This is a genomic window from Pseudomonas sp. NFX98, assembly GCF_047784845.1.
Taxonomy (GTDB): Bacteria; Pseudomonadota; Gammaproteobacteria; order Pseudomonadales; family Pseudomonadaceae; genus Aquipseudomonas.
This window is the reverse complement of record NZ_JBLNNF010000002.1, coordinates 286,767-344,437: the sequence shown is the minus strand read 5'-3', so window position 1 is coordinate 344,437 and position 57,671 is coordinate 286,767. Positions and strand designations below refer to the sequence as shown.

50 protein-coding genes (2 of these 50 cut by a window edge) are annotated in these 57,671 nt (G+C 59.6%); 19 read left to right on the top strand and 31 right to left on the bottom strand.

Annotated elements, in window-relative coordinates; genetic code table 11:
* A protein-coding gene (locus ACM110_RS04010; RefSeq protein WP_416126666.1) for an RES family NAD+ phosphorylase crosses the window boundary here: on the top strand, window positions 1–289 show its final stretch. Its footprint begins 404 nt before the window's first position; only the last 289 of its 693 coding nucleotides appear in the window; its start codon lies beyond the left edge, outside the window; the stop codon is at window positions 287–289.
* 2 nt (window positions 290–291) lie between these two features.
* Here ACM110_RS04010 and phnE read toward each other — a convergent pair whose 3' ends face one another.
* The 4 genes from phnE to ACM110_RS03990 are packed head-to-tail and all read right to left on the bottom strand — an operon-like array spanning window position 292 to window position 3,522.
* A complete protein-coding gene (phnE, locus tag ACM110_RS04005; protein WP_416126665.1) occupies window positions 292–1,059 on the bottom strand; it encodes a phosphonate ABC transporter, permease protein PhnE in 768 nt (255 codons plus the stop codon).
* Complete coding sequence (locus ACM110_RS04000; RefSeq protein WP_416126664.1) at window positions 1,056–1,883, bottom strand: PhnE/PtxC family ABC transporter permease; 828 nt, start codon at window positions 1,881–1,883, stop codon at window positions 1,056–1,058. Before ACM110_RS04000 ends, phnE begins: the two co-directional genes overlap by 4 nt.
* Entirely contained in the window at window positions 1,877–2,674 is a 798-nt protein-coding gene (locus ACM110_RS03995; RefSeq protein ID WP_416126663.1) for a phosphonate ABC transporter ATP-binding protein, read from the bottom strand. The genes ACM110_RS04000 and ACM110_RS03995 overlap by 7 nt, the downstream gene beginning before the upstream one ends.
* Window positions 2,671–3,522, bottom strand: coding sequence for a putative selenate ABC transporter substrate-binding protein (locus ACM110_RS03990; protein ID WP_338581414.1), 852 nt, complete (start codon window positions 3,520–3,522; stop codon window positions 2,671–2,673). The genes ACM110_RS03995 and ACM110_RS03990 overlap by 4 nt, the downstream gene beginning before the upstream one ends.
* Before the next feature lie 228 nt (window positions 3,523–3,750).
* Between ACM110_RS03990 and ACM110_RS03985 the strand changes: the two genes are divergently transcribed.
* Together ACM110_RS03985 and ppk2 are read left to right on the top strand one after the other, a co-directional pair.
* Window positions 3,751–4,410, top strand: coding sequence for a hypothetical protein (locus ACM110_RS03985; protein ID WP_416126662.1), 660 nt, complete (start codon window positions 3,751–3,753; stop codon window positions 4,408–4,410).
* A 55-nt stretch (window positions 4,411–4,465) separates the two neighbouring features.
* Complete coding sequence (gene ppk2, locus ACM110_RS03980) at window positions 4,466–5,287, top strand: polyphosphate kinase 2 (protein WP_416126661.1); 822 nt, start codon at window positions 4,466–4,468, stop codon at window positions 5,285–5,287.
* A 63-nt stretch (window positions 5,288–5,350) separates the two neighbouring features.
* Here the strand turns inward: ppk2 and ACM110_RS03975 are convergent, their stop codons facing one another.
* The 6 genes from ACM110_RS03975 to ACM110_RS03950 form a co-directional block, all read right to left on the bottom strand.
* Window positions 5,351–6,913, bottom strand: coding sequence for an amino acid permease (locus ACM110_RS03975; protein WP_416126660.1), 1,563 nt, complete (start codon window positions 6,911–6,913; stop codon window positions 5,351–5,353).
* Between the two features lie 162 nt (window positions 6,914–7,075).
* Entirely contained in the window at window positions 7,076–8,236 is a 1,161-nt protein-coding gene (locus tag ACM110_RS03970; protein WP_416126659.1) for an iron-containing alcohol dehydrogenase, read from the bottom strand.
* Between the two features lie 3 nt (window positions 8,237–8,239).
* Window positions 8,240–9,631 (bottom strand): aldehyde dehydrogenase family protein, encoded by a 1,392-nt coding sequence (locus ACM110_RS03965; RefSeq protein ID WP_416126658.1) that lies wholly within the window; start codon window positions 9,629–9,631, stop codon window positions 8,240–8,242.
* A 7-nt stretch (window positions 9,632–9,638) separates the two neighbouring features.
* Window positions 9,639–11,012 carry a glutamine synthetase family protein gene (locus ACM110_RS03960; RefSeq protein ID WP_416126657.1) on the bottom strand — a complete coding sequence of 458 codons (1,374 nt, stop codon included), beginning with the start codon at window positions 11,010–11,012 and terminating at the stop codon, window positions 9,639–9,641.
* 358 nt (window positions 11,013–11,370) lie between these two features.
* Window positions 11,371–12,543: a GGDEF domain-containing protein gene (locus ACM110_RS03955; RefSeq protein WP_416126656.1), complete on the bottom strand. Its 1,173-nt coding sequence runs from the start codon at window positions 12,541–12,543 to the stop codon at window positions 11,371–11,373.
* A 158-nt stretch (window positions 12,544–12,701) separates the two neighbouring features.
* Complete coding sequence (locus tag ACM110_RS03950; protein WP_416126655.1) at window positions 12,702–13,592, bottom strand: LysR substrate-binding domain-containing protein; 891 nt, start codon at window positions 13,590–13,592, stop codon at window positions 12,702–12,704.
* Between the two features lie 126 nt (window positions 13,593–13,718).
* Here ACM110_RS03950 and ACM110_RS03945 point away from each other — a divergent pair, with 126 nt between their 5' ends.
* The 4 genes from ACM110_RS03945 to ACM110_RS03930 all read left to right on the top strand — a co-directional run bounded on the left by ACM110_RS03945 (window position 13,719) and on the right by ACM110_RS03930 (window position 18,791).
* The gene (locus ACM110_RS03945; RefSeq protein WP_416126654.1) at window positions 13,719–15,065 is read left to right on the top strand and encodes an NAD(P)/FAD-dependent oxidoreductase; all 1,347 of its coding nucleotides are present in this window, start codon (window positions 13,719–13,721) and stop codon (window positions 15,063–15,065) included.
* Window positions 15,066–15,100: 35 nt separating this feature from the next.
* Window positions 15,101–16,747, top strand: coding sequence for an FAD-dependent oxidoreductase (locus ACM110_RS03940; protein ID WP_416126653.1), 1,647 nt, complete (start codon window positions 15,101–15,103; stop codon window positions 16,745–16,747).
* Window positions 16,748–16,751: 4 nt separating this feature from the next.
* The gene (locus tag ACM110_RS03935; protein WP_416126652.1) at window positions 16,752–17,921 is read left to right on the top strand and encodes an NAD(P)/FAD-dependent oxidoreductase; all 1,170 of its coding nucleotides are present in this window, start codon (window positions 16,752–16,754) and stop codon (window positions 17,919–17,921) included.
* A 72-nt stretch (window positions 17,922–17,993) separates the two neighbouring features.
* Window positions 17,994–18,791, top strand: a complete 798-nt coding sequence (locus ACM110_RS03930; protein WP_338581387.1) for a transporter substrate-binding domain-containing protein — start codon at window positions 17,994–17,996, stop codon at window positions 18,789–18,791.
* Window positions 18,792–18,882: 91 nt separating this feature from the next.
* On the opposite strand, the gene ACM110_RS03925 is transcribed toward ACM110_RS03930, so the two are convergent.
* Window positions 18,883–19,590 (bottom strand): SDR family NAD(P)-dependent oxidoreductase, encoded by a 708-nt coding sequence (locus ACM110_RS03925; protein ID WP_416126651.1) that lies wholly within the window; start codon window positions 19,588–19,590, stop codon window positions 18,883–18,885.
* A gap of 626 nt (window positions 19,591–20,216) precedes the next feature.
* Between ACM110_RS03925 and ACM110_RS03920 the strand changes: the two genes are divergently transcribed.
* The 5 genes from ACM110_RS03920 to ACM110_RS03900 all read left to right on the top strand — a co-directional run bounded on the left by ACM110_RS03920 (window position 20,217) and on the right by ACM110_RS03900 (window position 26,238).
* Window positions 20,217–21,467 (top strand): OprD family outer membrane porin, encoded by a 1,251-nt coding sequence (locus ACM110_RS03920; protein ID WP_416126650.1) that lies wholly within the window; start codon window positions 20,217–20,219, stop codon window positions 21,465–21,467.
* Between the two features lie 160 nt (window positions 21,468–21,627).
* Window positions 21,628–22,983: a spinster family MFS transporter gene (locus ACM110_RS03915; RefSeq protein ID WP_416126768.1), complete on the top strand. Its 1,356-nt coding sequence runs from the start codon at window positions 21,628–21,630 to the stop codon at window positions 22,981–22,983.
* 86 nt (window positions 22,984–23,069) lie between these two features.
* Complete coding sequence (locus ACM110_RS03910) at window positions 23,070–24,044, top strand: AraC family transcriptional regulator (protein ID WP_416126649.1); 975 nt, start codon at window positions 23,070–23,072, stop codon at window positions 24,042–24,044.
* A gap of 95 nt (window positions 24,045–24,139) precedes the next feature.
* A complete protein-coding gene (locus ACM110_RS03905; RefSeq protein WP_416126648.1) occupies window positions 24,140–25,246 on the top strand; it encodes an NAD/NADP octopine/nopaline dehydrogenase family protein in 1,107 nt (368 codons plus the stop codon).
* Window positions 25,246–26,238, top strand: coding sequence for a 3-hydroxybutyryl-CoA dehydrogenase (locus ACM110_RS03900; RefSeq protein WP_416126647.1), 993 nt, complete (start codon window positions 25,246–25,248; stop codon window positions 26,236–26,238). The genes ACM110_RS03905 and ACM110_RS03900 overlap by 1 nt, the downstream gene beginning before the upstream one ends.
* 98 nt (window positions 26,239–26,336) lie before the next feature.
* Here ACM110_RS03900 and ACM110_RS03895 read toward each other — a convergent pair whose 3' ends face one another.
* From ACM110_RS03895 to ACM110_RS03865, 7 genes are all read right to left on the bottom strand, one after another.
* On the bottom strand, window positions 26,337–27,857 hold the full coding sequence (locus ACM110_RS03895) for an aldehyde dehydrogenase family protein (protein ID WP_416126646.1): 1,521 nt from the start codon (window positions 27,855–27,857) through the stop codon (window positions 26,337–26,339).
* A gap of 70 nt (window positions 27,858–27,927) precedes the next feature.
* Window positions 27,928–28,755: a phosphonoacetaldehyde hydrolase gene (gene phnX, locus ACM110_RS03890; RefSeq protein WP_338581381.1), complete on the bottom strand. Its 828-nt coding sequence runs from the start codon at window positions 28,753–28,755 to the stop codon at window positions 27,928–27,930.
* Between the two features lie 86 nt (window positions 28,756–28,841).
* Window positions 28,842–29,714 (bottom strand): LysR substrate-binding domain-containing protein, encoded by an 873-nt coding sequence (locus tag ACM110_RS03885; protein ID WP_338581379.1) that lies wholly within the window; start codon window positions 29,712–29,714, stop codon window positions 28,842–28,844.
* Window positions 29,715–29,747: 33 nt separating this feature from the next.
* On the bottom strand, window positions 29,748–31,043 hold the full coding sequence (locus tag ACM110_RS03880) for an MFS transporter (RefSeq protein WP_416126645.1): 1,296 nt from the start codon (window positions 31,041–31,043) through the stop codon (window positions 29,748–29,750).
* Between the two features lie 126 nt (window positions 31,044–31,169).
* Window positions 31,170–32,261 carry an iron-containing alcohol dehydrogenase PsrA gene (gene psrA, locus ACM110_RS03875; RefSeq protein WP_416126644.1) on the bottom strand — a complete coding sequence of 364 codons (1,092 nt, stop codon included), beginning with the start codon at window positions 32,259–32,261 and terminating at the stop codon, window positions 31,170–31,172.
* 162 nt (window positions 32,262–32,423) lie between these two features.
* Entirely contained in the window at window positions 32,424–33,002 is a 579-nt protein-coding gene (locus ACM110_RS03870) for a DUF4157 domain-containing protein (protein ID WP_416126767.1), read from the bottom strand.
* A 148-nt stretch (window positions 33,003–33,150) separates the two neighbouring features.
* A complete protein-coding gene (locus ACM110_RS03865; protein WP_416126643.1) occupies window positions 33,151–34,419 on the bottom strand; it encodes an MFS transporter in 1,269 nt (422 codons plus the stop codon).
* A 135-nt stretch (window positions 34,420–34,554) separates the two neighbouring features.
* Here ACM110_RS03865 and ACM110_RS03860 point away from each other — a divergent pair, with 135 nt between their 5' ends.
* Entirely contained in the window at window positions 34,555–35,013 is a 459-nt protein-coding gene (locus ACM110_RS03860; protein WP_416126766.1) for a winged helix-turn-helix transcriptional regulator, read from the top strand.
* Between the two features lie 24 nt (window positions 35,014–35,037).
* Here the strand turns inward: ACM110_RS03860 and ACM110_RS03855 are convergent, their stop codons facing one another.
* Together ACM110_RS03855 and ACM110_RS03850 are read right to left on the bottom strand one after the other, a co-directional pair.
* A complete protein-coding gene (locus ACM110_RS03855) occupies window positions 35,038–35,199 on the bottom strand; it encodes a DUF2986 domain-containing protein (RefSeq protein WP_338581374.1) in 162 nt (53 codons plus the stop codon).
* A 97-nt stretch (window positions 35,200–35,296) separates the two neighbouring features.
* Window positions 35,297–35,914 carry a LysE family translocator gene (locus tag ACM110_RS03850; protein WP_416126642.1) on the bottom strand — a complete coding sequence of 206 codons (618 nt, stop codon included), beginning with the start codon at window positions 35,912–35,914 and terminating at the stop codon, window positions 35,297–35,299.
* Between the two features lie 180 nt (window positions 35,915–36,094).
* On the opposite strand from ACM110_RS03850, the gene ACM110_RS03845 reads away from it, so the two are divergent.
* Window positions 36,095–36,547 (top strand): Lrp/AsnC family transcriptional regulator, encoded by a 453-nt coding sequence (locus ACM110_RS03845; protein ID WP_416126641.1) that lies wholly within the window; start codon window positions 36,095–36,097, stop codon window positions 36,545–36,547.
* 292 nt (window positions 36,548–36,839) lie between these two features.
* Here the strand turns inward: ACM110_RS03845 and ACM110_RS03840 are convergent, their stop codons facing one another.
* Entirely contained in the window at window positions 36,840–37,079 is a 240-nt protein-coding gene (locus ACM110_RS03840; protein WP_338581362.1) for a hypothetical protein, read from the bottom strand.
* Between the two features lie 339 nt (window positions 37,080–37,418).
* Here ACM110_RS03840 and ACM110_RS03835 point away from each other — a divergent pair, with 339 nt between their 5' ends.
* Both ACM110_RS03835 and ACM110_RS03830 read left to right on the top strand, forming a co-directional pair.
* Window positions 37,419–38,558: a glutathione-independent formaldehyde dehydrogenase gene (locus ACM110_RS03835; RefSeq protein WP_416126640.1), complete on the top strand. Its 1,140-nt coding sequence runs from the start codon at window positions 37,419–37,421 to the stop codon at window positions 38,556–38,558.
* 70 nt (window positions 38,559–38,628) lie between these two features.
* Window positions 38,629–38,778: a hypothetical protein gene (locus ACM110_RS03830; protein WP_416126639.1), complete on the top strand. Its 150-nt coding sequence runs from the start codon at window positions 38,629–38,631 to the stop codon at window positions 38,776–38,778.
* Between the two features lie 49 nt (window positions 38,779–38,827).
* Here the strand turns inward: ACM110_RS03830 and ACM110_RS03825 are convergent, their stop codons facing one another.
* A complete protein-coding gene (locus tag ACM110_RS03825) occupies window positions 38,828–42,907 on the bottom strand; it encodes an autotransporter outer membrane beta-barrel domain-containing protein (RefSeq protein ID WP_416126638.1) in 4,080 nt (1,359 codons plus the stop codon).
* Window positions 42,908–43,403: 496 nt separating this feature from the next.
* Here ACM110_RS03825 and ACM110_RS03820 point away from each other — a divergent pair, with 496 nt between their 5' ends.
* Window positions 43,404–44,300: a LysR family transcriptional regulator gene (locus tag ACM110_RS03820; protein WP_416126637.1), complete on the top strand. Its 897-nt coding sequence runs from the start codon at window positions 43,404–43,406 to the stop codon at window positions 44,298–44,300.
* Between the two features lie 8 nt (window positions 44,301–44,308).
* On the opposite strand, the gene ACM110_RS03815 is transcribed toward ACM110_RS03820, so the two are convergent.
* The 4 genes from ACM110_RS03815 to ACM110_RS03800 all read right to left on the bottom strand — a co-directional run bounded on the left by ACM110_RS03815 (window position 44,309) and on the right by ACM110_RS03800 (window position 51,494).
* Window positions 44,309–45,739 carry an aldehyde dehydrogenase family protein gene (locus tag ACM110_RS03815; RefSeq protein ID WP_416126636.1) on the bottom strand — a complete coding sequence of 477 codons (1,431 nt, stop codon included), beginning with the start codon at window positions 45,737–45,739 and terminating at the stop codon, window positions 44,309–44,311.
* Complete coding sequence (locus ACM110_RS03810; protein ID WP_416126635.1) at window positions 45,736–46,929, bottom strand: iron-containing alcohol dehydrogenase; 1,194 nt, start codon at window positions 46,927–46,929, stop codon at window positions 45,736–45,738. Before ACM110_RS03810 ends, ACM110_RS03815 begins: the two co-directional genes overlap by 4 nt.
* Window positions 46,930–46,989: 60 nt before the next feature.
* Window positions 46,990–48,468 carry an APC family permease gene (locus ACM110_RS03805; RefSeq protein ID WP_416126634.1) on the bottom strand — a complete coding sequence of 493 codons (1,479 nt, stop codon included), beginning with the start codon at window positions 48,466–48,468 and terminating at the stop codon, window positions 46,990–46,992.
* 449 nt (window positions 48,469–48,917) lie between these two features.
* A complete protein-coding gene (locus ACM110_RS03800) occupies window positions 48,918–51,494 on the bottom strand; it encodes an EAL domain-containing protein (RefSeq protein ID WP_416126633.1) in 2,577 nt (858 codons plus the stop codon).
* Window positions 51,495–52,113: 619 nt separating this feature from the next.
* On the opposite strand from ACM110_RS03800, the gene ACM110_RS03795 reads away from it, so the two are divergent.
* Both ACM110_RS03795 and ACM110_RS03790 read left to right on the top strand, forming a co-directional pair.
* Window positions 52,114–52,542 carry an NUDIX hydrolase gene (locus ACM110_RS03795; RefSeq protein ID WP_416126632.1) on the top strand — a complete coding sequence of 143 codons (429 nt, stop codon included), beginning with the start codon at window positions 52,114–52,116 and terminating at the stop codon, window positions 52,540–52,542.
* A 363-nt stretch (window positions 52,543–52,905) separates the two neighbouring features.
* Window positions 52,906–53,268 carry a DUF6124 family protein gene (locus ACM110_RS03790; protein ID WP_416126631.1) on the top strand — a complete coding sequence of 121 codons (363 nt, stop codon included), beginning with the start codon at window positions 52,906–52,908 and terminating at the stop codon, window positions 53,266–53,268.
* A gap of 181 nt (window positions 53,269–53,449) precedes the next feature.
* Here ACM110_RS03790 and ACM110_RS03785 read toward each other — a convergent pair whose 3' ends face one another.
* The 5 genes from ACM110_RS03785 to ACM110_RS03765 form a co-directional block, all read right to left on the bottom strand.
* Window positions 53,450–55,189 carry a dipeptidase gene (locus ACM110_RS03785; protein WP_416126630.1) on the bottom strand — a complete coding sequence of 580 codons (1,740 nt, stop codon included), beginning with the start codon at window positions 55,187–55,189 and terminating at the stop codon, window positions 53,450–53,452.
* 159 nt (window positions 55,190–55,348) lie between these two features.
* Window positions 55,349–55,648, bottom strand: coding sequence for a hypothetical protein (locus ACM110_RS03780; RefSeq protein ID WP_416126629.1), 300 nt, complete (start codon window positions 55,646–55,648; stop codon window positions 55,349–55,351).
* Between the two features lie 115 nt (window positions 55,649–55,763).
* Window positions 55,764–56,732, bottom strand: coding sequence for an MBL fold metallo-hydrolase (locus ACM110_RS03775; protein ID WP_416126628.1), 969 nt, complete (start codon window positions 56,730–56,732; stop codon window positions 55,764–55,766).
* Window positions 56,733–56,824: 92 nt separating this feature from the next.
* Entirely contained in the window at window positions 56,825–57,349 is a 525-nt protein-coding gene (locus tag ACM110_RS03770; RefSeq protein ID WP_416126627.1) for an HIT family protein, read from the bottom strand.
* Window positions 57,340–57,671, bottom strand: the end of a protein-coding gene (locus tag ACM110_RS03765; RefSeq protein ID WP_416126626.1) for a sensor histidine kinase. Its footprint extends 793 nt past the window's final position; only the last 332 of its 1,125 coding nucleotides appear in the window; the start codon falls outside the window, past its right edge; its stop codon occupies window positions 57,340–57,342. Before ACM110_RS03765 ends, ACM110_RS03770 begins: the two co-directional genes overlap by 10 nt.

Genomic DNA, 57,671 nt, shown 5'->3' with positions numbered 1-57,671 from the left:
CCGTGGGCTGTCGTGTTCTTTCGTGGACAAGGCGATGAAAGACGCGACGACCATTGCCATGACCGATTCGATCTACGACCCCGACGATTACGCCGATTCCCATCGATTCGGCACGGCCATCAGAAAAGCGCGGTGCCCTGGTTTGCGCTATCACTCCGTACGCCGGCAGGGTAGCCATTGCTGGGCATTGATGACCCCAAGGCCTGTGCTGTCGATTATCCAGACTGCCCATTACGAGATGATCTGGAACCGGCAGATCACCAGCGTCAACCAGATCAGCGAAGCCTGAGGTCAGGCCTTGACCCAGCGTTGACGGCTCCAGCTGCTCAGCGAATCGACGGCGAACACCAGCACCAGCATGGCCAGGATGACCGTACTGGCCTGGGCTTCCTGGAACAGGCTGAGGCTGACATACAGCATCTGCCCCAAACCGCCGGCGCCGACGAAGCCGAGCACGCTGGCCATGCGGATATTGTTTTCCCAGCGGTACAGAATGTAGGCCAACAGTTGCGGCAACAGGTTGGGCAGGGTGCCGTAACAGAACGCCCACACAGCATTGCCGCCTTGCAGTCGGATTGCTTCGGCAGGTTCGGGCGGGGTGTTTTCCAGTGCTTCGGCGAACAGTCGACCAAGCACGCCGGTGGTGTGCAGGGCCAACGCCAGGGTGCCGGCATTCGGGCCGAGCCCGGCGGCCAGCACCATCAGCGCTGCCCACACCAGTTCCGGAATCGCGCGCAGGGCGTTGAGTATCAGGCGCGAGGCACTTTTAAATGGCCAGCCGAACCGGCCCGCCGCCGGCAGCGCCAATATCAGACCGAACACTGCTGCGAGCAGGGTGCCCAGGGCAGACATGGCAATGGTCTCCACGGCACCATGGGCGATGGCCTGCAAATGGCCCGCGCTAAGGTCCGGTCTGAGAAAACGCTGCGCATAAGCGCCCATCTGCTTCAGGTTATTGCTATCGCCCAGCGCGCCGAGGTCGATGCCCAGATAGCTGAACGATGCGACTACCGCAGCGCCGATGCACAGCAGCAGCGCCAGATTGATCAGGCGATTCATGCCAGCCTCCAGCGCAGCAGGCGGCTGAGTTGATCGGCGAACAGCACCAGCACGAGGAACGTCAGCAACAGACTGGCCACTTCGCCGCCGGCGAACATGCGCAGCGACAGATCCATTTGCTGGCCCAGGCCGCCCGCGCCGACAAAGCCCATCACCACCGAAGCGCGGATCGCGCATTCCCAGCGATACACCGTGTACGACAGCAACTCGGCCGCGACATTGGGCAGGATTCCGTAGCAAAACGCCGCGAGCCGACCGCTGCCCGCTTGCAGCAGCGCGTGGGCCGGACGCTGGTCAACCGATTCGAAAATCTCCGCGTAGACCTTGCCGAGCATGCCGCTGTAGGTAATGGCAATCGCCAGTACCCCGGCCGTCGGACCGAGGCCCACGGCGCGCACGAACAGCAGGGCCCAGACGATTTCCGGCACGCTGCGCAGGAATATCAATAAGCCGCGCACCGGCCAGCGCAGCAGTCGGCCCCAGTAGCCTGGGCGTCCGGCACGGGAAGCGGCAGACAGCGACAGCGCACGACTGGCCAGCAAACTGGCGGGCACTGCCAACAACAGCGCCAGGGTCATGCCCGCAGTGGCGATGGCCAGGGTTTGCAAGGTGGCTTGCCACAGCAGCGGGAGGAATTCTTCGCCATAGGCGGGCGGCCAGAAGGTCGCCACGAAACGGCCGATTTCGCTCTGGCTGTCGCTCGCCAGCAGCACGCCAAGGTCCAGTTCACTGAAGTGAATGCCCGGCCACAACAGGGCAATGGCCAACAGACTGAGCAGCAGACGCGGGCGGGTGGCCGGATCTCGGGAGTCGCGCGTCAGCATCGGGGAATCTGCACAACCAAGGGCGGCGAAGGCACGGGCGGAGACTGTAATTGCTCGTTGGCGTAGAGCTTGTCGAGCAGCTCGCGGTCGACTTCGCTGGCCGGCAGGTCGAACAGGATCTGCCCGTCACGCAGGCCGATGATGCGCGGGAAATGCGCCAGCGCCAGGTCCACCGCATGCAGGCTGGCCACCAGCGTGACGTTGTGTTCCTGGGCATGACGGCACAGGACCGCCAGCGTGTGCTCGGCCAGCACCGGGTCCATCGCTGACACCGGCTCATCGGCCAGCAACACCTCGGGTGCCTGATACAGCACGCGGGCCACGCCAACGCGCTGAAGTTGACCGCCGGACAGTTGCTGGCATTGCGCGAACAATTTATCGCCCAGGTCCAGTCGGGCCAGCGCCGCCCGCGCACCGGGAATGTCCACCGGGTGCAGCAGGTTCAGCAGGCTCCGGCCCAGACTCCACTGGCCAAGCTTGCCGGCCAGCACCGCCGTGATCACACGCTGGCGTGGCGGCAGCGGTGGCGACTGATGCACCAGGCCGATCCGCGCGCGCAGGCGTTGACGCTGGCGGGCCGACAGCTGCCAGGCCTTTTCGCCAAGCAATTGCAGGTCACCGCTGCTCGGGCGCAGTGCGGTAACCAGCACATTGAGCAAACTCGACTTGCCCGCACCGGACGGGCCGATGATGGCGACCCGCTCGCCGGCAGCAATGTGCAGGTCAACACCACGCAACGCGTGCACGCCATTGGCGTGGGTGATGCTGACCCGGTTCAGTTGCAATGTCATTTGAGCAGGTCGGCAGCGCGCGCGGCTTCCTCGATGCCCTTGTAGTTTTCAGGCTTGGTTTCGATGAAGCGGCTGGCAGCTTGCAGATCAAGAATCTCCTTGTCCGCAGGCTTGGCCGGATCGAGCGCCAGGAAGGCTGCCTTGATCTTGTTGGCCAGTGCCGGGTCGAGCGTCCCGCGCACGGTCCAGTTGTAGTCGAAGTAGGCCGGGGTGGTGGCGAACACCTTGACCTTGTTGGTATCGACCTTGCCGGCGGCGACCAGTTTTTCCCAGACGCTGGCGTTCAGCACACCGGCATCGACCTTGCCGGCCTGGACCCACGCGACGGTGGCGTCGTGGGCGCCGGAGTAACCGACGCGGCTGAACCAGGTTTCCGGCTTGATGCCGTCCTTGAGCATGAAATAGCGCGGCATCAGGCTGCCCGATGTCGAGGACACTGAACCGAAGGCGAAGGTCTTGCCCTTGAGGTCGGCGAGAGATTTGACGTTCGGGTCGGCGGTGATGAATTTACTGGTGAACTGCGCATCCTGCTCACGCTGCACCAGCGGAATCGCATTGCCGGTTTTCAGGCGTGCCTGCACGAAGGTGAAGCCACCGAGCCAGGCCATATCAATGCGGTCGGTGGCCAGCGCCTCGACCACGGCCGGGTAGTCGCTCACCGGCACGAACTCGACCTTCATGCCCAATTGCTGCTCAAGGTAGGCGCCCAGCGGCTTGAACTTGCGCAGCAGTTCGGTCGGCGCCTCATCGGGAATGGCGCTGACTTTCAGGGTGTCCGCGGCCTGTGCGAGCAAGGTGCAGGCAGACAGGGTCAAGCCGATGGCGAGTGCCAGGGTACGCTTGAGCATGGAAGTTCTCCGTTTCGTTTGCGCAAGATTGTCGATGCGCGCGTTCAGGCTCAATGCCGCCCTGCGCACTGTGAGGGTAGACGAATTGCCGCGATTATAGGGGCTCTTCCAATCGCCTGCTGATTAACTCGCGGCCCGCCACACCAGCGTCGGTTTTTTTTGAATCTACAATGAAGTGCAGCTGAAAAACCGGGTATCACGCGAGTACGGAACCGCGAGGTGGGACGCATGCAAGGCACTGAACTGCAAAAGCGCGCACGTGTGCTCGATCCTGTCGATCGGGTTACGGAAGTGATCTTCGGTCTGCTCATGGCGATGACGTTCACCGGAACCATCAGCGTCGCGACGGGAGGCCAGGAAGCGGAACGCACGATGATGTACGCCGCGCTCGGCTGCAACCTCGCCTGGGGGCTCGCCGATGCGGTGATGTATCTGTTGCGAACCCTGATCGAGCGCACACGCAATCGCACGTTGCTGGCCAGTTTGCGCAGCGGGACAGACGCGGCGGGGCAGGCGCTGATTGCCGAGGCGCTGCCGCCACGCCTCTCGGCAGCCGCCGGTGCCGAGGAGCTGGAGGCGCTGCGTCGACGCCTGGTCGCGTTTGCCGGCACAGCGGTACAGCCGCGGCTGGTTTGGGATGATTTCATCGGCGCGCTCGGGGTTTTCCTGTTGGTCGTGCTCTCGACATTCCCGCTCGTGGTGCCATTCCTGTTGCTCGACGAGACAGGGTTAGCCGTGCGTCTATCCAATCTGGTCGGGCTCGGGGTGCTGTTCATTTCCGGCTGGATCCTGGCGCGCTACGCCGGGGGCAAACCCTGGCAAGGCGGGGTCGCGTTGGCGGTGACCGGCGCGGTATTGATCACCGCGATCATCGCTTTGGGCGGGTGAGGATGGACTAGACTCATCCAGTTAACCGTCGGTGCTAATCGGTGAGGAATAGGCCATGGCAAAGGATAAAAAGAGCGCCTCCAAAGGTAATCCCGCTAGTAGCGTTAAGCTGTCGAACAAAGACTATCTTGAACAGTTGCGCCGACTGCACGTCGAGCTGGTCAAGTTGCAGGAGTGGGTGAAAAAGGAAGGCATCAAGATCTGTATCGTCTTCGAGGGTCGCGATGGCGCCGGCAAGGGCGGGACGATCAAGGCGATCACCGAACGGGTGAGCCCGCGCGTGTTCCGGGTAGTGGCGTTGCCTGCGCCGACGGAACGCGAGAAGAGCCAGATGTACGTGCAGCGTTACCTGCCGCACTTGCCTGCCGCCGGCGAAGTGGTGATCTTCGACCGCAGTTGGTACAACCGCGCGTGCGTCGAGCGCGTGATGGGCTTCTGCAGCAAAGAGCAGGTGGTCACGTTCCTCAAGTCAGTGCCCCATGTGGAACGCGCAATCGTCGACTCGGGCGTGATCCTGCTCAAGTACTGGCTGGAAGTCAGCCCTGATGAGCAGACCCGTCGACTGGAAGCGCGGATCAAGGATGGCCGCAAAATCTGGAAACTGACACCCATGGACCTCAAGTCCTATAGCCGTTGGTACGACTATTCCCGCGCCCGCGACGACATGTTCGAGGCGACCGACACCGATCACGGACCGTGGCTGGTGGCCAACTCCAACGACAAACGACGGGCCCGGCTCAACATCATTTCCGATTTGCTCAGCCGCATTCCGTACAAGGATGTGCCGCGCGAGAAGGTGGTGCTGCCCAAGCGGCAGAAGCCCGGCGGCTATCGCGAGCCGGATTATCCACTCAGGCGCATTCCGGAAAAATTCTGAGAGGACGACGATCACTGAGCCGTATCGCACAGGCTCAGTGATCGACCTTCAAGGTTGTCCGGGTCAACTTCCGGGTTTGTTCAAGGCCGCTTCAGCCGCCGCGATTTCCGCCTGACGCTTGATGATCACATCACCCACTGGTGGCCCCTGGAAGCGTCGTGCTTCAAAACCGAACCAGACAATCGCCGTCAGCACCAGGAAACCGATGGTGATGTACAGCGCCCAATCGTTCGGCGGCTGGATCCCGATGACGAAAATGATCACCATCGACAGGACCGAGAGCAGGGCGAACACCGTGTACCAGAAACGTCCCATGTTCCACGGGCCCATGGTCGGCCACTTCGAGGTGCCGTAGGCAAACAGGCCCAGGACGATGGGAATGACGAAGGAGAAGAACAGGAAGATCACCGTGCAGGAGACCACGATGGTGTAGACCGGCGTCTCGCCGATCGAGATCACCGACGAGCCCCAGACGAACAACACCGCCAGCGTGGCACCGGTCCAGATGGCCGCCACCGGGCTGCGAAAGGTCGGTGAAACCGAGGCCAGTGCCTTGGAGCACGGCAGGCCGCCATCACGGGAGAAGGCGAAGATCATGCGGGAAACCGAAGTCACCGTGGCCAGTCCGCAGAGCACTTGCGAGATAAAAATCGCCACGTAAAGCGCAAGTTTCAACGTAGGGTTCACCTGCGTATCCATGGCCCAGAAAAATACACTCCAGCCATGGGTGGCCGCCTCGTCCATGCTCGGCAGCATCAGCACGAAGGCGCTGAGCATCACCCAGCCGAACAGCAGCGACCAGACTACCGACATCACCATGCCACGGGGCACCGACATCGCCGCATTGCGGGTTTCTTCGGAGGTGTGCGCGGAGGCGTCGTAGCCGGTGATGGTGTAGATCGGCAGCAGCAGACCGAGCATGAAGATCCAGCCGTTCGACACCTGTGGCCAGACACTGCCGCCAGCCTCGCCGGAATAGTTGCCGAAGGTCACCAGCCGCGAGAACTCATAACTGGGTGCCGAGATCAGGCAGACGACGGTCAGCGCCAGTGCGGTGGCGAAAATCAGGTAGCCGGAAAAATCAGTGAGTTTGGCGGTCAGGCCGATGCCCAAGTGATTACACAGGGCCTGGAGCCCCGTGAGGATGGCCAGGAAAATCACTCGGGTCGTGGTGGTGTCCTCCATACCCAATGCCGGGCCGAAAGCGCCGAAGAAAAAGTAATAGGTGCCGACGTTGATCGCACCGAGCACCGTCACCAGCCCCAGCAGGTTGAACCAGGCCGTGAGCCAGCCGGTGAAGCGATTGCCGAGAATCGAGCCCCAGTGATACAGGCCGCCAGCGGTGGGATAGGCCGAGGAAATCTGCGCCATGGCCAGGGCGAACACCCCGGAGATCAGGCAACCGATCGGCCAGCCGATGCCGATCGCGGCACCGCCTGCGCCCGAAGTGCCCTGGGCCAGTGAGTTGATGCCACCGGAAAGGATGCAGATGATCGAAAAGGAAATCGCAAAGTTGGAGAAAACGCCCATTCGTCGCGAGAGCTGCTGGGCATAGCCCATGCTGTGCAGCACCTTGACGTCATCGTCATGCGGCGCGTCGGTGCCGGGCTGGCTTGCTGGGTTCATTGTTGTGTGCCCCTTCAGGTTTGGGTGCAGGCCGAACTGAGCCGCCGTAGGCTGCGACCTGATTTTCTGTAGGAGCGAGCTTGCTCGCGATGGACTTAAGGGCGACGCGTTTATTCAGGAAGCACGCGTTATCGTTAACGCCCATCGCGAGCAAGCTCGCTCCTACAGACGGCCGTGGTATGCCGCTTGAAAAATTTCCGCCACGCCGGCCTTGGTCAACGGCAACGGATTGCCTCCCGCCGAGGGGTCGACAACCGCCATGTCCGCAATCAAGTCCGCCTGTTTGTCGTCCACGCCCAACTCGAACAGCGTGTGCGGCACGGCAACGTCCTTGCGCAATTTGAGGACGAAGGCCATGAAGCTGTCGAAACCCGGGGAGGGCAGGTGCAAGTAGGCCGCCAGGCGCGTGATGCGTTCTTCGATGGCCGGGCGATTGAATTTCAGGACGTAGGGCATCAGGGTCGCGTTGGTCATGCCGTGATGGGTGTCGTACAGCGCGCCAATCGGGTGCGCCAGGGCATGCATGCCGCCCAGGCCTTTCTGGAAAGCAGTGGCGCCCATCGCCGCCGCCGCGAGCATTTGCCCGCGCGCATCGAGGTCGGAAGGCGTGTGTACGGCGCGCACCAAGGCACTACTCACCAGGCGCATGCCTTCCACCGCGATGCCATCGGCCATGGGATGGAAACCGGGGGCGCAATAGGATTCCAGGCAATGCGACAACGCATCCATGCCCGTGCCGGCAGTGACTTTGGCGGGCATGCCGACGGTCAGGGCCGGGTCGCTGATGACTACCCGTGGCATCATTTTCGGGTGGAAAATAATCCGTTTGGTGTGGCTGCTATCGTCGATGATCACTGCCGCACGACCCACTTCAGAGCCTGTGCCCGCCGTGGTCGGCACCGCGATGATCGGGGCAATTCGGTTCTCATCGGCGCGGGTCCAGTAGTCACCGATGTCCTCGAAATCCCAGACCGGGCGAGTCTGGCCGCTCATGAACGCAATCAACTTGCCCATGTCCAGGCCACTGCCGCCGCCGAAGGCCACCACGCCATCGTGGTTGCCCGCGCGCCAGGCATCGAGCCCGCCGGCCAGGTTGGCTTCGACCGGGTTGGGCTTGAGGTCGCAAAACAGCGCAGCGGCCAAACCTGCGTCGCGTAACGAGTCCAGCGCTGCCGTGGTGATCGGTGCCCGTCCCAGGCCACTGTCGGTGACCAGCAGCGGTCGCTGGATACCCTGGCTGCGACAGACCTCGGCCAGTTCGGTGATGCGGCCGACACCGAAGCGAATGCTGGTGGGGTAGTTCCAGTTTCCAGTCAGGCTCATGGCTCAGATCTCGTGGCGCAGATGGAAGGATTTGGCGCGGGTCAGGTTGTCGTAGCCCAGACGCGACAGCGTCACGCCGCGCCCACTGTTTTTCACCCCGGTCCAGGCCAGCGCCGGGTCGAGGTAATCGCAGCGGTTCATGAACACGGTGCCGGTTTCAATCTCGTTGCCCAGGTGTTCGGCGGCGGCGAGATCGTGGGTCCAGATCGACGCGCTGAGCCCGAATTCACTGTCGTTCATCAAGGCGATGGCTTCGTCGTCGCTGTTCACCGGCATGATGCCGACCACTGGACCAAAGCTTTCGTCGCGCATGACCGACATTTGATGGGTGACACCGACCAACACCTGCGGCGCGAGATAGGCGCTGCCCGGTACGTCGGCGGCAAAGGCCTGCGGATCGATCAGCGCCGTCGCGCCTTGGGCCACGGCTTCGGCGATCTGCGCACGGACGAAAAACGCCGCGCCCGGCGTCACCAGCGGACCAAGGGTGGTGGCTTCGTCCAGCGGATTACCCAGCACGTATTGGCGGGTCAATTCGGCGAAACGCTCGACAAACTCCGGATAGATTTTCTGGTCGACGTAGATGCGTTCGACTGCGCAGCAGCTCTGCCCGGAATTGAAGAAACTGCCGTCCACCAGATTCTCTACCGCATGCTCAAGGTTGGCATCTGCGCGCACGTAAGCCGGGTCTTTGCCGCCGAGCTCCAGGCCCATGCCGAGAAATCTTGCGCTGGCGGCGTTTTCCATGACTTTGCCGGCCTCAACTGAACCGGTGAAGTTCACTTGCTGCACCCGGCCGGAGGCAATGACCGCCCCGGTCGACACATGGTCGAGCAGCAGATTCTGGAACAGCCCTTCGGGCAAATTGGCGCGGCGCATGGCTTCGGCGAAACGCTCGCCCACCAGCAGCGTTTGCGAGGCGTGTTTGAGGATCACGCTGTTACCGGCCATCAGCGCCGGGATGATCGTGTTGACCGCCGTCAGGTAGGGGTAATTCCACGGCGCGACTACCAGCACCGCGCCCAGCGGTTCGCGTTTGATCTGTCGTCGAAAACCGGCGATGGGCGTGGGTTCAAGTGCGGTCAGCGCGTCATGCGCAATACCGATCATGTACCGCGCCCGCTCTTCGAAACCGCGCAACTCGCCCGCGCCATAGCGCACCGGGCGGCCCATTTGCCAGGCCAGCTCCGGGACGATTTCGGCTTTCATGGCCAGCATCGCGTCCACGGCGGCGCTGCAAAAAGCCGCGCGTTCATTCAGTGGCCGGCGCTTCCATTGCGCCTGGGCGGTGGCGGCTGCTGCCAAGGCCTGTTCGATTTGCGCCACATCGGCACACTGACGTTCGGCATAAATCCGGCCATCGACCGGCGAGATGAGTTGAATCGTTGCTGTCATGATCGCCTCAATAGCGCTCGAAGCCGCGTTGCAATTCCCAGTCGGTGATCCGCCGGTCGTACTCTTTCTGTTCCCACTCGGCGGTGTGCACGTAGTGATCGATCACTTCATCACCGAACGCCTCGCGCAACATGCTCGACCCCTGGAGCGCGGCACTGGCGTCGCGCAGGGTTTTGGAGACTTCCGGCAATTGCTCGTCGAGATAGGCATCGCCTTCGAAGGGCGGTGTGAGCTCAAGTTTTTCGTCGACGCCGGCCAGCCCTGCTGCGATCAGTGCGGCGAAGGCCAGGTAGGGGTTGAGATCGGCACCGCCTATGCGACATTCGATGCGGATGGACTTGCTGCTTTCGGCGCACAAACGGAAACCGGCTGTGCGGTTGTCCCGGCTCCACACCGCGCGGGTCGGGGCGAAGGTGCCGGCCTGAAAGCGCTTGTAGGAGTTGATGTAGGGCGCGAGAAAACAGGTGATGTCATTGGCGTATTTGAGCTGCCCGGCGACCCAGGCACGCATCAGCTTGGACATGCCGAACTCGGCCTTGGCATCGTAAAACAGCGGCTTCTTGGCGTTCTTGTCCCACAGCGAATTGTGGATGTGGCTGCTGGAACCGGCCGCGTCATAGCGCCACTTGGCCATGAAGGTGATCGCCTTGCCCTGTAGTTGCGCGATCTCTTTGCAGGCGTGCTTGATGATGACGTGATGGTCGGCCATCGTCATGGCGTCGGCATAACGGATGTTGATCTCTTCCTGGCCCGGCCCCCATTCGCCCTTCGAGTTTTCCACCGGAATCCCGCAGGCCTGCAGATGCTTGCGAATCGCCCGCAGCACCGGCTCTTCGCGGGTGGTCTGCAGGATGTTGTAGTCCTCGATGTAGTGCCCGGCGGTTTTCGGCTTGTAGTAGTTGCGTTTGTGGATGGCCTCGTAGCTTTCGTCGAACAGGTAGAACTCAAGTTCCGAGGCGAACATGCCGGTGTAGCCGCGCTGACGCAGGCGCTCGACCTGTCTTTTCAGGATCGCCCGGGGGCTGTGGGGCAAGTCTTGCCGATGGTGATGGTCGAGCACATCGCACAGCACCAGCGCCGTGCATTCGAGCCACGGCACCTTGCGCAGCGTGCTCATGTCGGGCTTGAGCACAAAATCGCCGTAGCCTTTGCTCCAACTGGCCGCGGCGTAACCTGGCACCGGCTCCATGTCGATGTCGTCGGCCAGCAGGTAATTGCAGCAGTGGGTTTCTTCATGACCGCTGTCGATGAAAAACTCGACCTGGAATCTCTTGCCCACCAGCCGTCCCTGCATGTCGACCATGCACACCAGGACGGTGTCGATTTCGCCAGAGGTGGCAGCACGCTTGAGTTGGTCAAAACTGAGAAAAGGCTCGGTCATTACGGCAATCCTGCGCAAATTGTTTGGGTCTGTCTGAGATAGCTGTTGCAGACGCTCTCCAGAAAAATCCAACAACTGCCGCCGCGAGCATCGTGGGCAATAAGCTGCACTAAGCTTAGCCTACTGTCGGTTTTCGCAAGTTTTCACGGAGCGAAGCCTTGTGGAACGGGGTAAACATCGTTGGGAATGCGCCCGTCGGCGCAGGCCCGCATCCGGTTTGCGGAGGAACGGAAATGGCAAAGAAGAGAGCGCACTCGACCTACGAAAATCTCAAGCACCAGTACGATCGGTTTCCCCACCGTCGTGGCGGCGATCAGTTGGGCAGAGGATGTGATGGGGGAAGGGGCAGCATCCTGAATTAGCGTGCAGGCTCGCCGCTCACCACGGTCCGGTCGACCAGACGGATGCTGTTTCGCCCGCCACGCTTGGATTCATACAGCGCAGCGTCGCCTTGCTCGATCAATGCCGCCAGGCTGGCCGGTGGATGGTCGAACAAGTTGGCGCCGATGCTCAGGGTCACCGCTTCAGGCGTGGTGAATGTCTGCGCAGCGGCGCTGTGGAACTGATCACGCAATGCGTTGCCCATTTGCACGATTCGCTCCTTCGACGCGTTGCTCAGCAGGATGACGAATTCGTCACCGCCCAACCGCGCGGTAAGCGCGTCTTCGGGCAGCACCGAGCGGATCATCTCGCTCAGTGACACCAGCAACCGGTCGCCGGCGGTATGGCCGTACAGGTCGTTGACCGGTTTGAAGTTGTCGATGTCGATCAGTAGCAGTGCGCCCGGTCGAGCGCTCGATACGTCACGTAACAGCCGCGGAGCCCGCACTTCGAGGGCGCGGCGGTTGTACAGGGCGGTCAATGGATCGCGTTCGGCCAACCGTGCGATCTGCTTCTCTCGTCGATAGCGCTCGGTCCCGGTCATCGACAGCGCGATCAGCATGATCGCCATCACGCCTTCGACCAGGGAGATCTGAATGATCTCGCCACGAAAGGCCGCGAGGTCGATCAGCGTGCCCGGCACCACGGCCGTTACCGACTTGATGAGATAAAAAAGCCCATGGACCAGCAGCACGTAACGCAGCTGAACCGCCCCCACGCTCAGCGACTTGCCGTGGGGTCGCAACAGGAAACTGGCTCGTAGCGACAGCAGGGCGACCAGCAGCGAGTTGGCCAGCAGCATGATCTTTGACCACGAAGGCTCATCCGGCAGCAACAGCAATGCCACCCAGGCGACGAAGATCAGATACCAGGCGCGAGACAGGCGCGCCTGGGTGAAGCGCGCGACACCGACCAGGAAGAACCAGTGGGCCAACACCAGCAGGCCGTTGGCGAACCAGATACCCACCAGCAACAGGCCGATCCCGCGCAACAGGGCAAGCGTCGAACCCACGGTAATCGTCGCAAAACCTGCGCTCCAGAACAGCAGCGAGGGTTCACGAATGCTGCGCCACTCGATCGCCAGGTACAGCGCAGCCGCCGCTGCGAGGGCGATCGAGAGGGTCAACATCGTGGGAGGGTCGAGCGCCATAGCCTTGTTGCCTTTCTGAATGCGGTGGAAAGGCGTGATTGTAAGCGGTTCAGTGATCGACAGCATCGTCTGGCGTTAATGGACGGGTACATTCCCAATGCTATTCCCCCTGTGGTGCGAGCATCGAGGAATCACTCGACAGCGACGCAAGCGCAAGGTTACTTGACGCTTTCGCGCCCGATCACGTCTTGCTCCAGCCACTCGATGAACTCGGAAAAACCGCTTGAGCGCTTCACTCGCTTTGGATAAACCAGCGTATAGCGCCCGCCAGTAATGATGCTGCCTGAATGCACTCGCGTCAGTTGCTGGTTGAGCAATTCATCTTGCGTCAGCACAGCGTCGACGAGCGCGATGCCCTGACCGCATTTCACGGCGACAATCGCGGACTCCAGCGTATCGAAGGTCAGATGCGCGTTATCGGCGCCGGTTGAATCCGGGTAGTACTCATCCCAGCGACGCCAGTCGAGGCGATCCATGCTGGAGTCCACCAGCCGTGCGGTCTTGAGTACCTCTTCCACGGTGGTTCCGGCGAGCAATGCCGGCGAGCACACCGGAATCAGTTCCTCTTCCCACAGATCCAGCGCTTCGAAATCCGGCCATGTGGCAGTTCCGTAGGCGATCATCGCGTCGACCGATTCAAACGCAAAATCGGGAAAGCGGTGATACACCGTGTCGATACTGACGGTCACTTGCGGATGCAAGCGATAAAACGCCGTTAGCCGTGGAATCAGCCAGCGCGCCGCCATGGTCGGATGCGCGCGCAGGCTGACACTTTTACCGACCGTGGCGAGCATGTGCGATGCGTCCGACAGCAGGCCGATGACCTGCTCCGCAACCGGCACCAGCGACCGGCCTTCGGCGGTGAGCACGATCTTGCGCGTGTGCCGCTCGAACAGGCGGCTCTCCAGGCGCGCCTCCAATTGCGCAACCTGCCGACTCACCGCGCTCTGGCTCAGGTGCAGCTGTTCACCGGCCTGGCCAAAGTTGCCCGTCTTCGCAACCGTCAGGAAGGCCTGCAAAAGCTCGATGGATGGAAGTTGGCGGCTCATCGTTCTATGCGCTCCTCGCATGGGATTAATGCGGATACATCACTGTAATTTCAGCGGGTCGGGGCACATTCTTAGCCGAAACAGCGACGCGGCGCTACGCGTCATTTTCAACCTGACGGTTCCCCTATGAACATTCCAGAAGCAGCATTTGCCAGCGTGTCGACGCCTCAGGGTGAGCTCCTGCCTCGTGAAGTCGACGTGGCGATCATAGGCGCCGGTCTGATGGGGTGTGCGTGCGCGTACTACCTTAGCAAAGCGGGCGCCAAGGTTCTTCTCCTTGAAAAAAGCACGCTGGCGGGCCAGCAGTCGTCACGCGCCTGGGGCTTTGTTCGCCAGCAATCGCGTGACGAAGCCGAGGTGCCGCTGATGCAGGCCAGCATCGAAATCTGGCGCTCGCTGGAACGTGAACTGCAGACCGACCTGGGATGGCGCAACGACGGCTGCCTTTTCGTCGCGGGCAATGAGGCCGAGCGTGATGGCTACGAATCGTGGCTGTCGGTCGCGCGCAGCTTTTCGGTCGACACCGTGATGCTGTCGCCGCGTGAGGTGGAAAAGAAACTGCCGGGTTACGCCGTCCCGCAACTGGGCGGCTTGTTCACCGCCAGCGACGGCCAGGCAGAGCCCACGCTCGTGGCCCGCGCCTTCGCGATGCGTGCCCGTGAATTGGGCGCACACATCGTTGAGCATTGTGGCGCCAAAGGCATCGACGTTGCCGCCGGCCAGGTGGTGGGCGTTGAGACCGAGCGCGGTTACGTGAAGGCGAACACGGTGGTGTGCGCTGCGGGCGTCACGACGTTCCGCCTTCTGAAGATGCTCGGCATCGAACTGCCACAGCAACTGGTCAGGGGAACAGTGGCGCGGACCACGTCCGGGCCGACACTGAGTGGCATTTCGACGATCGCCAACGGCGTGGGTTTTCGGCAAAGGCTCGACGGCAGCTTCAACATCGCCGACGACGCCCATGTCGACGTCGACATGACGCTCGGCCATCTGCGCGCACTGCATTGGTATGCGCCTTCGCTGTGGGCACACCGCAAATCGTTTCGCTTCAATCTCAACGGTGCCTGCCTGACCGATCTGCACCAGCGCATGCCGTGGTCGGAATCGGCGCGGCTAGGGGAGGGGATTCACGTACGCAATCCGCTTATCCCACCGAATGAAAAAGGCTTGGGCACCGCCATGAGCGCGCTCAAGGCCGCGTTCCCCGGGCAGTTGAATACGCAGATCGCCGACCGCTGGGCGGGCGCCATCGATGTGTTGCCGGACGGCATTCCCGTCATCGACGCGCAAACGTCGCCGCGCGGTCTGGCCGTCGCCACCGGATTCTGCGGCCACGGCTTTGCCATGGGCCCCATCGTCGGCAAGACCCTGGCCAGTTGGATCGACTCCGGCGACCCGGGACTGGATATGCGCCAGCTGCGTCTGTCGCGATTTGCCGAGGGCGATGTCAAGCCACCGTCGTCGCTGTTCTAGTCGTTGCCAATGCGTCATTTCTCGGGAGAAATACGGTGACCAAACAAAACATCTATTACGATCCCGCCTCGGTGGCAGGCAAGGCGCCACCGATCAGCGACGAAACCGATATTCTCATCGTCGGCGCCGGCCCAGCAGGGCTCGCCGCCACATTGACCGCCGCCGGGCATGGCCTGCGCGTTACGCTGGTGGATGAAAATCCGGTCCCCCTCGAAACCATGGGCGAAGAGGTGCCGCTGCATTTCGGGGGCAGAATGGGCGCGGCGGTGGCCAACCGCAACAGCGTGCTGCAGACCCTTCTCGATGCGCGTCCGGAGATTGCCGAAGCGCTCGACGCCGGGGTCGATGTGCGTCTCGGCACGGCGGTCTGGGGACTGTTCCCGCAACAACCCACCACAGCGTGGATCGAGGGCGCCGTTGCCGGTCTGGCCGATGAGGAAAACGCCTGGCTGCTGCGTTTCAAACAGGTCATCGTCGCGGCCGGCAGGCGTGACATGGGCCTGGCCTTTGATGGTTGGCATCGCCCCGGCGTCATGGGCGCCAGCGCGGCTCATCGGCTTGCGACCGTTTACGAGGCGCTGGATTGCAAGCGCGCCGTGTTGGTCGGCAGCGACACGCAAGCGCTGGCGACGGCCCATGCGCTGACCAGCAAAGGCGTGCGTATCGTCGCAATCATTGAGCAGGCCGGACACGTGAGCGGCGATGCGGCACTGCTCGGCTTGCTGGTCGAGCACGGCGCCCAGGTGTTGACCGGGCATGTGGTTCGCGAGGCAATCGGGGATGCGTTCGGCGTCCAGCGGATTGCCGCCATCGCCGTCGACAGGGAGGGACGTCCCGTTCCCGGTTCCCTGCACGAGATCGACTGCGACACGGTGCTGCTTGGCGTGGCTGCCATTCCCGCGATTGAACTGGTCGAGGCGGCGGGGTGCAGCACGACATTTCAGGGCGACCGTGGCGGTCACGTCCCCGACACCGATCCTTTGCTGCGCACGTCGTTGCCCTTCGTCCTTGTGGCGGGCGATTGCGCTGGCGTATGGGCCTCAAAAAGCCTGGACGACGACATTTCCCGGCGTGAAGGCCGGGTCGCCGCGCAAACCGCTCTGGCCGCGCTGGGTGTCCATATCAATGAGGTCGACACGGCGCCGATTCCTGACCTGCCCGTTTTCGACATCGCAACCCATCGCGCGGCTTGGGTGCGTGCGTCCACCTTCCACGCGCAGAACCAACCCTTCGTGTGTTTGTGCGAAGAGGTGACGGCCAGCGAAATCCTCGGGCAACAGCCGCCGCGTTATCTCGACTGGACACCCGCCGATGCAGCTTTGAAAGACGCTATGCCAAACCCTTCGCCCAACCCGGATGTGACCAAGCGTCTGACCCGGGCCTGCATGGGCCCATGCCAGGGCCGTCGTTGCCGCGAGCAGGTGGCGACCTTGATCGGCATCGGCGCCGGTATGAGTGTCGAGGACATCGCGCTCGCCTCGTTTCGTCCGCCGGTGCGCCCATTGTCGCTGCAACAGGCCGGGCAGGTCGAAGAGGTGCCACAGATGCAAAGTCGATGGGATGCCTGGTTTGACATGCCGTCGCAGTGGACCCCGTTCTGGTTGTGCACCGGGCAACAGACTGTCGCCAGGCATCCGCTGGACGCTGCCCGACCTATCCATCCGTCGCATCACGAGGGCTGAGACCATGCAGGCAGTTAAGAAATCGACCACCAGCGCCTCCGTCGTCATCATCGGTGGCGGCGTGACGGGATTGAGCGCTGCGTGGTGGCTGGCGCGCGATGGCGTCGACGTGCTGGTCCTTGACGCAAGCCTGATTGGCTGGGGCGCATCGGGACGAAACGGCGGTGGATGCTCGCATCACCACAGTCCGTTGTTTGTCGAAGAACAACGGCTGTGGCCGATGATGGACGAACTGCTCGGTTATCCGACCGAGTACCGCCCGGACCGCATCAGTATCGACCTGACCGAACACCAGATTTCCCTCGATCAGAAAGTCGTGGATGAAGCCGCCTGGTACGGCTTGCGCGTCGACCTCCTGGACCCTCGGCAGGTGCGCGAACTCGTTCCTTTTGCCGGTGACAACGTGCTGGCTGGCTACTACTACCATTTCGGCGGCCATGCCAACCCGCACCGTACCTTGCAAGCCTATGCATGGGCACTGAAAAACCTCGGCGGTCGCGTCCTGGAAAACACGCCCGTCGTCGAAATCGAGCGCCAGGGCGATCGCGTGACAGGCGTGCGCACGGCCCAAGGCCTGCTCACCTGCGATCATCTGGTGATTGCTGCAGGTCCGCATACCGGCGAATTGGCGGCCCAACTCGGCGTAAACATTCCGCTGGTCACTGCGCGCGCCGAGATGATCGTGACCGAGCCGCTTCCGCTGTTGGAAGTCGGCGGTGTGGATGGCAACGGTTTGTATGGCCGGCAAACCCTGCGTGGCAACCTGGCGTATGGTGGCGGCCCGCACGAATGGGTCGATCTCGCCGATCTGCGCGGCACACGTCCGCAATCGACCCCGCTGCAATGCAATATCGCCAAACGACTCGCCGAACTGTTCCCCAAGGTTGCTCACAAACGGGTGATCCGCAGTTGGGCAGGGTTCATCGAAAACACGCCGGACGGTCGCCCCGTCATCGATCGTCCCGCAGTGCTGGACAACGTCACGGTGGCGACGATGTCCGGTGTCGGTTTCGGGCTCTCTCCGGCGAGCGGTCATGCCATTCGTGATCTGGTGGTTGACGGGTCGTGCAGTTTCGCCGATTTGTCTAGCTTCTCGCTCTCACGTTTTTCTTCACTTGAGTCTGATTGGCAAGCCATCCAGGGGTGGCTGCCGTTGCCCGCGCCTGCGGCGTAAAAACCTGTTGTATCGCTGCACGCAATTGAACCGTTCTATGTGCAACCATCCTCATAAAAATAAGGATCGACCATGAAACGAATGTTCCGCAATTTCACGTTGCTGGCCTCTATCGGCATGACGTTGTGTTCCTTCACGGCGCCCGCCAACGCCGCGGCGGAAACCCTGCGTTTTGGTGTTGCCGCGGAGCCTTATCCGCCGTTCCTGGTCAAGACCCCCACCGGGCAATTCACCGGCTTCGAACCTGACCTGATCCGGGCGCTCTGCGAGCAGTTGAAAGCCGAGTGCGAGATCAAGGAAGTGTCGTGGGACGGCATCATCCCGGCACTGCTCGCCAACAAGTTCGACGTGCTGTTCAACTCGATGGGCATCAGTCCTGAACGTCAGAAAGTCATAGCCTTCTCGCGTCCTTACTATGAGACGACCGGGATTTTCGTCGCCCAGAAGGGCGCGAACCTGACGCTGACACCGGAAGGCCTGGCCGGTAAATCCATCGGTGTGCAGGGCTCGACCACCAACGCCGAATTCATCCGCACCGCGTACGGCAAAACCTCCGACATCCGGATCTACAACACGCAGGACGACTGCAATGCCGATTTGCTGTCCGGCCGTATCGACGTCATGTTCCTCGACAAGCTCGGCGACATCGCTTTCCTGAGTTCCGCCGACGGCGCTGACTACGAAGAGAAAGGCACCGGCAGCGTGAAAATGGACCCGTTGCAATATGGGCTGGGGGTAGGGGCGGGCTTGCGCAAGAGCGACACCGCACTCAAGGCGCGAATCGATCAGGCACTCACCCAATTGCATGAATCGGGCAAGTACACGCAGATCTCGCAAAAGTACTTTCCGGTGGATCTGTGGCCACGTTGAAAGTCGGGGGCAGCTGGATTGTCCATTCTCATTAGCCGGGCGTGTCCTGCAGAGTCCTTCGCGATAGCCGCAAAGGATTCTGCCCCGTCCGTTATCGACCGGCGCTTTGGCCGCCGTCAACGTGCAGGATTTCTCCCGTGACGAACGCTGCCGAATCCAGGAACACAATAGCGCTGGCGATCTCGCTCGCTTCGCCCATACGTCCCAGCGGATGAAGGGAAGCCAGCATTTCGTAGTATTCCTCGGTATGCATAGGCGTCTTGGTGACGCCCGGTGCAACGGCATTAACGCGAATGCCTTGCTTCGCGTATTCAATCGCCAGCGACCTGGTCACGGCGCTCAAGCCACCCTTGGTCAGCGCCGCCAAGGCCGTATGCGCGCCGCTGATGCCGTTTTCTACGCTGCCGGTAACGGTAACCACATGACCGCTCCCAAGCTTTTGCATTTCTGCGATGGCCAGTTGGGTAATGTGAAAAAAACCAGACATGTTTACATTCATGACGGCGTTGTAGTCTTCGAGCGTGTGCTCAGTGAAAGGCTTACCGATGTAGATGCCGGCGTTATTTACCAGCGTGTCGATTCGGCCAAATCGCGCGACAGCTTCGTTGATGACACGCTGCGCAGTCGCTGGATCACCGATGTCTCCCGCTACTGTCAGGATGTCGGGGTCTTCTGACGGCTTGATCTTGCGGGACGTCGCGACTATCCGGTAGTTGAGCCCTCGGAACGCCTTCACTACTTCAGCCCCAATGCCTTGTGACGCGCCGGTAACGATGACTACCTTTTGCGGTGCACTCATGTTTTTTCTCCAGACATGTACTCGTTTAGCTTTGACGCCGATCAAGCCGACGACTCTGCAGCGCACTTTCGCGCTGCTAGCGGCCACGCAGGCGACCTCGAAGCGATGCAGACCCACTGATGAAGTTGGCCATGGCGCAAGTTTAAAGATTCGGCCGTTGGCGTCTGTCATGCGTTGGTAAAGGTTGTAAATACATGCGTATGAGCGACTTGGTACCCAAGTATGTGCGGCGCTGTTAAAGCAGACGTCCGCCCGGAATTGCTTCTGGAATTCGCGATCCGGGTGTATGGACGCGCTGTTCCTCTCGCCGCACACCACGCCCCGCTTCTGAATCAACTAAGGGAAATCTTTAGCCGGGTTGGCGTTTTCCCCCCTGCGGATGCTGTTCGTCTTAATACCCGCGGCGCGTCTACTGACTTACCTTGCATGGACAAGAGGCGTGTCGTCTTGACGGACTGCTCCATTGAGCTCGTCAGGCGTTTTACCCCATAACAATAAGAGGCCTGACAATGCTCGAACCCATCGTCATTTATATCCCTCAGGCCATCCGCCTTTGTTTTTAGTTTGATTCTGCTCCTGCTCCTATAAATACAGTGCCCAAGCACATACAGATGTGGAGATGTCGGATGTTTCAAGTAAAACAGTCTTGCCGTGGGCTCGGTATTGCCGGCGCGTTGGGAATGATGTGTTCACCCTTGGCAGCGCAGGCCGATGTAATTGATGACAGCCACTTCAAAGTGGATACGCGTAACTTCTACTTGCACCGTAACTACACCAATACCAATGCAGTCGATTCTGAAGTGCATAGTTGGTCCCAGGGTTTCGATGCGCAGTTCACTTCCGGTTACACCGACACAGCCCTGGCCATCGGCCTTGATGTGGACGCGCAATACGCCGTTCGCCTGGATTCGTCGGGCAACGACGGCTCGCTGCCGTACAGCGTCAGCGATCGGCAGACGGCCGATGACTACAGCCGCGCCGGTGCAACCTTCAAGATGCGCTACAGCAAGACCGAGTTGAAGGTCGGCGATCTGCGCCCGCAATTGCCTGTGGCGTTCGATGACACCAGTCGGCAACTGGATACCATCTACCAAGGGGCCGTGGTCGAATCCAAGGAAATCGATGGTCTGACGATGACCGGCGGCCGTTTCTGGTCGGCCGTGACACGAGAGTCTTCCAACCACGAGAAACTCTACAAATACGGCTCCACCGATAATCTCGACAGCGATGGCCTGGACTTCGGTGGCGTCACTTACGACATCAGCAAAAACCTGCAAGCCAGTTACTTCTATGGCGTGCTGCACGATATTTACCAGCAACACTATTTCGGCCTGATGCATATGGCTGATCTGGGCAACGGCTACAAACTTAAAACCGACTTGCGCTACTTCAATAACAATGAAGACGGCAATGCGCTAAACGGTGAAATCGACAACCGTTCCTATGGCGCCTTGTTCAGCTTGCTCAAGGGCGCTCACATGTTTGGCCTCAGTTACCAGCGCATGCTCGGTGACAGCGTGTTCCCGACCATGAACGGTTACATCCCGCAGCCTTATCTGGTGCACTGGTCGTCCCTGGGGTTTGTCCGCCCGGGTGAAAAGTCCTGGGGCGCGCGCTACAGCTATGACTTTGCCGGGATGGGCATGCCGGGGCTGAAGCTCTACACCCGTTACATCAAGGGGACCAACTGGAACCGTGGCGGCAACCTGAGCGACAACCAGGAAAGCGAACGCTTTCTGGGGCTCAGCTATGTGGTGCAGAGCGGGGCGCTGCAAGGCCTCGGGCTGGATGTGCGCAACATCGATGTGAAACAAAAGTACGGCTACGACTACAACGAATTCCGTGTCGCCACGACCTACACCTGGAAGTTCTGGTAAGCCCGGTCCATCCGGCGATTGACCCCATAACAATAAGAGGCCTGACCATGTTCCAACCCCTTGTCCTTTACATCTGCCCCGCAACTTCCCAGTCGGTGTGTTGTGCACCGTCACCCGGCGCGCTGCGCGCATGAGCGGATTCCAAGAGGAGCAAACCCTAGTGAATATTCAGGTCAACGAAGCGGTCCTGCAGAAGAAGAAAACCTACATCTACGAGTGGTATGTGGTCGGCTTGTGCATGATCGCCTACATCTTTTCATTCGTGGATCGGCAGATCCTCGCGCTGATGATCGAGCCGATCAAGGCCGACCTGCAGATCAGCGACACCCAGTTCAGCTTGCTGCACGGCTTGGCGTTTTCGTTGTTCTACGCCTTCATGGGCATGCCCATCGCCTATCTGGCCGACCGCTTCTCCCGACCGAAAATCATTGCCGTCGGCGTGGTGTTCTGGAGCCTGGCGACCGCAGCCTGCGGCCTGAGCAAAAATTTCCTGCACATGTTCCTTGCGCGCATTGGCGTCGGTGTCGGCGAAGCGGCGCTGTCGCCTTCGGCGTACTCGATGTTCAGCGACATGTTCCCCAAGGAAAAACTCGGTCGCGCCGTAGGCATCTACTCGATCGGCTCGTTCGTCGGTGGTGGCCTGGCCTTTCTGGTGGGTGGCTATGTGATCGCGATGCTCAAGGACATGAACACCATCGAGGTGGCCTTTCTCGGTGCGATGAAGGCTTGGCAGCTGGCGTTCTTCATTGTCGGTTTGCCCGGTATCGTCGTCGGCCTGCTGATCTGGCTCACCGTGCGTGACCCGGCGCGCAAAGGCCTGCAAGTCGATGCGCAGGGCAAGGCGAAGAAGGTCGCGATGAGCGATGGCTTGCGCTTCCTGGGGCGCCACCGTGCCACCTTCACCTGTCATTACCTGGGCTTTTCGTTCTACGCCATGGCCCTGTTCTGCCTGATGAGCTGGAGCCCGGCGCTGTACATCCGCAAGTTCGGCCTGTCGCCGATGGAGGCCGGCTACATGCTCGGTACCGTGCTGTTGGTGGCCAACACCGCCGGCGTACTGTTCGGTGGATGGCTCACTGACTATCTGGCGAAGAAAGGTCATCAGGACGCTGCCATGCGCACTGGCGTCATCGGTGCCCTCGGCATGGCGGTGCCGGCCGTGCTGTTCTCGCAAGTCGATCAACTATGGTTGTCGGTGACCTTGTTGGTGCCGGCGATGTTCTTTGCCTCGTTCCCGATGCCGGCGTCCACGGCAGCCATGCAGATCCTCGCGCCGAATCAGGTGCGGGCACAGGTCTCGGCGGTGTTCCTGCTGATCAGCAACCTGCTGGGGTTGGGCCTGGGCACCACGCTGGTGGCGCTGCTGACCGACCGTTACTTCGGCTCGCCGGCGGCGGTGGGTTCGTCGATGTCGCTGGTGATCGCCGGTGCATCGGCCTTGACCGTGCTTCTGCTGTGGCGTGGTTGCCGTCATTTCCGCGAAAGTTATGCCCGTGAGTACCCGACCCGGGCTTGATGGGGCATAGTTTATGATCGGCGCCTCGGCCTCGCTCCTTTTTGAAGGGAGCGGGGCTGAGCCGCTTCAGATCGGGAGAACCCTCGATGTTGAATGACGTACACCTGCTGGAGCGGCACAGCCTGCTCAGCTCGGCCGATTACCGTGAGATCCAGGACAAGGTCAGCCAGTACCTGTGCCCGCACAGCTTCAACGTGCTGCGTGACGAGCCGATTCACACCCGGCTCAATGGCGTGTTTTTCGGCGATTCGGCACTGCTCGATTTGCGCTATGGCGCGCCCGTGGAAATCACCATCGGCGACATTGCCGACCAGTATCTGTTTCGCATTACCTTGCAGGGCCACTGCGAAGTGGCCCACGGGCGGCGTAGCGCGGCGATGCAGTCGGGCTGCCTGAGCGTTTCCTCTCCGTTCGCGCAAAGCCGCATCGTCACCGATGGCGAGTGCCGCAATTTGATCCTGCGCGTCGACCGTGATGCCCTGGAGACGCAACTGCAACGCCTGCTCGGCCGCAGCCTGCGGCAGTCGGTGATCTTCGATGTCCGCGTCGACCATTTGGGCGCCGGCGTCGTCAGCCTCTATCACACCCTCGACTATATCTGCCGGCTCTACGGCAGCGGCGTGGACGGTTCGCGCCTCGCCAGCGGCTTGTCCGAATACTTGATGCAACTGTTGCTCACGCAGTTGCCACACAACTACTCGGCGGATCTGTTGATCGACGCGCGCGCGCCGCTGCCGCACCACGTGAAGAAGGCCCGTGACTACATCGAGGAACACCTCGACCAACCGATCAGCCTGACCACCCTTAGCGAGCTCTGTGGTGTCTCGGTGCGTACCTTGCAGAACGGTTTCAACCAGTTCCTCCAACAGGCGCCGGTCGAGTACATCCGTGACCGTCGTCTGGCGATGATCCACGAGTCGCTGAAGCAGGGCAGGGCCGGTGAAACCGTCACCGATATCCTGTTGCGTCACGGCATCAACAGCTTCGGGCATTTTTCCAGTGCCTATCGGCAACGCTATGGCTGCCTGCCGTCGGACACCCTGCGACGGCAGAAGCACTAAGACTTCTGCGTAATCCGTAACACGGTTGCGCAATCGGATAAGCCTGCGGCGGTACGCCTCGCTAGCATCGAGTCACTTACAAGAGGAGTGGCTCCATGAAGATTACAGTGCTGGGTGGTGGACACGGCTGTTACGCCGCTGCTGTGGAAATGGCTGAAAAGGGGCATCAGACTCGCCTGTGGCGTCGCGACGGTGCAGCGCTCAAAGAGCTGCTGGCCATCGGTAGCCTGACCATCAAGGACTACAAGGGCACACGCAAATTGTCCGTCGGCAAGCAGGGCGACAAGCTGTCGCTGACTGACGATCTGGCCGAAGCACTGGCCGACGCACAGTTGGTGATCATCCCGCTGCCGTCGACCTCCCACGAAGACCTGGCCAAGCAGGTTGCGCCGTATCTGCACGACGGTCAGGTGGTGTTCCTGCCACCGGGCACATTCGGTAGCTTCGTGTTCGCCAAGGCCATGGCCGGTGTGGGCAAAAAGAGCAAAGTCGCCTTCGCTGAAACCGGCACGTTGCCTTATCTGGTGCGCAAACACGGCGCCAGTGACCTGGTGATCAGTTGCTACGCCACCCGCCTGCCGACCGGCGTGTTCCCGAGCAACCTGTCCGAGCACGCTTTCGCGGTATTGCGCGAAGCCTACCCAAGTGTCGAGCCGATTGAAGATGCCCTCAGCGGTGCGTTGATGAACGCCGGCCCAATCATTCACCCGCCGCTGATCATGATGAACGCCGGTCCCCTTGAGCATTTCGAATCCTGGGACATTCACAACGAAGGCACCCAGCCGTCGATTCGCCGTGTGACCAACCAGCTTGATGCCGAACGCATGGCCGTGCGTGAAGCACTGACCTACGGCGCACCGCACTTTCCGCTGGCCGACCACTACAACACCACCGAAGGTGATGAGTGGATGTACGGTCGCGGCGCCCATGGCAAGTTGACCGACAGCGGCGACTGGCGCGAAGACATCGACCTGCAAAAGCATCGCTACATGCTCGAAGACACGCGTTTGGGGTTGTCATTCCTGGTGTCCGTCGGCCGCTGGGCCGGTGTGCCGACGCCGGTCGCGCAAGGTTTGCTGAGCATTGCTTCGGTCGTTGCTGAGCGGGAACTCTACGCCGAAGGCCGCACCCTGGAAAACCTCGGTCTGGCCAAACTGAGTCGGGCGCAGATGACCGAGCTTCTGACCAGGGGTTACAACTGATGAACGCCGCGCTGCCCCAAGTCAGCGTGGTCGGCGCCGGCCGGATGGGCGAGGGCATTGCCCTGGCGTTCATTCACGCCGGTCTGCCGGTGACCCTCATCGACATCAAGGACCGCGCGGAAGATGAGCGGCATGGCTACTTCGAGCGTGTGCGAAGCAACATCCGCCGCGAACTGCAAATGCTGGTTCGTCTCGGCGTGCTGAATCTCGAGCAGGCGGACATCGCGCTATCCCGGTTGAGCCTGCAATCAAGGTCGCAGTCCGCAGAGGCATTGCGCCGGTGCAATCTGGTGTTCGAAGCCGTGCCGGAAGTCATCGAGGTCAAGCAGGAGACTTTTGCCTGGATCAGCGAGCACGTCCCGGCGGCGACCATCATCGCGTCGACCACCTCGACGTTTCTGGTCACCGAACTCAGCGAAATGGTCAGTGAGCCGCAACGCTTCGTGAACGCGCACTGGCTTAATCCTGCGCACCTGATGCCACTGGTGGAAGTCAGTCGCAGCGAAGCAACCTGCCCGAAAGTGGTCGAGCGCCTGCTGCAATTGCTCAAGCGCATCGGCAAGGTGCCGGTGGTGTGCAATCCGGTGGCCGGCTACATCGTGCCGCGCATCCAGGCGCTGGCGATGAACGAAGCCGCACGCATGGTGGAAGAGGGCGTGGCCAGCGCAGAAGACATCGACACCGCAGTGCGCGTCGGCTTTGGTTTGCGCTTCTCGGTGCTGGGCTTGCTGGAGTTCATCGACTGGGGCGGCGGCGATATTCTCTACTACGCCTCGCGTTATCTGAGTGGCGCGCTGGCACCGCGTTTCGAGTCGCCACAGGTGATTGCCGACAACATGCAAAACGGCCGCAATGGCTTGCGCGATGGCCAGGGTTTCTACGACTACCGAGACATGGACGTGGACGCCTACAAGCAGCAACGCCTCGGCGACTTTGTCCGCAAGCTGGAGTTGTCGGGGCTGACGCCAGCGTTTGATGGCGCGTTGAAATAGCCTTGAGCATCAGGGCCCGGATGCCGGGCCCTGACTATGCGAGGTTTCCAAATACAGAGCACGTCCTGGCTTTCGACCAGTCGCCTACAGTCCAGGTATTAAAAGAACCCCAAAGGATTGATGTCGTAGCTCACCAGCAGGTTTTTGGTCTGCTGATAGTGATCGAGCATCATCTTGTGGGTTTCACGGCCGACGCCGGACTTCTTGTAGCCGCCGAACGCGGCATGCGCCGGGTACAGGTGGTAGCAATTGGTCCAGACACGACCGGCCTTGATGGCGCGGCCCATGCGGTAGGCGCGGTTGATGTCGCGGGTCCAGAGGCCGGCGCCCAGGCCGAACTCGGTGTCGTTGGCGATGGCCAGGGCTTCGGCTTCGTCCTTGAAGGTGGTGATGCTCACCACCGGGCCAAAGATTTCCTCCTGGAACACACGCATTTTGTTGGTGCCCTTGAGCAGCGTCGGCTGGATGTAATATCCGCTCGCCAGGTTGCCCTCGAGTTTTTCCACCTTGCCGCCGGTCAGCAGCTCGGCGCCTTCGCCCTTGGCGATTTCCAGGTACGAAAGGATCTTGTCGAATTGCTGTTCGGACGCCTGCGCGCCGACCATGGTGTCGGTGTCCAGCGGGTCGCCACGTTTGATTTGCAGGACTTTCTTCATTACGACGGCCATGAACTCGTCGTAGATCGACTCTTGCACCAGCGCCCGGGACGGGCAGGTGCAGACTTCGCCCTGGTTGAAGAACGCCAGCACCAGGCCTTCGGCGGCTTTTTCGATGAAGGAAGGCTCAGCCTTCATGATGTCTTCGAAGAAGATGTTCGGCGACTTGCCACCCAGCTCCACGGTGGATGGAATGATGTTTTCGGCGGCGCATTTCATGATGTGCGAGCCGACCGGGGTCGAGCCGGTGAAGGCGATTTTGGCGATGCGCTTGCTGGTGGCCAGCGCCTCACCGGCTTCTTTACCGAAGCCTTGCACGATGTTCAGCACGCCGGGCGGCAGCAGGTCGCCGATCAACTCGACCAAAACGGTAATGCCCAGCGGCGTCTGCTCGGCAGGCTTGAGCACCACGCAGTTACCGGCAGCCAGGGCCGGGGCGAGTTTCCAGGCAGCCATCAGGATCGGGAAGTTCCACGGGATGATCTGCCCGACCACGCCCAGCGGTTCATGGATGTGATAGGCCACGGTGTTGCCGTCGATTTCGGCAGCGCTGCCTTCCTGGGCGCGGATGCAACCGGCGAAGTAGCGGAAGTGGTCGGCGGCCAGCGGAATGTCGGCGTTGAGGGTTTCACGCACGGCTTTACCGTTGTCCCAGGACTCGGTGATCGCCAGCAGTTCCAGGTTCTGTTCGATGCGGTCGGCGATTTTCAGCAGCACCAGCGAGCGCGCCTGGGCGGACGTGGCGCCCCAGGCGTCGGCAGCGGCGTGGGCAGCGTCCAGGGCCTTGTCGATGTCTTCGGCCGTGGAACGGGGGAATTCGGCAATCGGTTGGCCATTCACTGGCGAGGTATTGGTGAAATACTGACCTTTGACAGGCGCGACGAACTCGCCGCCGATGTAGTTACCGTAGCGGTGCTTGAAGGATATGAGGGCGCCGGGGGTGCCAGGATGGGCGTAGATCATGACGAGTCTCTCTTGTTGTTTTTGGTGGTAGCCGTCCGGAGGACGGCCACTGTCACTTAGCCGGGCGTAGTCAGGAACCTTGAGGGGTTTCACCGCGTGCCAGGCGCGCATTGATGTCTTCGATGACGGCCGGCAAATCGACGATGGTGTCGATCAGGTAGTGCGGGCGAGAACCTTCGAACATCTTGATGATGCGGGCGCGTTCTTCCGCCAACTTGTCGGAGGGCAACGCCTTGTACTGTTCGTAGGTCAAACCCAGGGCGTTGCCGGAGCACGTCAGCGCGACCGTCCACATACCGGCGCTGCGGCCTTCGAGGATGCCGGGCCAGGTGTCGTCGACCTTGACGCAAGCGGCGACGTCGCTGATGCCCAAGGCGATCACGTTAGCCAGAGCCTGGGCGGGGTGTGGGCGGCCATTGGGCACTTCGTCGGTTGCTACCACGTGGTCGGCGACGTAGCCATTGTGGCGCGCCAGTTCCACCACTTTTTCCATGACGACAGCCGGATAACCCGAACAGGATCCGATTTTCAAACCTTGGTCGCGCAGCGCATCGATGGCGTTCAAGGCGCCAGGAATCAGTGCCGAATGCAGCGCGATCTTTTCGATTTGCAGTGGCATGAAACGCTCGTAAAGCGCGGTGACGTCTTCATCGGTCGGTAAGCGATCGAACACCGCACGGTAACGTTCGGCTATCTGTGGCTGGTCGCATAACGTGCGGATGTGGTCCCACTTACCCATGCCCATTGGACCGCGCGCTTCTTCCAGAGAAACCGCCACGCCGAACTCGGCGAAGGCCTCGACGAAAATTTGCGTAGGGGCGAAGGAGCCGAAATCGACGACGGTGCCTGCCCAGTCCAGGACCACGGCTTGCAGTTGCGCAGGTTGTTTGTAATGCATGTTGAATCTCCACTTTTGGGTAGGGGAAGGCCGTCCCTCTCACCTGTGAGAAGTAGGCTTATCGATTGTTAAAGTGCGTTACAGAATCAGATAACAGGCGTTGAACTGGCGTCGAACAACTCCGCGATCATCGGCCGGTTTCTGCGAATACCGAGGCAGCACAAGTGGTAGTCGATGGAAAACGGGTGATTTACAAACGTGATCGGTTTTGTGCCTGGGGTTTCGGCGTACTCGACGGCGGAGACAAAGCCAATGCCGATGCCCTTGGCGATGGCATGGACGATGGCTTCGCGACTGTTCAGCTGCATCACGCAGTTAAGCGCGACGTCGAGGCGCTTGCAGCTTTCCTCCACCAGCTGACGCGTGCGCGAGCTTTTTTCCCGAAGCACCCATCGTTCACTGCTGATCTGTTCGACGTGTACCTCTTTCTGACTGGCCCAGGGATGGTCATCGCGCACGACAGCAATGATCGGATAGCGCCGGTAAAGCTGTGTATCAAAACGCTGGTCGAATTCGGACAGCGCCAGAATCGCCACATCAATGTCGAAGTTGAAGAGCCGGTCCAGCGTCTCCTTTTCGGGAGAAAACGAGGTCTCCAGTTCGATGTCCGGGTGCCGCTGCATCAGTTCATACGTCAGGTTCATCGCTATGGGCGGGGACACCGCGCCCAAGCGCAACATACCGGTCTTGCGTTGCTTGAAACTTTGTAAAAGTTGCACGGCTTCATCCTCTTGGCCGAACAGGCCCTGAGTGATCGCATAGAGCTTGTGTCCCGCCGAACTCATTTCGATAAAGCGGCCGCGACGGTGGAACAGTTCTACCGAATATTTCTTTTCCAGCGCGTTGACCTGTTCACTCACCGTCGGTTGGCCGACGCTCAGGTACTCGGCGGCGAGGGTGAAACTGCCTGTCTTCGCTACTGCATGAAAAGAACGTAGCCACTTGTGGTACTGATACATAAAAGATCCTGTTCCTGAGCCGCGACCTTGTGCTCAACGCCTGATGAACAGCGCGACCACTGCGCTGCAAAGGCAAGCGGTAGTGACCACGATGAAGATCAACGACGTATTGCCGGTACTGTCGAGCATACCGCCGATCAGCGGTTCCGCCAGGCCCGCGAACAGGTAGGACGAAAAGTTCATGACGCCGGTCGCCGTGCCAGCCCGCTTTGCTCCGACCAGGTCAGGGCAGAGCGCCCAGAAACTCGACGCAGGGCCGTAAACAAAGAATCCGCAAAGGAATAACGCGATAAGCCCCGTGGCACTGTGAGGCGCAAGGGTCCACATCCACAGGCTGGTAGCGGCGCCGAGCACCATGTAGAGCATGATCGCCAGGTAGCGTTTGGAACCGAACAGTTTGTCTGAAATCCAGCCATTACTCAGCGCGCCGATGGCCATGCCTACTGGCAGCGCAACAGTGATCCACTTCGGATCGATCATGCTGTCGCCGCTCTTCCAGTTGGCACCCAGAAAGTGCACGGGTACCCACACGATCAGGCCATAGCGAGCGGCGTTCTGAAAACCCAGGGACACTGCGGCAATGATCAAACGAAAGTTTTTCAGGACCGCTTTGTAGCGTTGTGTGGAGGTCTCGACTTCGCCATGGGCTACTTCGTGATTTTTGTCTTCGGCGTTAGCTACTCCGGTGTCCGCGAGTGGCTCGAAGCCCATATCCTGCGGACGTTCCCGCGCCACGAGATAGAAGATAATCCCGCCCGCCAGCATCAGCAGCACCGGCAACCGAAAGATCCAGCGCCACTCCAGATGCATCACCTCAAGCACCACGATCGAGGTCACGTACGACAGGACCGAGGCGCAACCGGCGGCAAACACGTACAAGCCATACACCTTGCCGCGCTCGCCGGCGCTCCACCAGTTGGAGATCAGCCGACTGCCCGGCGCCCACCCCAAAGCCTGGAAATAACCATTGATGCCCCAGGGCAGGATCAGTGCGGCAAAATTGCCTGCGAAGCTGGTCACCCAGTTAGCGGCGCAGGACAACACGGCACCGGCGGTCATGATGCGGCGACCGCCGTACTTATCGGCAAGGTTACCGTTGATGGCCTGGCCGATGGCATAGGCCCAGAGCATGGCTGCCGATGCCCATCCGAGGTGTTCCTTGGTAAAACCGAATTCGGCCTGGATGCCCGGAATGGCGAAACCGAAGGTTTGCCGACCGGTGTAGAAAAACAAATAACAAAACATCGCCGCCAGCAACATGCGCCATTGAGCGACTCGAAATGAGGCGGTGTGTACGGCCAGAGCAGGCATGGTTTGGGCACGATTCATGATCTTTTCCTTATTATTGTTCGCTCTCACCGATTGGCGTCGGCGAGTGCACTCTTTTGTGAGTGCTGCAGGAAATCGTCGCGGCTCGTCATGCCGCTGACAGTGCTTGTTAGGTGTTGGCAGGGTCTACGCAGCTTGAGAACCGATAAAGTTTTTGCCCCTTGCGCCCTGCATGGCGAAATGAATCATTTGCTCGGCTTGCTCCGCCGTTACGCCATAATCGGAAAACTCCGTTTTCACGCCCAGGCTATGCAGGAATTCACGTAACTGAACCTGTGCTTTGTCCAGGTCGTTGCCGAAAATTCGTTGAAGGATACGGTCGCGCGCTGCATCGTGACCCCAGGCCAGGCCCAGTACCAGCGGCAACGTAAAGGAGCAAGCGATGCCGTGCGGCAGGCCGTGGTGCAGCGTCATCTCGTAAGAGATGGAATGGGCCAGGGCGGTTTTGGTGTTGGAAAACGCCAACCCGGCCTTGAGGGCGGCCAATGCCATGCGCGAGCGCAGTTCCCTGCTGGAGAGGTCTCGACGCAGCAGCGGCAGGCATTCCAGAATGTCGGCAATAGCGGATATGGCAAAGGTGTCTGAAACCGGGTTGGCATTGATGTTCCAGACTGACTCCAGCGCATGAGACAAGGCATCCAGCCCTGTAGAGACGGTGACGCCGCCAGGGACGGTGAGCATCAGCTCCGGGTCGACAATGGCCACCTTCGGCCAGGTACATTCAAGGTGCAGCGAGTATTTTTTGTGGCTGGCCGAGTCCCAGATCGTCGCCCAAGGCGTCACCTCGCTTCCAGTGCCCGCCGTGGTGGGCGCCGCGATCAGTACTTTGCTGCGCGCCGGGACGAAGGGTTTACCGGTTGCCAATAGCGCGAGCAGTTCATCAAAGCGCCCCGATTCGGTACCCACGATCAACGCCTTGGCGGTATCGATGGCACTGCCGCCACCTACTGCAACGACGGCGTGGCATTCGCCGGCTTGCTGCCAGAATCGTTCATAGGTATCGCGTAACTGGGCCACATCAGGATTAGGCTGGACATCCTCGATCACATACACCAGGCGGTCGCCTAGCAGGTCTTGAATGCGATCAACCAATCCCAGCCCACGCGCCTCGGGAAAGGTCACAAGGGCGACTTTCTGGTTTTCAGTGATGTCGGCAAGCTCATGCAGGCTGCCCCAGCCGAAACGCGTATCTACTGGATTATGGAATCGGGCGATCATGGCGGGTCCTTTGTTTTTGTTGTTGGAAGTGGCCCCATACTCGGGGCGCTTCAACAACAGCTCAAATCGATAATTCGCAGGTATCAATCGGCTGAACCGATACTTGATTCAATGTGAATGCCTAATTAGAAATACATCAGGGTTCAAAACCACATGTACCGGCTATCGACTAAGCTCCGGCTGCACGGCACCGGCTCTCAGCGCTCTGCTTACCTGGGTTTGAATCTCGTATGCAGGTGCTTCTACGGCGTTGTAGTCGCGGGTATAGCGCGTGGCAAATTCGCGGACGCCCCATTGCTGGTATTGCTGCACATGCTTCAACTCATGCGCCCACAGGGCCACATCGTTCAGTGCATCTTCGGCGTTGCGAAAGACGATGATGTCGATCAGCGTGACTGCATTGATATCGGGGTTTTGCAGCATGGTGTTTGCGGCGTTCAGCTCCGCGTCATCGCCTACTTTGTAGCGCGCCGAGTCGAGCACTTGAAGGTCGTAGAAGGGTTCGAGTTGGGCGCGGATGTTCAGCGGGATGGTCTGGATATCGCCGGTTGCCGCGGTGTTGCGCGATAGCACGATCCAGCTTTCCAATCCGGTGACCGCCATTTGGTTCACGTTTTCGAAAATCGTCCCGATGTCGTCTTCAGAGCCTGGGGCACAAAAACAAGCGACCACGCAGACCTGGTACTGACCGGCCGGGCAGGCGAGAACAGCGGACGAAGTGCCGACGCCAAAAAGCAGCATTGCGAACGCCAAAACCTGGCGCAAAAAGACAGCTGACAATGGGTTCTCCCGCAGGCCATTTCCCAGATTGCCTGACAACGTCACTATAGCTCCCGAGCCCTTGTCCATATGGCCGTAATCGAGATGGCAAGTAGCAGTTGCCCGACTTTCATGCTGATCTTCCTTGATGGATCGTTGAGCAATGTAACGTGAGAAACCACAGCACCAACGCTGTCGCGCTGATCAAGGCGCCCAGCAGGCTCACCGCCATCCAGCCCCAAAGCGCATAAACCTGGGTCGCGGCCGCTGCCCCCAGCGCGCTACCGACTGAGTAGAAGCACATGTAGGCGCCGACCATGCGACTTTGCGCATCAGGTCGTGCAGCAAAAATGAGGCTCTGGTTGGTGACGTGCACGGCCTGCACCGCGAAGTCGAGCAGAACCACTCCGCAAACCAGCGCGATCAGGGACGTTTCGGCGAAAGTAATGAGCAACCAGGAAAGCGTTAGCAATCCCAGCGAAATGCCGGTCACGCGTTGTCCCAAACCTTGATCGGCCCAGCGACCGGCTCTTCTGGCCGCCAGGGCACCGGCGACGCCGGCCAGGCCAAACAGGCCGATGGCAGTGTGTGAAAGCGACAGCGGTGGGGCGCTCAATGGCAGCACCATGGCTGTCCATAACACGGAAAACGCGGCAAAGATCAGCAAGGCCAGCAGACCCCTGATCCGCAAAACCGGTTCGGTCACGAACAGCTTGAACAGCGACCGGATGAGCGCTGGGTAGGCGTGTTGGTTGCGTGGTGTCGTTGCGGCAGGAACCACTTTCCAGAACACCGCCGCGATAGCCAGCATCAATCCTGCGGACACAAAATAAACGGCGCGCCAGCCCGCCAGATCTGCGATCACCCCAGAGGTAAACCGAGCCAGAAGAATACCCAGGACAATTCCGCTGGTGACTGTTCCCACTGCTTGCCCACGTTGTGAAGGCGTTGCCAGCACGGCGGCGTATGCCACAAGCACCTGAACCACCACTGCCAGTAAGCCCATCACGATCATGGCTCCCAGCAGGGCCAGCCACTGTTGTGCTGCGCCCACCGCCGCGAGGGCAACGGCAGACAACAGTACTTGAGTCAAAATCAGCCGCTTTCGGTTGACCAAATCACCGAGTGGGACGATGAACAGTAACCCTAACGCGTAACCAACCTGAGTGGCCGTCACCACAACCCCGATCATTGGTGAGGCCACACCCAGGCTCTGGGCCATCGAGTCGAGTAACGGTTGTGCGAAATAGACGTTGGCGACCGCAAGCGCGCAAGTGACGGAAAACAATAATGTGATCGACGGTGAAAGCCCCGGAGACCGATCGATCGTATCCGTAGGTGGCAATCCCGAGGGCTGTCTGGACAAGCGTTTGGTGGCTGAGTCGGTATCTGCTGTCATGAACGCCTCCATGGCGTTAAAGTGGTTTCAATTAAAAACCTGATTTAATTGTTGCTGGGTTAGGTTTCAAATTGCAACCACATTGATCAAAATTGATCGACAGGCATGGCAATCCTTATTCAAAAGGTAAATACGATGGTCGATGGTGCTTCACCACATGGCAGCGAATGCCCGGTAGCAAGAACACTGGAAGTGATTGGGGATCGCTGGTCGCTGATGATCATCCGCGACGCGTTTGATGACATTCGCCGATTCAGCGAGTTTCAAAAGAGCCTGGGCGTGGCCAAGAATATTCTGGCCTTGCGCCTGAAAGCGTTGGTTGAGGTCGGTGTGTTCGACGTCCGACCAGCTTCAGATGGAAGCGCCTACAAGGAGTACGTGCTTACGGACAAAGGTCGGGAGATCTTTCCGGTTGTGGTCAGCATGAGGCAGTGGGGCGAACGTTTTCTGTTCCAGCCGGGGGAGACGCGTTCTGTGCTGTTGGACAACGTGTCCAGACAGGTTCTCATGCCGATTGATGTTCGCTCCTCAAACGGTCAGAAACTTGGACCGTCTGACTGCCACCAAGTGAGAGTTGTTGCCGACGAGTCGTGAATCGGCAGCATGGCGCTACCTGGATCAACTCTCAGAAGAAGTGTTCGATTCCTGACTGGCTTCAGCTTCCAGCTTCAATCGGTCAGCTTTACTGATGTACTTGGTCTTGTTCTTCGGAGCCAATTTGGCGCTGGCCTTTTTAGCGTTAGCCTTCAATATCTGGTTGAGTTTTTTACGGCGATTCATTTTTGCTACCCGGTTTGTAAGTTGTCGAATCATACCAGTTTGAAATTTTGAGCGAGACCTCTGTCAGCGGTGCAGGGTCTGTCTCGCTGAAGGTGAATCAACCCAGCATCCGTTCGGTAAACAGGGTGATAGCGATGATGATCATGGTAGCCCCAGAGAATCGACTGACCATTTGAGCGGCGGCCGGACGTGCCCGAAGAACGACCTGCGAGCCAAATCCGACCAGCAGGTAGATCACGCCACAACTGATTGTATGGACAAGCCCGAGTGCAATCATCTGTATCGGTACAGGCCAGGGGGCAGTGGTGTCGGCAAATTGCGGCAAGAGCGCCAGGAACAGCAGGAACACTTTCGGATTCAGCCCGCTGACGCAAAGCCCTTTGAGCGCCCAGCGCTGCCATGAGCCTGACGCCTGCGCCGTATCCGCGTGCGGTGTGGCGGGGCGGGCAAGCATGTTGGCGCCCAGCCAAAGCAGATAAGTCGCTCCGGCCACCGTCAATACAGACATGGCCACCGGATGGTTGGCGAGCAACGTGCCCACGCCACCGGCAACGACCATCGTGGCAATCAAGTGACCGGACAACAGTCCGCCCACGGCGGGTATCACGACGCGATTTCTCAGGCCCGCGGAGATCGCGTAGGCCCAATCGGCTCCGGGCGTGATGACGAACAACATCGACACCGCCCAGAAAGCAACGAAGACACTGAAGGTCATGGCGTCCCCCGCGTCAGTACGTCATTCACTGCTCTATTCATCATTCCGGCCCTCAAATCAAAGCCGCCCTTTAATGAGGAGTACGGCTGGTTAATGGTTGGAGGAAGATTAATGAAATAGGGTTAGAATTAGTTTTCAAAGATGGTCGTCTTTGTGGTGCAGATTGGGAGATTTTTCTACGTGGACAGAACTGACCGGAAGATTCTTGCCGAGCTGCAAAAGGATGGTCGCCTTTCGGTCACTGAGCTTGCCGAGCGTGTAGGCCTGAGCCTTTCCCCTTGCCATCGACGAGTGCGGGCACTGGAGGAGTCCGGCGTATTGCTGGGTTATCGCGCGCAGCTTGATCCTGCTGCTCTAGGCCTGAATTTTTCCGCCATGGTGTTTGCCACGCTCAGAGAGGGTGACCGGCAAGCCGTCGATGCCTTCGAAACGGCGCTCGTTGAGATACCCCAAGTGGTCGATGCCCAGAGGTTGTTTGGGGAGCCGGACTACCTGCTGCACGTCATCACCCAGGATCTGCCTGCCTTTCAAAGGCTCTACGATGAAAGCCTTTCGACGTTACCCAATGTGCAACGGTTGACCTCGACACTGGTTATGAAACGTGTTGTCCAGGATCGACCGCTGCCGTTGTGAGTTTGCGGGTGGTTGCCTGGGATTGGATTAGAGCGCTGACGACGCACTGACGGTGCCAAATTTGCGGCCAGAATCACGATTGAGGGGCATGCTATGCGACTGCACCTATTGGAATTTGCCGTTTCGCATTTCCCGTCGACAGCGTAGGGAAGACATTGCTCTAACCGAATGGCAGCCAATGGCCGAACGGTGCCTGTAGCGAAGGGCCGCTACCAACCTGTTACTGCCGGCGGCGACATCTAAGGCAACACGTGAGGAAGCTAGGGCGCAAAGCCCTAGCAGATAGCAAATGTCACTTTTTCTTTTTCGCGGGCTTTTCTGCCTTCTCTGATTTCTTGGCTTTTTCTGGCTTGCTGTCAGCTTTTTTTGCAGATTTCTTTGGTTCGGCATCTTTCTTCTTGTCTTTCTTATCGGAAGATTTCGAAAGAGACGACGCCGCAGCTGATTTCTTTGCCGGTGATGATTTTTTGTCTTTCAATTCCTTGCTGGCTTTTGAAGACTCACCTTTGCTTTTCTTCTCGTCTTTTGCCACGTTGACCACCTCGCGGAGTGTGCCGGTATAGGCACATTGCCTGTGGGAATATCCACCAGCTGATCATTAGGCGAGCGCGGCTAAAAGCGGTTCAAATTTTTTAATGCGACGAGATGGGTTTTGGGTGATGCACCCATAAGTCTGACGGGTCGACATTCCAGATGGATCATCAGCTTGATGCCTGACGCTGGAAAAAATTCAGTAATTTCGACGACAGAACCTCCCGATTGGCCGCTCGTCACTCCCCACATCAATTGTTTGAACATACGACGATTTCTTCCTGACAGATAAGTCTGAGCAGACGAAAAATGTATTTCGTTTTGCTAATGGGAGAACGACATGAAAGCCATTGTTTACAACGGCCCACGTGACGTGAGCGTTAAAAATGTCACCGATGCCAAAATTGAAAGACCCACAGACGTCCTGGTTCGAATTACCACGACCAACATCTGTGGTTCAGACCTGCATATGTACGAAGGCCGCACCTCGATGGAGACCGGTCGGGTATTTGGGCATGAGAATCTCGGTGAGGTCATCGAGGTGGGAGTCGGCGTTGATCGAGTCAAGGTGGGCGACCGCGTTTGCCTACCGTTTAACATCGGTTGTGGCTTCTGCGAAAACTGCGAGAAGGGTTTGACGGGTTTCTGCCTGACTGCGAACCCCGGTACCGCAGGCGCCGCGTATGGTTTTGCCGACATGGGGCCCTACCAAGGTGGGCAAGCAGAATTGCTGCGCGTGCCATATGCAGACTTCAATTGCCTGGTACTGCCCGAGGACGCGCAAGAGCGTGAAGACGACTACGTCATGCTCTCCGACATTTTTCCAACGGGTTGGCACGCCACTGAGCTGGCCGGTCTTTTACCGGGTGAGAGCATTGCCATTTATGGTGCGGGGCCGGTGGGTTTGATGGCCGCTCACTCTTCGATGATCAAAGGTGCGTCGCAGGTATTGGTGGTCGACAACCAGCCTGACCGATTGAAACTGGCTGCTCAGATGGGCGCCACGCCCATCAACTCGCTGGAGAAGGAAGCGGTGGATCAGATTCTCAATCTGACTCACGGCAAGGGGACTGATCGCGGTTGCGAATGTGTGGGTTATCAATGCTGCGACCGTCATGGTCACGAAGCCAATCACTTGACCATGAACAATCTAGTCGCATCGACCAAGGCTACCGGTGGGATTGGTGTCGTCGGTGTGTTTGTGCCGGAAGATCCAGGCGCCAAAAATGACCTCGCAAAGCAAGGCAAGATGGCCTTCGACTTCGGTGCTTTCTGGTTCAAGGGGCAGCAGATTCGAACAGGGCAAGCCAACGTCAAAGCCTACAACCGCCGGTTGGCAGAGCTCATACACCACGGCCGTGCCAACCCCGCCCAGATCATTTCCCATCGGTTGAAACTCGCTGAAGGGCCTGAAGCCTATAAGCATTTCGACGCACGCGACAATGGCTGGACAAAAGTTGTGCTCAAACCAGCGGCTTGAGTCGGATGAGTGGATGCGCCTGGTCAGAAGATCAGGCCCATTCACCAGCTACGTGACCAGGAGATAAATGATGAAAAAATTCTACCTGTGGTTGAGCTTTTGCAGTTTGTTCATGCTGCACGGTTGCTTCGATAATTCACAGAGCACCACCAAGGACAACACCGATGGCACCAAGTCCTCCGTTCAAATGCAGGAGGGAAAGGCCGAAGAGAGCAAATAGTTCAAACGGTGTCACCAAGGGCGCCGGCCCAAAACTGACACTGGCCTTGTCAGAAATCGTATTTCACACCAAGCATGCCCTCGTAGCTATGGCTGTCCCCATCAAACGACTTCTGATAACCGGCGGAGATGAAGAACGTTACCTTCTTGTCCGCCTGGTAATCCACGCCAAGGTTGGCTTCCCACCAGCTTCCGCTGACATCCGCTTCGAAGGGCACGAAGCCGTTGGCCGAGGAAAACTCGGTCTTGGGCTTTCCCTTGAACTCATGCCAGACACTGGGGCGCAGCCAGCCGTTGGTGCGCAAGGTCTCGCCCTTGTCGTTCTCGCGGAACCAGTCTTTGGACGCCCGGACGCCGAGGCGGCCGATCAGCGAGTCGACATCCTTGAAGCGCACGTCGGCGGCGATGTCGTCGCTGTTATCCAGGTCGATATGGGAATAGATCAGTTGGGCCTGGGGTTCGAGGTAGAGGTTTTCATTCTTGTGTTGGTCATCGCCCTCGTCGATCAGGAACGGATAGCCGCCCTCTAGCGACGCGGTGTAACCCCAACCCTGGGTGTCCAGCTCATCGATGTCGCCCGGTTTTGCCTCGATGTCGAAGCGGTGCAGTTGCAGCACGCCATCCACATAGCCGCCGTCGGGGCCGAAGTGCGTCCAGTAGGCGCCCAGGCTGTACGCACGCAGCTCGTCTTCCCCGGCACCGACGCCGGTGTAGTGATCGACCCCGCCGGATATGTGGCCGATGGCCAGGGACACGCCGGCCTGATCGTGGCTACCGTCGGTGTCCTCGCCGCGATACAGGTCCAGGCCGACCTGGAACGCCTGCATGTCGTAGTTGTAGGCCGGGGAGTCGCCAAACGGGCCGTTGTGGCCGCTCTCGCGTTCGCCATTGCGAAAGATCATCCGACCCCAGCCAAGCGACGGCCCGTAAGTTTCTTCGTGTTCCCTGGGCAGCGGATCGTTGGGCATGCGCCGCTCTTCGGCCACTCGTTCGTGCAGGGTGTCGATTACGCCACGGCTGTACACCAGCGCCATGGCCGGAATGGCGCCATAGAGCGAGGTTTCCGGACGGAAGTTCGGTACCACCGGGTTAGGGGGCGTTGGGGTGTCGGACGGGACCGGCTCTGCTGTGGAGCGCAGATACCACGCCTCGCCGTTGGTGGCATCCACGCTGGAACGATGCAGGCTGTACTCGTAGGGGCCGGCGATGGCCCGATTGCCCAGGCGAAAGGCATCGCTGGCGGTGGTACCGCCGTTCTGCGTATCCACCACGAGGATGCCGTTGCCGGTGGTCAGCGCACCCTGGCCGAGTACGCCGCTGGCATCCCGGGCGTTGCGAATCAGCAGCGCGGTGTTGCCGGTGACCAGTGGCGCCGCGCTACCGCCGTCGATCACCAATTTGTCCGAGGGTGAGCCGTCCTCCTGCAGGAAGGTGTTGAGCGCAATGGCGCCATCGCCACTGTAGTTGTTGACGGTCAGAGTCTTGAACACACCGCCCACCGGCGGCGAGAAGTCGATCAGGCTGGGGTCGTTGACCAGGTTGGTCACATTCGAGTCCCCCGTCATGCGCCAGACGCTGTTATTGGCCAACGTCAGGTTGGAAACGCTGCCGGGCGCGGTGAAGGCTGAACCCGTCACTGTAGAACCGGAGAGGGTGATGGTGGCCAGTCCCGGGACTACAGGAGGTGCAGGCGCTGTGACCGGGGGCGACTGCAAGGGCGGCAGGGCGCCGGTGATCTCGTCCGGGAAGTCGGATGGGCCGGTAAGGGGCGGGTGTGATGCGGCCAGCAAAGGAAAGTCGTTGAGGGTGCCTACCCGCAGCCACTCGCTGGCACCTGTCGCGGTCGAGTCGGTCAGCGCGATGCTCGCATCACCCGCTACACCGATAATCGGTCCGCTACTATTATTCAGAGAACTGCGGGTAAAGTCGGCCGTGGATACCGCTCCGGGTATACCCAAGGCGTAGAGCGCCATTGAGTTGGCACCGCGGGCCACCACCGAGGTATCGGTGCCGCTAATGCGCCCACCGATGACCGTCACCGCACCGTGGGCGGTCGCCCCGTTGGTTTGGATCGAACTCTGGTTAAGTGTCACCGAAGTGGGATTGTCGCGGGAAAAGGCTCCATGGGCGCCGACGCCCTCAGTCAGCACCGTGGTGCGGTTGGCGACCACATCGGCTTGGCCACGACCGGTGGGTATTGAACCGTAGCTCTCGAGTACCGCACGAAGCCCGGAGGCACCGGCCCCATGGGTCGTGATCAAAGTGTCGTTCAAGTTCACAGTGGCGATATTAACCGGTTGGTCATTGCGCGATTGAGCCTGTGCGCCGTAGGCATTCAGCCCGATGGTTTCCACGGTGGTTCGGTTGGTCGTGGTATTGGCGCTGAATTGAGAGCCGACCTGTTCCGCTATCGCAAATACCCCCACGCCCAGCGCACCTGCAGTGGTGATCCTGACGTCATTGAGGGTCGACTTACCGCCATCGTCGGACCAGGCGCCCATGGCCGAAAGCCCCGAGGTATGGACCACCGTACCGTTCGCTGTCAGGTTGCCGCCGGGGTTACGCGCGCCAAGACCGTGGGCGTAGGACGACTGCCGGACCTGATTGCCGCTGGTGGTGATGGTGCCGCCGTTAATAGTCATTGTGCCGTTGAGGTCGGCGATCGCCCCCATAGCGTTATCGTCGCCGCTGGTAGTGATCGTCACGTTGTTGGCCGTCACCGTGCCAGGAGTGCCGGTCAGGCTGCTGGCAGTCAACGCCGCGGAGTTCGGGCCCGTCGTGGTGATCGAGCTGTTGCTGATGATGAGGCTGGCGCCATCCCGGGCTGTTACGGCTACGGCGACGGTGGGGGTCGTGGTGCTGACGCTGCTGTTGGTCATCGTCAAGGTCGAGCCAATCCCTTCTACCTGCACCGCCGGTGAAAAAGGGCCGGTGTTGCCGTTCAGTGCGACGCTACTGTTGTTCACCTGCGCAGTGCCGCCAGCCTTGATGGAAATCCCGAAGGCGCGGCTTCCCGATAACTGTATGGCCGTGTCTGCGACCTGGGCTTGGGAGCCTGCGCCCTCCACGGAAAGCCCGAAACCGCGCACGCCACTGGTGGTAATTGCGCTGCCGCTGCCGCTCATCACGATCTTGCCACCGTTGACGGCCCGCACACCGGCATTCGGGGTGCTGTCGATGTTGCTGGCGCCCGTGTTGGTGAATGAGCTACTGGTCAAGACCAGGGCGCCGCCGGCGTTGGCCAGCGCCACTGAGGCATTGGTGCCAGAGGTACTGGCGGCGATGTTCGTGGCATTGATCTGACTGCCCGCACCGGTCGCGTAAAGCGCATGGCTGCCGGCCAGTGTGGTCACGTCCTGCGCCCCGGCGGCGGTGATCTGCGCGCCGTTGACTAAGCTAATCACACCACCGTTTTCGGCCAAGGCTCCAAAGGCTCCGCGGGAGTTGGTACTGACCGAACCGCCCGAGAAGTTGATCTGGCTACCGGCTCCGGTCGCGGCCAGACCGTAATTACCGGTGCCATTGCCGCCGGTGACCACCACCACGGTGTTGGTGAGCGCCAGAATGCCGCGGGTGTCCGCCGCTGCGCCGCGCATATTCAGGGTGTTACCGGTGTTGGGTGTGAGGTCGATCGTAGTGCCCGTGGCCGTGACGTTGCTGCCCACGCCTGACGCACCTAAACCGATCTGGCCATTGGCGGCCGCACCAACAGAGGTGGTGCTGAGGGTACTCGCGTTAAAACTGATGGAGGCGCCTTGCAATGCCATGGCGCCGGTGGTGGTCGCGGCTCCCAGATTGACCGTGATGCCATCCCCGATGATCTGCCCCAGCGCACCGCTGGCGTTCAGGCCGGCGCCGTTCGCGGTGTTGACGGTCACGCTTGTGCCGGCTGGCACTGTGCAACTCGTATTGCTGGCCGCCGCCGGCGACGGGCAATCAACGGCCCAAACGGGCGCATCTATCCCGGCCAACAGTGCTACCGTGGCGGCGATTTGCAGCCGCAGGAGCCATTCAGGGCTGACGCCACCCACGGCGATTTTCGTCAGAAAATGGTGGGGATACGTGGTGCTGATTTTCATTATCTGCGAGGGCTGAATGAACAAACCGGTTGAATTCAAGTGCTGAGCCATTGTGATCAACTCCCTTTGCGAACCCTCGAAGTACACCGTCGAGATTCCCCTCAGAAGCGTCCATTCACCCAGGATTTACGCGCGATTTGAATGGCGCACAGGTCACACGCTTGAGACTGCTTGGGATATGCCTAGGGTTAGGTTTAGTCCAATCTGTGACTTTTACCGCTTGCTTCGTCTGATTTCGGATCCAACAGACTAATAGCGTGAATAGGAACAGCCCCTTCTTAAGGACTTAACGTTACGTCATACATGGTTGGGTGGCCGCCTTGGTCGTTTTCGACTAGTCGCGTCCGGCTGAAAACGACCCATAACTGCCGGTCAGCATCGGCTTAATTTGGCCGATTGCTGACGTTGTAGTACCTCAACGCCTCCTCGATACTATTGTGGCTGTATGCTTCGGTGACATACAGTTTCAGTAAGTCATTGTGTGTCCCTGCTCATGTTCGTGCCCGATGGCGCGTGCGAAAGATTTTCCAATCTGTCGAGAAGCGCTGTGCTCAGAAACATTACGGACATGGATTTGCGGCTGCTGCGTATTTTTTCCATCGTGGTGAAATGCGGGGGATTCACGGCTGCCCAGGCCGAATTGAACATGAGCCAGTCGAACATCAGTACGCACATTTCCGGCCTGGAAAAACGCTTGGGGTACCGGATTTGCGAGCGGGGAAAGGGCGGCTTTCGGTTGACCGAAAAAGGCCAGAGGATTCTCAAGGCTTCATCGGTATTGTTCGGCGCGGTTGATGCGTTTCGCAATGAAGCGCAGGATCTTGCCGGTCGGCTGGTGGGGGAGCTTTACCTGGGCTTGGCAGATAATATCGCGACCTTGCCAACAGCTCGAATCGACGCGGCCATCGCACGTTTTTATCAGCGTGAACACGACATGCACTTGCACATCTTCGTGAACTCGCCCACCGAACTCGAATTGGCGGTGATAGATGGGAATCTGGACGTCGCCATTTCCTATTTCAGCCGCCCATTGCCGACCTTGAATTACCAGCCGCTGTACGCGGAGGAAATCGGCATTTTCTGCGGTCAGGCTCACCCGCTGTTCAGTGTCGAGGCGCCGAGCTTGGAACAGCTCAAGGCCAGCGACTGGATCCGCCATGGCTTCCTGCCCGCCGACCAGGTGCTGCCCATTGCACCAGATCGCGCTTCAGCCACGGCGCACCACATGGAAGCGGTCGCCCATGGCGTGTTGGCCGGGACCCATCTGGGGTATCTTCCGGTGCATTACGCCCAGCCCTGGCTGCAAAGTGGGCAAATGCGCGCCTTGCAGCCAGCGACGTTACGCTATGAGGTACAGCACAGCATGATCACACACGTGGGGCACCCGCAAAGCGAAGCCGTTCGCGCCTTTATCGCCGACCTGTTGGCCGAACACGGGCTGTGAAACCGAAATCAACCAAGGCAGCGGGTTACGTGCTTGACCGATTGATAGGCTGACAGGCCCCAGGGCCCAAGTTCGCGACCGATGCCGCTGCCTTTGGTTCCACCCCAGGACGTTTCGACGAACACGGCCTGGATCGAGTTGATCCAGACGTGGCCGACGTCCAGTGCAGCGGCGACCCGTTCGGCACGCACCAGGTCGGTGCTGATCACCGTGGCCACCAGACCGAAACGGCTGTCGTTGGCCAGGGCCAGTGCTTCTTCCTCTGTACTGAAGCGATGGCTGCACAGCACCGGGCCGAAGATTTCCTCGGTCCACAGGCGGCTGTTCAGCGGGACATCGGCGTAGAAGGTCGGGCTGACGAACCAGCCAGGGTCGCGCAGGGTTTCGCCACCGGCCAGGCAATGCAGTCCTTCGGCCCGGGCAATAACGAAGTACTCGGCCACCTTGGACCATTGCGCCTGACTGGTCAGAGGGCCCATGTCGACTTCGTCATAGGGGTTACCCACGCGCAGCGTTTCGAAGGCAACCTTCAAGCGCTCCAGCAGGGCGTCAGCAATGCAGTCCTGGACCAGCAGGCGCGAGGTGGCCGAACACATTTGCCCGGCGTTCCAGCAAATGCCGGCGACGATCCATTCCACCGCCTGGTCGAGATCGCAATCGTCGAACACCACAATGGCCGACTTGCCACCCAACTCCAGGGTGACCGGGCGGCAATGGGCCGCGGCACTGCGCATGACCTGGGTACCGACGGCATTGCTGCCGGTGAACGACAACTTGTCGATGCCGGCATGGTTACTCAACGCCGCGCCCGTTTCGGCCTTGCCGCAAACAATGTTCAACACACCCGCCGGCAACCCCAGGACATCGGCGATCTGGCCGTAGGTCTGTTCGATCAGGGGGGTGATTTCCGAGGGCTTGAGTACCACCGTACAGCCGGCAGCCAAGGCCGGGGCGATTTTCCAGGCGCTGGTGACCAGGGGAAAATTCCAAGGCACGATCAAGCCGACCACCCCCAGTGGTTCCAGGCGGGTATGGGCGGTGAAACCGGGCACGGCCAGCGTTACTTCCCTTGATGGCTGCTCCGCCAGACCTTCCGCCAGGCCTGCGTAGTAGGTAAAGGTGGCCACGGCGTCGTCGATGTCGACGACGGCCTCATGGCGGGGCTTGCCGTTGTTCTGCATTTGCAGGGCGATCAATGCCTCGCGGCGCTGTTCGAGTTGCGAGGCGAAACCTCTCAGGTAACTGGCACGCCGGTCGGCGCCGAGGTTGCGCCACGCGGGCAGGGCGTGGCGGGCAGCGGCGACGGCCTGATCCACCTGCGCGGCGCTGGCCGTTTTCAGTTCGGCAAAGGGCTGGCCGAGGGACGGGTCATAGACGCTGATCTGCTCGGCGCCTTCGCCGCTCAGCCACTGGCCGTTGATGTACTGGGCGGCGGTCATGGCTTGACTCCCGACAGGACGCCATACACGGCGTTGCGAAAAATCTGGCTGTAATCGGCAGCGCTGAGTACGCGGGCGTTGGTGTCCGAAGAGGAAATATCCGCCAGCGCCTGCTCGCCCACCCAAGCGGCTTCTTCTGCGTCGAGGCCGATGTCCCGCAGGGTATGAGCTATGCCCAGGCGTTGCCGCAACTCCAGTACCCAGTTGAGGAATCCGTCGAAATCCGGCTGCTTCAATTCCAGGTAGCGCGCCAGTCGCGCGATATCGGTGCTGATGGTCTCGCGGTTGGCGACCAGCACGTAGGGCAGCAGGATCGCATTCAACAGCCCGTGATGTTTGTGATAACGCGCACCCAGCGGGTGGGCGAGGGCGTGCACACCACCCAGGCCTTTCTGAAAGGCCACGGCAGCCATGGCGGACGCCACCAGCATGCCTTCGCGCGCAACCATGTCGTCGCCATCGCGATGGGCGTTGCATAGGTGCTGCTGGATCAGGCGAATGCCTTCCACCGCGACACCGGAGGACATCGGGTGATACAGCGGTGAGCAAAAGGCTTCAATGTGGTGGGTCAGCGCATCCATGCCGGTGGCGGCGGTCAGCGCAGGCGGCAGGCCGCGGGTCAGGACCGGGTCGAGGATGACGCTGGCCGGCAACAGTTCTGGGTGGCTGATCACGCGCTTGATGTTCTGTTCGCTGTCGGTCAGCACGGCTTCACGGCCCAGTTCGGAACCTGTACCCGCGGTGGTCGGCAAGGCGATCAGGCGAGGCAGATTCAGGTGCGGGAAGTCCGCCAGGCTTGGAAAGTGGGCAATGACGCTGGACCATTCGTACTGCTCCACGCCTTGGGCATCGACGGCTGCCATGCTGATGCCTTTGGCGGCATCCATGGCACTGCCGCCGCCAAGGGCGATCAGCGAATCGTGCTGGCCGGCCTTGAACGCCGCAACACCCCTGGCGACGTCGTCCAGGCTCGGGTTGCTGGCGATTTCGCTGAACACGGCGAACTTGATGTCGGCTTGCTGCAAATGGGCCTTGATCAGCACCATCGGCTCCAGCGCGAGCATGCCAGGGTCGGTGACCAGCAAGGGGTTGCTCATGCCATGCAGTTTGCAGCGCTCGGCCAATGCATCCAGCGCACCAGGCCCACAGAAAATCTCCGTGGGGTAGTTCCAATAGTGAAGAGAAGACATCAGAAACTCCAGATCAGCGAGGCCTCGGGTGGACGGGCCCCGCACGACAAAACGAGAGTGTTATTCGGTACGCAGCAGTGGGCTGGTACGCAGGTAAGGCTTGGCGCGGAACATGTAGATCAGGCCCAGCACCGCGAGGATCGAGAAAACCAGGATTACTGCCCAGACTTGGAACCATGGCGCTCCCGGCGGTGCGAGCGACTCCCGTGGCCAGGCGACGTTGATGCTTTCAAATACTAGCCAGAGGAACGCCGCGAGATTGACCGCGATGCCCCAGCGCCCAAGGGTGAAGGTCCCCGGCTCGGCTTTCCATTTGCCGCTCAGGCGAGCGAGCAATGCGCAGGTGACGACGATCAGAAATACTACGAAGAAACCACCGCTGCCGAACGCGATCAGCGTGCCGACGGCAGTTGCGTTCAAGCCCAAGGCCAGGCCGAAGCTGGCGAACAGCGTGCTGAACACCATTGCTGCAAAAGGCACCTTGCGCTTGTCCACCCGACGCAGCACTGTCGAGGCTGGCAGCATGGAATCCCGGGCCATGCCGAACACGGCACGACCGATGTAGGTCTGGACCGAGACGATGCAGGCGATGAATGCCACCAGCACGATGCCTACGAATGGCCGCTCGGACCAGGCGCCAAAGGCGTCGACAACAGCTGGGGTGACCGGGTCGATGATCTGGCCGGACACCATGCCGGCAGTATCGGTGTACGACAGGGTGACGGCGAAGGCGGTGAGCATCACGGTCAGGCCGACCAGAATCATCGAGCGCAGGATCGCACGGGGTGTCGATGTTCGGGCGTCGGCAGTTTCTTCGGAAACCTGCGAGCAGGCGTCGAAACCGAGGAACGCCCAGCCACCGACCGCCATGGCCGTCAGAAAGCCTGACAGGTACGAACCTTCAGAGCCCTGGGTAGAGGCCAGGCCTTCGAACAACAGCGAGAGTGAATGGTTACGGAAAAACAGCAGCAACAACACGCCAATGCCGATGGAGGCAATGGCCTCGGCGATGATGCCGGCATTCACGAAGTACTTGAGTGGGTTGATACCAAAAAGGTTCACACCCAGGCCCAGCAACAACAGCACGGCGCCACTGAACACTTGAGCGTTCGCGGCGGGTGGCTCTCCGGTGAAAAACAACCACAACCAGAAACCGCCCAGATAGGCCACGGTGGTCAGGGAAGCCAGCGCGGAGGCCAGGTACATGAACCCGGTGAACCAGGCCCAACGGTCGCCCGCCAGACGCTTGACCCATTGGTAGCACCCGCCGGCCAGCGGGTACTGCGAAGCCAGTTCGGCATACACCAGCGCCACCAGCAACTGCAACGCCAGGCACAGCGGGACGATCCAGACCCAGGAAGGCCCGGCACTCATGGCGCCCAGCGACATCACCGAGTAAATACCCACCACCGGAGAGACCGTGGCGAAACCGACGGAAAACGAAGACCAGAGCGACAGGCCGCGGTGCAGTTCTTGGGCATAGCCTTGACTGTGCAACAGCGATTCATCGGCGTTTTGCCGGGAAAGCGGGGAGGTCATTGCCCACCTCCAACAGAAGCGGGAGCGCTGTTCGGTGCGCAATGACCGGCACGGCTGCGTGCGAAGCTAGGTGACATAGAAATTCCTTGGTCGGCAGACAGATTGTTTTTAGGATCGCCCTTGGCGCAGGCGTACCGACGAAACGGGCTCCTTCATGAGGAGTGCACGCAGCTTAAAGCAGCCAAACATCGATAAAAATTCATATGTTTGTAGGCTGGGTTCTGGATTTTTATATGTTTTTAAGGGGGCGGTTAGCGGTGCGATACCGGAGATTGTTGCGAGGGTAAAGTGCTGTGATCCCAAAGGAGCAGGGCCCGGTCGTTTGGTCCTTGCCTCGACGGGCCGCTTCTAACCGATTTCCGCCTGTCGCGACCGGCTGAAACCGACCCATAGCGAACTTGGACGAAAAGTAGTTGTGCGTCTGGCGCGAGTAGCTTTCCCACGCAACGTTAGCTACCCAACTCCTGTTCGGCATTCAGCAAAAACTCAAAATCTTCACTACTTAACGGTTTACTCAGGAAATATCCTTGACCCTCTTCGCAGCAAGCCTCATTGAGCAAGTCCAGATGCAGACCGGTCTCGATGCCTTCGGCCGTTACGGTCAAAGATAAAGCGCGGCCCAACCCTACGATGGCTTGAATGATAGACCTGTCCTCCTCGCTTTCCCCCAGACGGCTGACAAAGCTGCGGTCTATTTTGAGGCCGTCAAACGGGAACGAGCGCAGATAACTGAGCGAAGAATAGCCAGTCCCGAAGTCGTCCATTGAAAGACGTACACCTACCCGCTTCAGCGCTCGCATCACCTCTAGAGCAACCAATGCGTCTTCAAGCATGACACTCTCGGTCACCTCCAATTCCAAGCGTTGCGCTTGAAGTCCCGTTGTTGTGATTGCCTTCTCTATCCGTTCAACCAAATTGCCGCGTTGAAACTCGGTCGGAGAGAGATTGACTGAAACAAACAGATTTTTTGACCAGCGGGCCGCATGTTCGCAAGCGGTTGTGAGCACCCAGTTACTCAGCGCAAGGATTAGTCCGGTCTCTTCAGCGATAGGAATAAACCGATCGGGGGGTATAAGGCCTCGTTTAGGATGCTGCCAGCGTACAAGCGCTTCCGCGCCGACCATCTGGCCGTCAGCAAGGCGATAGCGGGGCTGGAAATGGAGACGCAGCTCACCGTGTTTTATTCCATAGCGAAGATCGTTTTCGAGCTGTCGGCGTTCGATGATCTTGGTGTTCATTTCATTTGCATAAAATCGCCAGGTATTTCGACCAGCGGATTTTGCTTCGTACAAGGCGATGTCCGCGTATCGGAGGAGTTCTGTTGCTTGCGATGAATCGTTAGGTGCCATTGAAATTCCGATGCTGGCGCTGACAAAAACCTCTTGATCCTCGACGGTGACTGGTTTTTCAATCGAATCAATCAACCGCCGGCATGCCGTTTCTACTTCCTCAGCTGAGCTCACATCATTAAGAATTAACACGAACTCATCGCCGCCAATCCGCGCCACGAGATCTCCGCTGCGCACACACTCACCTAGCCGGCGGGAGACTTCATTGAGCACCTCATCACCGGCTGCATGACCGAGAAGGTCGTTTACCGGTTTAAATCGATCAAGGTCTAAAATAAGCATCACGAGGGGATGCTCGGGGGTAGGCGCAGCTTTGAGTTTGCCGTCTAGAAACTCCTGCAACCTTGTCCTGTTTGGGAGCCCTGTCAGCGCGTCATGCTGCGAAAGATATTCAATACGCCGACGCGCCTCCACCTCGTCCGTTATGTCGGTCGCCGTACCCCGAAATCCGTGGTCGACGAGTCCCCGTGCCGATAATCGTGCAATTCGCGCAGTGCCTTTCGTATCGACGTAAGAACATTGCACGCTGATGTTGTGACGGCGACCCGGGATGCTGAGCCATTGAGATATGGCGCCGAACTCCATGCGAAGCAGGTCATCAATTTTTGCACCGATCCAGGCCTCTCGAGATAGCCCTGTAACACTTTCAAATCTTTCAGAGAGGTAGGTGAAGCGCCATTCCTGATTTACTTCCCAGATCCAATCGGAGCTTGCTTCCGCGATATCTCGAAAACGGGCTTCACTCTCGGCGAGGGCTACCTGGCTTGTTTGCAAATGGGCATAGCTGCAATCAAGTGCTTTGGCGGCAGCGGTCGTACGTCGAAGAATGGCCCATATCATGAGGCCTACCAGAAGAGCCGCTGTGGCAATCAATGGAAGCATAAAACTCAACAATCGGACCCCGGGCTTTGCCGGTTCCCAATGCAATCCACCGGCCGCTCCGTTGTCGCCTAGCAGCAGGATGGATTCCTTGTGGATCTCGTCAGGTGTAGCGACGTGCAATCCTTCGATTCCGTAATCACTTCCGATTGCCTGCAGCTTGACGTTGTCCAGTGTTTCCACGAAAAGCAGTACCGACGATGGCCCATTTTCCGATTGGACAGTGGGATCCGCTCCCGGGGTTATAGCCGCAGCGGCAACGAGAGTAGGAACGCCGCGAACATTGAGGAAAGTAGTTACCGGCGTCTCACTGTCTGCGCCTCGACGAGCCTGGTCGAGCACCGGCGCTAAAGGTTGTCCCAACCAGCCCGCAGCTTCAACGGTCGTCAGCTCACCTTTTACGACCGAGTAGACACTCCGATCTGCTGCGTTTACTACGAATAGGCCAGTGAAACCAAAATCGGAATAAAGCGTCGGGCCAAGGTTCTGTCGGGCAAACGCCCAATCCGTATCCACGGTTTTGTGCAGATGTTTGTATGCGTCGCCCCAAAAGGAGTAATCCTTGATGGTGGATCGAAGATTTTTTTCAAGCGTCTGAACAGCTTTTTCGGCGTAGAAAGCGCTCCTGGATTCTTCGGTGCTATCGAGATTTTTCGCTACAAAAACCAGCATGCCCGTAGCGAGGATGAATACGGTGCCCAGTAACCCAGCGAACTTGAACAATGAGGCTCTGGTGAGCGCAACGCTTGAATTTAATGGGGCTTCGAGGGCAGTGATAAATGCGTCAGGCTTCGACATAACACTCCAGGTGATAAATCTGAGATTAGGTCTCTGTCACTTTGCTAGTGGGGTGAATTTTTCAATAGTGACCAGAGCGTAGTAGCTTTTTAGAATGATCGTACGGGCAGATCGTTCCCGGTTGGAAGGCTCGATGTTGTTCTTGCCGATATGGGCGAAGGGGTGAGGCCGCGCGGGTTAAGAGTGTCTGGCGTGAAACCGTCGAGCCGTAGTCAAACGGGACACTGCGGTGCTTAGCAAACATCAAATCGAGGCTCGGGGAGTGTCTTGCTGAAAGTACTTGAAGCGGCTATTCAAACTGGGCACCTGCTCTCGAGGTCATCGATATTCACAGGGCCGGAGATAGCGTGCGGACGATCACTTTCTATGAGTGGGTCGGGCGCACTTTATAAGAAAAGGTCAAAGCCAAAAAAAGGCTCAGATTTACAATAAAAAACCGTATCAGATTGCCCCCGAGGTTGGACGCAGGGTGCAATGTGACCCTATTAGCTCTACCGATGACGCGTGATCAGCTTTCCACTCGTGGCCGGTGTCTGCCTTTGCACGAGGACAGCAGCTGACCCATCGTGGAGGCGGGCCAGGGCAGTACCATTTGCTTCAGCGTCGATAAGGAGATCGCATGTCACCCAACAAAGCCTGTCCCATAATTCTTTCGAATACGCCTGTCCCACGCATTCTGCTGTTCCGCTATCCGCAGGCGGGGGTTCAATTGGTCAAAGGCACGATCGAGTCCGGTGAAACACCCGCTCAGACGGCATTACGTGAATTGAGAGAAGAGTCCGGCATCGAAGCCGCCACGGTTGTCTGCGATATGGGCAATTGGATTGCAGGGCACTTGGACCAGGTATGGTCATTTCAACTTTGTGAAGCGCATTTGCCGTTGCCTGAACAGTGGACGCACTGCACGCTAGACGACCATGGCCATGTCTTCAGCTTTTTCTGGGCTTCCCTCGATGACTTGCCATTTGCTCAGTGTCATCCGGTTTTTCATCGGGCGTTGCTGTACGTGAAGAGTGCGTTGTCGAAGGGTGGGTTACCTGATAACTGAAGATCGGTATCTGAACCGAGAGCGGCTGTTTAAAAGCGTTTAAGGATACTTCCTGCAAGCTACAAGACCTTGCGCCGTTGCCTACGGGTACGCCAGAATCCGCCGGCTTGTGCGCTTTTGGGGCCATTGGTAACTTGATTCCCGTCACTGATTCCCAGTGACCGGGTTTAGCAGCCTGTGGCATTAGAAGACCGCACGAGTGTCCGTCAGACAGGTATTCCCATGCCTGTATTTGATGGTGGCTGTGCGCAGGGCGCCCTCGGGCGCGCCGGCTTTCTTCTTTTCCCCGGTCTGCTAACCTGCGCACAGCCGCCACCCCTCGTTTAGCAGCGATGGAGTGGCTGCAAACAGGAAAAGAAAATCATGTTCAAAGTCACACCAAACCCTCCGGACTCTGATCCAGCCTCACCCTACGAAAGCCCCGATTCCAAAAAACTCAACGAAGCCGCCGAACGCGCCCTCGACTTTCATTTCCCCTCAACCGCCGATATCAAAGCCACACCGCGCACCGTCAGCAGCCTCTTCACCGTCGACCCTGAGGTGACGCTCGAAACCCTGGCCGTTTATTTGGTCGAGACCCTGGCCTCAGTGGATGTGATGGTCCATCAGTTGGTGGATCACCTGGACGGTGAATCACGCAATGCGCTGCTGGGTATTTCCAACAGTGTGATGCTGGCGGAGATAACCGCGAACCGGGTGCTGGATCAGATTGATCCACCTGAGTAGTCCGTCAAACACATTTCCCCCTGTGGGAGCTAGCCTGCTAGCGATAGCAGTGTGTCAGCCAGCATTAATGTAGCTGACACGCCGCCATCGCGAGCAAGCTCGGCTCCTACAAGGGCGTGGGGGGCAATGGTGGAGGGAAATGAAAAATCGGACCCGCCAAACGGCGGGTCCGAACAATCGATCAAAGCTTCGGCAACTGCCCGATGCGCCCCATCATTTCGGTCACGATCTGCAAGTCCAGCAAGAACTGCTCGGTGGTCTTGAACTCGTTGTCGTTGTGGCCGGTGTATTTGACGTCGGGCATGGCCAGGCCGAACTGCACGCCGTTAGGCAATTCGTGCACCGACGTGGCGCCGGCGGAGGTGCCGAATTTGTGTTCCATGCCGAGGTTTTCGCTGGCCACGGCGAGCAGGGCCTTGACCCATTCACCCTCAGGGTTGCGGTACATCGGTTCGGCGATCGAGTAGTCGAAGGCCGGTGCGATCTGGGTCTTCTTGCTCCAGGCGTCCAGTTTTCCGGCGATTTCCGCTTTGAGCGTTTCCGGCGACTTGCCCTTTGGCACACGCAGGTTGACCGCGAGTTTGAAGGCTTTGTCATCCACGCCGACATAAGTCAGGGAGGTGGTCAGCGGGCCCATGAACTCATCGGAAAAACCAACGCCCAGTTTGTTGCCCAGGTAGTCCAGGCCCCAGTTGTCGGCGGCGTAGCGAGCAGCGTCCGTGATCTGGTTGTGCTTGAGCGCGACCTTGCCGTCCGGACCATTGATGAAGTGGAGCAGCCGCGCCACCGGGTTGACCCCGGACTCGGGTTCGGAGGAGTGGGCGGAAACGCCGGTGACGGTCAGTTTGACGTCCTTGCCGTCGACCTTGGCGGCGATCTCGAAGTTGCCGCCATTGCGTTTGACGTACTCCGCGCCGGCCGTTTGCAGGGCCGCGGCCAGTTCGGCGGGCTTGTCGGTCACCAGCGTGGCGACAGATTTCGACGGGATCTGGTTGGTGGCCAGGCCACCGGTCATCGAGGTGATTTCTGCGCCTTTGCCTTCGCCAGCGCGCTTGGCGAAGCTGGCCATGACGGTGCCGTAGCCTTTCTCGGCGATCACCACCGGATAGCCGCCATCCAGCGCCAGGTTGTAGTTGGGCGTCGGGTTGCGTTCGAAGTAGTAAGGGATGGCGTCGCCCGTGGTTTCTTCGGTGGTGTCGACCAGCAGCTTGAAGTTGCGTGCCAGCGGCAGCTTCTCTTCCTTGATGACTTTCATGGCGTACATCGCGACCACGATGCCGTTCTTGTCATCCTCGGTGCCGCGGCCATACATGCGGTCGCCGATCAAAGTGACCTTGAACGGATCGAGGCGGGTGCCATCCTTCAGCACCCAGTTCTCCGGCGTCACCGGCACCACGTCGGCGTGGGCGTGAATGCCCACGACTTCATCGCCAGTGCCTTCCAGGGAGATTTCATAGACGCGGTTGTCGACGTTGCGGAAGTTCAGGTTAAACGCCTGGGCCAGGCCCTTGATCTTCTCGGCGATCTTGATGAACTCGGGATTGTCGTGCTGGGCAACGCCGTCAACGCGCATGGTCGGGATGGCCACCAACTCCTTCAGGGTTTCGGTGGCCGCGCTGCCGTACTTCACGCGCGTATAGAGGCCCAGCAGGCGATGGATTTCGTTTTGCTGCTCGGCGGTCAGCGTCTTGTTGTCGAGGAAGGCGCTGATGGCCGCGCCGAGGTCGTCGGTCTTGGCGATGTCGCTCTTGGCCAGGCTCCCGAGGAATTGCCTGAAATCCGTGACCGAGGCATCACTGAATGTCTTGAGGATGATCGCGCTCTGTTGCGGCGTGATGTTGGCGTGGGCAGCGGTGGTGAACGACGAGAGGCTGGCGAGCATCAGGGTGGTCGCGGCCAGGTGCTTGAGTGAAAATTCCATTTCTGGAGGCATTCCTTTGCAGGTGGTTTGTGGGAAATATCTGATCTTTTAATCAGAAACATTTCCAAACTAACACCATGAGAACGTGAAACGGGAGCCCCTGAAGTGGGATCTGTCGCACAGAAATGCAAAAGCGGCGCACAAATGAAAAACCGTTTATCAGTGCTTACATTCTGCCAGCACTACCTGACAGGTACTTGGCGTACCGCCGGATCGCCCCGCATAGCGTGCGCAATTGCTCAGGGATTTCTGGCGAGCCATGTTCAAGGTGTCGCCCCAGGCGAGGCCACCTTCGCCGACAGTGGGCAGGGCTTTCGCGTAGCAGGCAGAGCCTATGTTCGAGGCCGCATAGCGAGGCGTGGCTGTTTTGCCTGCACACCCGGCGATTAGCGCAAGGTTGATAGCCAGCAGGGCAGGGAGGAGCCATGACGAGCATTGATGCGTGTTCAAGCTCGTCATCGCGTTTCCCCTGAATCCAGAGCGCTAAAGGCGTGTTTTCGAGTGTGCGCTGTTTAGTCTAGACGGCCTGGTACAACTTCGATCATCAAACGCGAGTTCGCCGTCCAGGCGGCGATCAGTAATCCCAGAAGGCCGCGACCCAGCGAAACGCATTACCGTCGACGGCCACGCGGCCAACGGAGGGGAATGGCAGGTGAGTGGCGACAAACAGCTCACCGCTCGCCGCCGCCTCTTGCATCAGGCGGACCCGAACGCGCACCGATTCCTCGGGGTCGTGTTCAAAGCCGTTGTGCCAGTCGGGGTGTTCGAAGGCAACCGGAAACAGGGCATCGCCGGCGAAGGTCAACCGTTCGCCACCGGATGTCACGTAGACCACGCAGTGCCCCGGGGTATGGCCGCCGGTGAGTCTGGCGACCACGCCCGGTGCCACCTCGTATTCATCTTCGAAGGTGCGCAGCTTGCTGTGGAATTCTTTCATGAATTCATTGGCGGTTGCCCGCAGGACGTCCGGCACCGGCGACGGCATGGAGGTGAGGGAAAAATCGGGCGACTTCCAGAACTCGACCTCGGTCGCCGCCACGTGGATTCGCACATCCGGACGCAGGCGGTTCTTCACTTCGTCGACGAGCAGCCCGCCGATATGGTCCATGTGCATGTGGGTAATCACCACGTCGGTCACGGACCCCAAGTCGATACCGGCGGCCTCCAGTCGCTTGGGAAACTGACCGGCGCGGGGGAAACCGGGAAACTGCCCGCCCAGTCCAGCGTCGACGAGGATGGTCTGGTCGCCGCTGCGAATCACCAGCACGTTCAGTGCCCAATCGAACGAGTCCGGCCCCAGGAACATGTCCTTGAACCAGGCTGCGCGGGCCGCTGGGTCGGCGTTGGTGGACATCGTCGTGGTCGGCAGCGGCAGCACGCCATCGCTGATCACCAGCACGTCGATTTCGCCGACCCGCACCGCATAGCGCGAAGGCACCAACTCCTCGAACCCCGACCCGGAGGCGAGTGAGGTGTCGTGCTGACCGTTGCTTTTCTGATGTATTCCATCGTTCTGGATGGTTAGGTTCGGTTGCGTTGTCATGGCCGTTCTCCGATTGCCTGGGTCAGATCGCCCGGGGAATCAGTGTGCCTTTCGACGCAGCGCGTTCGATACCATACGCACGTATAGAACCGTCAGGCTTTAGCGTGAGCCTTTCCAACCAAAAGGTAATTATCCTGCGCGCCGAACGCGACCCGCAGGCGATCGATGATCTGTTCGATCGACGGTCCCTGGATACTCGGCGGCTCAGGGCTTTCACCAAATTCGCGCCAGATGAACAGGGTCATTTCCGCGCCATCGGTCTGCGTCTGAGGGCTGACCGCGCCGAAGTTTCTCAGCAGTCGATAGCGCTCATCCTGCCAGAACAGTTCTTCGACCCAGTGGTACACCGGGATGTAGTGAAAGTGGATCGGGAAGCGCGGGTCGTGGCCAAAGCGGCTGATGTAGAGCCACTTTGGCTGCAGCTCCAGTTGCAGGATTTTCTGCACTTTGGCGAGCAGCACGCCCATCTCGACCAAAGCGCCTTCGGGCAGGTCCGACAACGAACGCACCGGGTGCCGCGTCCCCAGCACCAGATAGCCGGGCAGCTTGGTCGTCATGTGGTGGTTGAGTACCCAGTGGGCGGTCTCATGGATGATGAATCGTGGCGCTATGTCCATGGTTGGGTATCCGTTGTCGAAGCTGGGAGGGAGAACGAGAAGGTCGCGCCGTGGTCAGGCTGACTGTCTACCTTTATGCATCCACCATGCAACTCGATGATTGAGCGGCAGATGGACAATCCGATCCCCATGCCATCTTCTTTGGTTGTGAAAAACGCATCAAACAGCAGCGCAAGGTGATTTTGGTCAATCCCTGGGCCGTTATCGCGTACCTCCACCACCGCTTGACTCTCTTTCGCCTGTATTCGCACGTGCAGCTCCCCGGGCAATTCGTTGTGGCCACTCATGGCCTGCAGGCTGTTCATGATCAGGTTGATCACCA

Coding starts and splice junctions, on each gene's coding strand:
- ACM110_RS03965 (WP_416126658.1), bottom strand. CDS start 9,631: ATGACAGCAACGATTCAACTCATCTCGCCGGTCGATGGCCGGATTTAT.
- ACM110_RS03785 (WP_416126630.1), bottom strand. CDS start 55,189: ATGGAATTTTCACTCAAGCACCTGGCCGCGACCACCCTGATGCTCGCC.
- ACM110_RS03815 (WP_416126636.1), bottom strand. CDS start 45,739: ATGACCGCCGCCCAGTACATCAACGGCCAGTGGCTGAGCGGCGAAGGC.
- ACM110_RS03825 (WP_416126638.1), bottom strand. CDS start 42,907: ATGGCTCAGCACTTGAATTCAACCGGTTTGTTCATTCAGCCCTCGCAG.
- ACM110_RS03795 (WP_416126632.1), top strand. CDS start 52,114: ATGTCACCCAACAAAGCCTGTCCCATAATTCTTTCGAATACGCCTGTC.
- ACM110_RS03830 (WP_416126639.1), top strand. CDS start 38,629: ATGAAAAAATTCTACCTGTGGTTGAGCTTTTGCAGTTTGTTCATGCTG.
- ACM110_RS03895 (WP_416126646.1), bottom strand. CDS start 27,857: ATGATCTACGCCCATCCTGGCACCCCCGGCGCCCTCATATCCTTCAAG.
- ACM110_RS03850 (WP_416126642.1), bottom strand. CDS start 35,914: ATGACCTTCAGTGTCTTCGTTGCTTTCTGGGCGGTGTCGATGTTGTTC.
- ACM110_RS03855 (WP_338581374.1), bottom strand. CDS start 35,199: ATGAATCGCCGTAAAAAACTCAACCAGATATTGAAGGCTAACGCTAAA.
- ACM110_RS03985 (WP_416126662.1), top strand. CDS start 3,751: ATGCAAGGCACTGAACTGCAAAAGCGCGCACGTGTGCTCGATCCTGTC.
- ACM110_RS03835 (WP_416126640.1), top strand. CDS start 37,419: ATGAAAGCCATTGTTTACAACGGCCCACGTGACGTGAGCGTTAAAAAT.
- ACM110_RS03935 (WP_416126652.1), top strand. CDS start 16,752: ATGCAGGCAGTTAAGAAATCGACCACCAGCGCCTCCGTCGTCATCATC.
- ACM110_RS03805 (WP_416126634.1), bottom strand. CDS start 48,468: ATGACCTCCCCGCTTTCCCGGCAAAACGCCGATGAATCGCTGTTGCAC.
- psrA (WP_416126644.1), bottom strand. CDS start 32,261: ATGATCGCCCGATTCCATAATCCAGTAGATACGCGTTTCGGCTGGGGC.
- ACM110_RS03780 (WP_416126629.1), bottom strand. CDS start 55,648: ATGACGAGCTTGAACACGCATCAATGCTCGTCATGGCTCCTCCCTGCC.
- ACM110_RS03970 (WP_416126659.1), bottom strand. CDS start 8,236: ATGAGCCTGACTGGAAACTGGAACTACCCCACCAGCATTCGCTTCGGT.
- ACM110_RS03770 (WP_416126627.1), bottom strand. CDS start 57,349: ATGGACATAGCGCCACGATTCATCATCCATGAGACCGCCCACTGGGTA.
- ACM110_RS03930 (WP_338581387.1), top strand. CDS start 17,994: ATGAAACGAATGTTCCGCAATTTCACGTTGCTGGCCTCTATCGGCATG.
- ACM110_RS03960 (WP_416126657.1), bottom strand. CDS start 11,012: ATGACCGAGCCTTTTCTCAGTTTTGACCAACTCAAGCGTGCTGCCACC.
- ACM110_RS03775 (WP_416126628.1), bottom strand. CDS start 56,732: ATGACAACGCAACCGAACCTAACCATCCAGAACGATGGAATACATCAG.
- ACM110_RS03920 (WP_416126650.1), top strand. CDS start 20,217: ATGTTTCAAGTAAAACAGTCTTGCCGTGGGCTCGGTATTGCCGGCGCG.
- ACM110_RS03975 (WP_416126660.1), bottom strand. CDS start 6,913: ATGAACCCAGCAAGCCAGCCCGGCACCGACGCGCCGCATGACGATGAC.
- ACM110_RS03955 (WP_416126656.1), bottom strand. CDS start 12,543: ATGGCGCTCGACCCTCCCACGATGTTGACCCTCTCGATCGCCCTCGCA.
- ACM110_RS03910 (WP_416126649.1), top strand. CDS start 23,070: ATGTTGAATGACGTACACCTGCTGGAGCGGCACAGCCTGCTCAGCTCG.
- ACM110_RS03870 (WP_416126767.1), bottom strand. CDS start 33,002: ATGCTGCTTTTTGGCGTCGGCACTTCGTCCGCTGTTCTCGCCTGCCCG.
- ACM110_RS03925 (WP_416126651.1), bottom strand. CDS start 19,590: ATGAGTGCACCGCAAAAGGTAGTCATCGTTACCGGCGCGTCACAAGGC.
- ACM110_RS03900 (WP_416126647.1), top strand. CDS start 25,246: ATGAACGCCGCGCTGCCCCAAGTCAGCGTGGTCGGCGCCGGCCGGATG.
- ACM110_RS03800 (WP_416126633.1), bottom strand. CDS start 51,494: ATGTCGAAGCCTGACGCATTTATCACTGCCCTCGAAGCCCCATTAAAT.
- ACM110_RS04000 (WP_416126664.1), bottom strand. CDS start 1,883: ATGCTGACGCGCGACTCCCGAGATCCGGCCACCCGCCCGCGTCTGCTG.
- phnE (WP_416126665.1), bottom strand. CDS start 1,059: ATGAATCGCCTGATCAATCTGGCGCTGCTGCTGTGCATCGGCGCTGCG.
- ACM110_RS03790 (WP_416126631.1), top strand. CDS start 52,906: ATGTTCAAAGTCACACCAAACCCTCCGGACTCTGATCCAGCCTCACCC.
- ppk2 (WP_416126661.1), top strand. CDS start 4,466: ATGGCAAAGGATAAAAAGAGCGCCTCCAAAGGTAATCCCGCTAGTAGC.
- phnX (WP_338581381.1), bottom strand. CDS start 28,755: ATGCATTACAAACAACCTGCGCAACTGCAAGCCGTGGTCCTGGACTGG.
- ACM110_RS03995 (WP_416126663.1), bottom strand. CDS start 2,674: ATGACATTGCAACTGAACCGGGTCAGCATCACCCACGCCAATGGCGTG.
- ACM110_RS03950 (WP_416126655.1), bottom strand. CDS start 13,592: ATGAGCCGCCAACTTCCATCCATCGAGCTTTTGCAGGCCTTCCTGACG.
- ACM110_RS03865 (WP_416126643.1), bottom strand. CDS start 34,419: ATGACAGCAGATACCGACTCAGCCACCAAACGCTTGTCCAGACAGCCC.
- ACM110_RS03885 (WP_338581379.1), bottom strand. CDS start 29,714: ATGTATCAGTACCACAAGTGGCTACGTTCTTTTCATGCAGTAGCGAAG.
- ACM110_RS03905 (WP_416126648.1), top strand. CDS start 24,140: ATGAAGATTACAGTGCTGGGTGGTGGACACGGCTGTTACGCCGCTGCT.
- ACM110_RS03860 (WP_416126766.1), top strand. CDS start 34,555: ATGGTCGATGGTGCTTCACCACATGGCAGCGAATGCCCGGTAGCAAGA.
- ACM110_RS03990 (WP_338581414.1), bottom strand. CDS start 3,522: ATGCTCAAGCGTACCCTGGCACTCGCCATCGGCTTGACCCTGTCTGCC.
- ACM110_RS03880 (WP_416126645.1), bottom strand. CDS start 31,043: ATGAATCGTGCCCAAACCATGCCTGCTCTGGCCGTACACACCGCCTCA.
- ACM110_RS03810 (WP_416126635.1), bottom strand. CDS start 46,929: ATGTCTTCTCTTCACTATTGGAACTACCCCACGGAGATTTTCTGTGGG.
- ACM110_RS03945 (WP_416126654.1), top strand. CDS start 13,719: ATGAACATTCCAGAAGCAGCATTTGCCAGCGTGTCGACGCCTCAGGGT.